Genomic DNA, 41,242 nt, shown 5'->3' with positions numbered 1-41,242 from the left:
GGGTCATCGCGTCGTGTGTCCTATCGTGAGTCACTTTGGTCGGTAACTCACTGACCACTACGCGATGGCCCACCCCAACACCCTCAGCGACACACCCCGCAGTAGGTCCGGCATCGTCCGCCGCCATGGGTTCCGAAACCCCACCACACGGGGGGACTTACCCGAGACCCGAGACCCACCGCCGGGGCAGCGCGCCTGGAGATGCACGCACAGCACTGGACCTGGCGTGCACGAGATCGTGCGACGACCTTCAGGAACGTTGTCCCGTCAGCCGATCTCGGGTCACAGCCGCAGGCGTGGCACGCGAATCATATTGGTGCTCTTGGGTGGCCGGAGTCGGTGCTCGCGGTCCGGACGCGCCGCCGTGAACCGTCAGGGGTTAGGAACTCGTCGTGCGCTGCACCGCCGCCCGGTAATCCGTGGGCGAAAGGCCATAAGTTGCTTTGAAAAGCCGTGAGAAATACCCCGGGTCCGTCAGCCCCCACTTGGCGGCGATCGAACTCACCGGCCGCTGGGCGAGAGTGGGGTCTGCCAAGTCGCGACGACAGTGCCCGAGTCGCCGCATCCGGATCCACCCGGCCACGGTCAGATCTTCGCTCTCGAATAGCTTGTGCAGCATACGGACTGAAATATGATGCGCGGCGGCAATGCTACCGATGTCGAGTAGTGGATCACCAAGCCGGCACTCGATATAGGTTCGGATACGCAGCAGTAAGGCCTTTTTCCCGTCGTCAGGCGTTGTGATGCCATCACCGAGCTGCTCTGCAAACGATGCTGCGAGCAGGTTAAGGGTGGCGTCGGCCAAATGAAAGGAGTCCGAATTCAGGCCGTCGTCGGCTTGACGGGCAAGCGTCCGAAGATACCCCGATACCAGCTGTCCAACGCCTTCTCGCCCACTTATCGGCCGGATCAGCAGTTGTTCAAGAAGATCTTGGCGGAGTTGCAGAGCCGCACGCGGAAATATCACTGCCTCCATATGGAATGACGCACCACCGCTGATCTCATACGGACGCGCTGTGTCATAGATCGCAAAATCACCGGGCGCCAGGGCCGCTTGTCGACCGCCCTGGGACAGGACACAAGTGCCTCGGAGTTGCATCGCTACTTTAAGGCATTTCGAGCTGCTCGCGGCGATAAGTTTTCGCGTGCGCCGGGCAACGAATGCGTTTTCACATTGCACCTTGGACAATTGGACGACGCCAAGATCCACCGATCGGATCTGCCCGCGGAAAGTCTTAACGTCGTCCGGCAACAGCTGCATCGGCCCCAACTGCTCCGACAAGAACGCCTCAAATGCGTCAAACTGGACGTCGGTCGCGGCATTCGGAGTCTGGCCGTTGCTACCAAGCTGCAAAACGGCACACCTTCCCCTTAACGTATGGACTGACATTGGCATAGCGTTCATTACGAGTCAGGCCGGAAAGGGTAGCCGACGGAAATGCCGCATAGCGTTGCCCCATGGTACCTTCCCGGTCGCGCAGCTCGCGGGGGTCGTGCCGATCTGCTCAGGCGCGACAGGGAATTGGCGTGGACGATGCGCCAGGCGGCGCGTGGTCCACGCAATGCAGGGCATATCGATAAAGAACGCGCTGAATGCCACGCGCTCGTCCGGCGGCACGCTGCTCAATCCATATGCCAACCGGATGGGCATTTCGCAAAAACGCCGGGCACATTCATTTAAGGAGGATTCCGGCGTCGAGAGCCAGTGTCACTCCTGTGACATAGCGACCGGCTTCGCTACACAGGTAAATCATGGCTTCGCTGACATCCTTGGGCTCGATCACGTCGACGGGCAGCATGTTCTGGAAGGCCGCCGCGAACGACGGGTGCTCGCGCGCGTAACCTTCGACCGCGTCGTTTTGAATCATCGGAGTCGCGACACCGGTCGGATGGACCGAATTCACCCGGATATTCTTTTCGGCGAGAATCGTTGCGAAGTAACGCATCAACCCAACCACCCCATGTTTGGCGGCGGTGTAGCCGGCCAAGCCGTGTTCGCGGGTATCGAAGCTCCGGCCGATCGATTTCAGCCCGGCCGCCGAGCTGGTGATGACTATCGCACCGCCGTCGTCGCGATCGAGCAGGGCAGGTAAGGCGGCTTCGATCGTAAAGTAGACGCCGTTGAGCATCACGTCGATCGCATCGACATACGCTGACATGCTCGGCTGCGGTAGACCCGCGCCGGGCGCCAGCCCGGCGTTCGCTAGGACGAAGTCCAGGCGGCCGAGTTCTGCCACCGCAGTATCCAGCACAGCTTGGAGGCCCGCGAAGTCTCGAACGTCGGATTGTTCGGCGATAATTCGACGACCCGTTTTCTCTACCAGGTTGACGGTTTCGTCGAGATCTTCGCGGCTTGCGAGCGGATACGCCACGCTGTCGAGCTGTTGGCAGATGTCGATCGCGATGATGTCGGCGCCTTCCTCGGCGAACCGCACGGCGTGCGAGCGGCCCTGCCCGCGCGCGGCGCCGGTAATGAACGCAACTTTGCCGTCGAACTGTCCTGCCATCTCGCCCCCATCGTTTCCCCCCGGCCCCAACGTCGCAGACATCGCAGCCAGGCAGCCTTCGACATCTCTTTCAACTGTGCCGCCCCCCGGGCCGCACGGCGTTGGATTGCAGTGCACGGTCCTTGTCTAAAGGTGCCGATCTTCGGCTCTCGTCAACCAGTCGGGCATGGCGTCAGATAACCCATGGCGTCCGCCGATCTGCCGGGCGGCCTCGCGTGCGGCGGCGAGGAGCAAACCTTGACGCTAGAGTTGCGGCATCGGAGTTGCCGGTGGCACCGTCGGAGGTGCGCGAGGACCTGGTCCGGAGGCGAGAGGCGTGCAGGAAGTCATGCGGTCCGACGAGACTGCGGCCGCGGCCTTTCGTGAGTGGCACGCGGCCGCCGAGCAAGCGGGCCAGCGGGTACTGCCGGGGCCGCAGGGGGCGTACGTGCTGTGGCAGCGCGACGATGTCCTGGCCGCCATGCGCGATGGCGAGGTTTTCGGCAGCCGCCAAGGTGAACTGATGCCCGGCAATCGGCCGTTCGGCCCCTACCACGCGATCCTGGTGGAGTTGTTCAACCCGGGCAGTTCGCGGGAAATGCTCACATCGATACGCGGGCTCATCGAGGAGGGCGTGGGCGTGGTAGCAAAATTCCGCCGCTGCGATGCCGCGCAAGTCGCCGAGGTGGTGTGCTTCACGGCCTCCGGATTGGTCTGCGGGCTGCCGAGGGACATCCCGATCAACGCCGTTACCGCCGACCTGGTCGGACAGGTCCGCCGCGCGCCCGTGGGCGGTCCCGATGTCATCACCCGCCTCGCCGCCGAACCGCTCAGCAACGAAGAGGTCATGGGCCTCATGGCGACGGTGATCCGCGGTTTCATGTTCGCCTCGTTCCCCATCAAGGCCGGGCTGGCATTGCTGGGCCGCAAGCCCGCACTTCAGCAGGAACTTCGCGAGAACCCAAGCCGTCAAGGGGCTTTCATCGAAGAGTTGCTGCGGCTGGATGGCGGGGCGAAGACGGTTTCGCGCGTCGCAACCCGTGACGTGACTATCGGTGAAACCACGATCCCGGCCGGGTCCCCGGTGGAGTTGTGCGTCGGTCTGGTGCACCGCGACGAGTCCGACGCGTTGTCCGGTCAGGAAATGAAACTAGGTGGGGCGCACCGGCATTGGAGTTTCGGGGGAGGCCCGCACCGGTGCCCGGCCTCGCACCTGGCCCGGGATCTGCTGAGCGCGTTCTTCGAGGTGTGGCTCGCCGGGATTCCGCAGTTCGAGTTCGACTGGCAGGCCGGCAACGTTCCCAAGGCCTGGCATCCCAGACCATACGGCGTATTCTCCGAGGGCATATTCAACGGGTGGGTTCCCGAGTCGGTGCCGCTGAAATGGTAACCAGACCTAAGGAAGTAATCCTTGATAGCGCGGGCAATAGACGGTCACCGATGCCGTGACGAATTTGACCGCCGTCCGCGTCACGCGATCCGGCACGAGGTGTAAGGACGGACTACTCGCGTACGTCGTGTTTGTTTCCTCATCCACCACCGACTGGAACGGGGTACCGTGGTCGAGCTCGCCGCAGATTTCCTGGGCCCGATACACCAGCCCCGGCACATTGTCGATCACCGGTATCTGCAGTTGGGCAAGTAATGCGACGAACTGGTCCTCCTGTGCATCGGCCTTGGCCGCCCCGGCGTATCCGAGTGCCGCGGTGAGCGCCGCCGCGAGGCCAACCACCGCCCCGGCGAGGTGGGGGATGCGGGTGTGCACGACAGGATCCGGTCTCTTCGGTGTCATCCAGCTGACATCTGACGAATCGACATCAACTGGTAACAATGGAGGCACAAAGCGCCTGCGATCATGGACATCGTAACTGGTTGGAACCATGTATCACCACTGGACTTTCGCGTGGACCTGGGGATGGGCGCAGCCGCGCGACGTCTGCGTGGGCCGATGACCACGCCGACCCGTCGACAGGCCGCGCCGTCGAATCCGCGGACCGTGCACAGCCGACGACGATGTGCCAGGTGGGCGGTGATCGTCCTGCTGTGCTGCGGCGCGACCGACCTCGGTGCGGGGACGGCCCGGTCGGCGGTGGGCCCGCACACCCTCGCGGCGCACCTGATCGGGCCGGCCCCGCGTGGCGAGATCACCCCCGATCCGCCGGCAATCCCGGCGCCGACCGCGAAACCCCTCGAACCGCCGGTAGCGTCGGCGCCGCCGCGAGCCCAGCAACCACGCCCGCAGCAGCCGCAGGCGCCCGCACCGCAACCCCCGGAGGGACCCGCCCCCCAACCGCAGGCCCCCGCGCCCGCTGCGCCGGCGCCCCCGCCTCCGCCGGCGCAGCCTTCGCCACCGCGTCCGCCGGGCGGTCACGTCCAACTCTCGCCCTGAGCCAGGTCGCGGGGAACCGCCCGGCGCCGCCAATGGCACGTCGTCGCGGCGACAGCACCGGGTTTCTTTCCGACGCGCCCCAGTTTGGTCCGCTGTGGCCCGGGTAGCCCTACAAAGGCTGACACCAGCCAGAGACCGGCAGGCTACGCCGGCACGATCGAATGCTGGGTGCGTGGGAGGACAGACCTAAGTGCGTGTTGCATCGGTACCCGCCTCGCACGTCTACGTGCGTCACCTTTCCGTGCCCGCGGGAGCGGAAAGCACGGAAAGCACGGAAAGCATTGTGCGCCTGCCTGATCCGGAGCCCCGCGACGGCCGGACCGTTCCGGGCGGCTGGTGGCCTCCGCTGATGCTCGAGCCGGGTTGGGTCAGCCAGAACCACGACAGCTTCGATGTGTTCCATGTCCATTTCGGGTTCGACGCCATAGGTCCGGAGCTGCTCGCCGGGGTGGTTCGGGAACTGAAGGCGCACGGTAAACCGCTGGTCTACACGGTGCACGACCTGCGCAACCCGCATCACCGCGATTCGGCCGCCCACGACCGTCAGCAGGAGGTCCTCGTTGCGGCCGCGGACGAATTGATCACACTGACGACCGGTGCGGCACAGACGATCTGGGATCGGTGGGGACGCCGATGCCGCGTCCTTCCTCATCCGCACGTGTTGGAAAGCGACCGTATCCTACGGCCGCGCGACAACGGTGACCGCTTCGTGGTCGGAGTCCACGCGAAGAGCCTGCGGGCAAACATGGACCCCCTGCCGGTCGTGGACGCCCTCACCGACATCCTGTCAGCGCTGCCCCATGCGGTGCTCCAGATCAACGTGCACGACGAAATCTTCGACCCGCAAAATCACTGGTATGCACCGCAAATCGGCGCGGCGCTGCTGGAATACGGACGATACGATCATGTTCGGGTCCGGGTACACCCGTATTTCTCCGACCGCGAATTCTGGGACTACCTGGCGTCGCTGACGGTGTCGGTGCTGCCATACCGCTTCGGCAGCCATTCCGGGTGGCTGGAAGCATGCTTCGATCTCGGCACCGCCGTCATTGCCCCGGGCTGCGGTTTCTACGGTCAGCAACGGCCCTGCGGGGTCTTCGATTTCAGTGAGAATCGTTTCGACCCCGAATCACTGCGGCGTGCAGTCGATGATGCATACCGACGGTGGGCAGCGGGGACCTCGGCACCACGAGCGACCTGGGCGCAGCGTCGCGCCGAACGTGTCGAAGTCGCAGCCGCCCACGGCGATGTGTACCGAGCGGTCTCGGCATGAACGATAGCTTGCGGGTCGCGCTGATCGCCTCCAGCCGGTTTGCCGTCAGCCAGCCGTTCGCCGGCGGTCTGGAGGCGCATGTCTGGCATCTGGCACGCGCGCTGGCCAAGCTCGGACACCGGGTATCCCTTTTTGCCGCAGCAGGATCCGACGGAGATCTGGACTGCCGCACTCTTGCGGTGCGGCCGCTAGGCATATCGCGCATCGCACGTGCCGACGTCTCGATGCCGGCCGAAGGGTTCATGGCGGATCACCATGCGTACCTGACGCTGATGTTGCGACTGGCCGAGTCGGGGCGGGACGATTTCGACATCGTCCACAATCACAGCCTGCACTATCTGCCGGTCGCGATGGCCCCGATGCTGTCGATTCCGATGCTCACCACGGTGCACACGCCCCCGACACCGTGGCTGGAGTCGGCCATCGACGCGTCGGCCGGCGTCGGCACCCAGTTCGCTGCCGTCTCCGAACACACCGCACGCTCGTGGAGCCAATCCATCAGCCGTATCACGGTGATTCCCAACGGCATCGACACGCGTCGGTGGCCGCTGGGCCCGGGTGGCGGGCCGCTGGTCTGGTTCGGCCGCATCACCGCCGAGAAGGCGCCGCATTTGGCGATCAGTGCGGCGCGACGCGCCGGTAAGCCACTAGTGCTGGCCGGTCCGATCTCCGACACCGAGTACTTCGCCACCGAAGTGGCGCCCAGGTTGGGCGCGGACGTCCGCTATGCCGGTCACCTGGACCAGGATCAGCTGGCACGCGTCGTCGGTGCCGCGGAAGCGGCGTTGGTGACCCCCGTGTGGGACGAGCCGTACGGCTTGGTGGTCGCCGAAGCGATGTGCTGCGGCACACCGGTCGTCGCCTTCGCCCGTGGCGGCATCCCCGAACTCGTCGGGCCCGAATCCGGCCGGCTCGTCGCTGGCGAAGATGTCGGCGAGATGGCGGACGCCATCCCCGCGGCGGTCGGTCTCCGCCGCAGCGGGGTACGTGAATACGCAATCGGTCGTTGCTCGTTGGAAGCGATGTTGGGCGCTTATCTGGACGTGTACCGCCGCATGGTCGACAACCCTAGCGAGGCCAAACATGATCGGTTACTACGTCCATCATCACGGTTTTGGTCACTTGGCGCGGGCGGCGAGCATCTGCCGTCACCTTCGCCAACCGGTGACGGTGCTGACTTCGCTGAATGTCGCTGCGCCACACCCGTTCACGGGGGTGGTGAACTTACCGCGTGATGATCGGTCAGAGCGAGTGTGTCATCCCACGGCGCACGGCGGCCTGCACTGGGCGCCCCATCACGACGCCGGATACGGGGCGCGCATGGATGCCGTGGCTCGTTGGGTGGCGGCGGAACAGCCGCGGGCATTCGTGAGCGATGTCTCCGTGGAACTCGCGTTGTTCGTTCGTCTGCTCGGTGTCCCGGTGATCGTGATGGCCCTGCCGGGCAACCGTACCGATGGCCCGCACGAACTCGTCCATCGCATTGCCGATCACATCGTGGCCGCCTGGCCACGCGAAGTCGACGAGCCGTCCTGGTTGCGCCCGCACGCGGCCAAGACGAGTTATGTCGGAGGCATCAGCCGTTTCGAGGGACGCGATCGCGCGGCCATCCGGTCTGACCAGCAGCTCCGCGTCCTCGTTCTGGGCGGGGCCGATGGGGATTTCGATGGGGCCAGTGCCGGCGCGCCGCGTTGCGCGGGAACGACGTGGACGGTGCTCGGCGGCACCAGCGGCTGGGTTGCCGACCCGTGGCCCCAGATCTGTGCTGCCGACCTCGTCGTCACGCACGCGGGACAAAGCTGCATCGCCGATATCGCGGCCGCCGGCCGTCCCGCCGTCGTCATACCCCAGCCCCGGCCATTCGATGAACAACACGCCACGGCAACGGCCTTGCAACGACACCGGCTCGCGACCGTGCTGCCGGGATGGCCCGACGATCGGGAATGGCCCGACGTGCTGCTGCGCGCCCTGTCCAGTGAGTCGCGCGACTGGCAACGTTGGCAGGTCCAGGGGGCGGCGGCGCGCGCCGCCCGGGCGATCGAGACGACCGCGGCGCACCACGCGACGTTGGCGGCGGTATGAAAACCCGGAAAACCGCGGTGATCACCGCGGTGCGCGGACGGGGCAGCCACCTGCGTCGACAGCTGCGCGGATTGGCGTCGAGCCGACCGCCACCCGACCTGCACGTGGTGGTCGCACTCGGTGATCCGCGAGTCCCCGACATCGTTGCCGCGGAACACACGCGCGCGATGGTCGTTGAACTCGATGCCGGCGAGCCGCTACCGATGGCCGCCGCCCGCAATCAGGGGGCCGCCGCCGCCCTGCGCGAATCGGCCGAACTGCTGGTGTTTCTCGATGTGGACTGCATCCCGAGTCCGCGGATGATCGAGTGCTATCGCCGCGCCGCGGCCCAGCCCGAACACGCCGATGCTCTGTTGTGCGGTCCGGTCACCTATCTGGCGCCGCCGGGACCGCAGGGCTACGCGATGAGCGAGCTTGAGACGCAACGTAATCCGCATCCTGCCCGGCCGGACCCGCCCGACGGGCAGGTCGTGGACACGCGCGAGTATGCGCTGTTTTGGTCGCTCTCGTTCGCACTGACCGCGACCACCTGGCAAAGGATCGGCGGGTTCTGTGAGCGATATCGCGGATATGGCGGCGAAGACACCGATTTCGGCCAGTGCGCGGCCGCGCGGCAGGTGCCGATGCGCTGGGTGGGAGGTGCTCATGCGTTCCACCAATTCCACCCGACGGCGGATCCGCCGACTCAGCACCTCGACGACATCCTGCGCAACGCGGCAATTTTTCACCAGCGATGGGGGTGGTGGCCCATGGAAGGCTGGCTTGCCGCGTTCGAGGCGGACGGTCTCATCGTCCGCGGGGCCGAAGGACGTCCGCAGCACGCTGACCGACGAAGGGCGTGACGCGGGCCGATCCGATGTCGCCGGGTTATTGTCAAGAACGTGGTCCCGGAGTCCGGCGGCGGCCTTGCACAAGTCTTGGGCGCGCTTGCCATCGAGATGCAGAATCAGAAAGACACTGAGGCGACGCTGCAGGCAATAGTCGACGGTGCTGTCGCGATCGTGCCCGGTGCCCGCTGGGTCGGAATATCACTGATTCACGACCGCGCAGTGGAGTCCCGAGTTCCCAGCCATCCTCTGGTGGGCAAACTCGACGCGCTGCAATCCGAACTCAATGAGGGCCCACTTACGAACGGTGTCCTCACAGACACCCAGGGTCCGGCTGATCGCGGCGTTCGACGCGCCGTCAGCGGCGGCCAGCACGATCCGCGCGCGCACTACCTCGCGGTGCTCACCGCTGACTCGACCGGCGCGGGCCAGCAGCAGCCGCCGCTACCCATCACAAAGAACAATCCGATCACAGCTTCATATCGACATAGACCGTTTGTCGCTCGACACCGGCCGCTGCCGGCAAGCCGGGCTCGGCCGGTTGACCCCCATCGAATTCGAAGCCATCATGACCACACCGGCCAGTCAGGCCGCGTGATCGAAACTGTCACCTGATCGTGCGGCAGACCCGAAAGCCAGGGCCAACCAACGCTGGCCGCAGCTGGCCGGCCGCCACCACGGTGGCTTCGCCTACGTCAACGGACAGCTGCGCAACGGCACCACACTGCCGCTGTTTCGCCTGCGCTACGGCGGTTCAGCCAACAGCTGGGGCTTCGCGATCCATCTCGCCAGCCGCAACGGCTACCAAGACAGCGTCCTACCCAGCGGATACCCCGAAGAAGCCCTCGACTGCGCCTGCGGCCTCTATCTCAACGAGCCAACCGCCTGGACCCAAACCCCGACGAACCAACGGGCGTGACCACTAGTCTCTGGGCCCAAAGTTGGGGGTAGGTTTAAACGAGGCCCCGACGCCTGGGTGGGTCGCCCTTCGTCCGTGACTTTCAGCGCCACCGACTACGCCGGAGCGACGACCTTATTCGATTATATGCGGAACTGTACAAGATGCCACATTACTGCTATGACTGCTGCACCTGGGCCCGCGCGTTCGAGCCGATCCCAGCCGATGTCAAGCCCAGTGCGCCGGCCCGGTATTCACGCGGAGGTAACCCATACGTCGACTTGAACAGTCGTGAGAAGTGTGCCGGATCCACCAGTCCCCACTTGCCGGCGATCGAGCCAACCGACTGGCCTGCAAGCGAGGCGTTGGCAAGATCCCTTCGGCAGTGCTCGATCCGCCGGGTACGTATCCAACCAGTTACCGTCTGTCCGTCGGTTTCGAACAGCTTCTGCAGGGAGCGTATGGAAATATGGTGCGCCGCAGCGATCTCGGCGACACCCAGGCGTGGGTCGCCAAGTCGCCGCTCGATGTAGGCCCGAACACGGAATAGCAAGCCGATTTTACCGTCACTGATGTTGCTTTCCCCGCTGCCATCCAGCCGCTCGGTGAACAACGCTGCGAGTAGATCCAAAGTAGCATCGGCCAAATGGCAGGAGAAGGAACGTCCACCGGCGTCGACCTGTCGAGTGATATTCGAAAGATACTGTGCCACCACCAGTCCCAAGCCGTGGCGACCACTTATCGGATGAGTTGCAACGCGCTCCAGTTGTGACGGGGCCAGCCGCAACGCGTCGCGCGAAAATGTCACGGCACGCATCCTTGAGGACCCGGTGCTGACTATCTGGTACGGGCGGCTCGTGTCATACAGAACGAAGTCGCCAGGCGCTAAAACGGCCTCGCGGCCACCCTGCGAAACGCAGGAAGTACCGTTCAGCTGCACAATCACCTTCAGGTGGTCCGGACCGCTGGCGACGAGCTTTCTGGTGCGCCGCGCGACGAACGCATTGCGGACCCAAAGATTGGTCAATTGCACGACGCCGAGATCGGCGGCGCGCCCCCAAGCGCGAAAGCTCTCAATATGCGGAGTCGACACCTCCATCGGGGCCAGTCGCTGCGAAATGAACTCATTAAGCGCTTCCAGCTGCTCCGTGCCCAGGCAATCACAGCAAGTCACGAACCGACCTCCCGGATATCCCAGATATCCACGGCCTCAATCGAATAGGCGTTTCGCCGCCCCCCGTTCGGCCTGGCCGTCGGCTGCACAGCGACCGTCGACAGCGACTGTGTGTTGGCCTTCACCTCACGCCCTTAACCCTGCCTCTGCGGATAAACGCTGGGGCGTCGCCATAACTAATGCGGCGCTATGGTCGCAATACATAACCACCCAGAGAGCAGTCGGCCCACCTCGAGGCATGCCTCAACCTCCATGACTAGCGGCCGACAAAGCGAACGTATTCAATACTATCCCTCTGTTCAGGTCATCCGACTCCGTGCGCAACTGAAAGCTGACGGCACGAACTACTTCAATTGGCATAACGACGCCAGTTCTCGCGGCGTTTTTGCTGTGCAACTCGAAGGCAAGGTGGCATTCATCACAGGCCCCGTGAGACGCAAGGGCAGCACCCAGCTGAGCGGTCTGCAGATAAAGCCGCGGAGATCGGTCGCTGTCGACATTTGCGACGGGTCTACGCTGCTGATGCGATCCCTCCGGTCGGACCAGTCCCTGCGGGAGTCCTCGGCGAGGACTTGAGCCCGTCGAGTGTGTTGTCGTCTTCTTAGAGTTTGCCCAGTACCGCCTGCTCGGCCAGCCGGTTGTGCAAGTGGTCGTCCTCGAACCGATCGACGAGGCGCATCGACAACGTCGACCCCAGGAACTCGACCGCAGCCCGGGTACCGAACGGCGGCAGATGCAGGCCAGCGTAGTGGAGGCAGGCGATCAAGCCCCACAGGTGTGAATCGGTTCCCGGGCACAGTTGTCCAAATCGATCGGTGTGCCCACCGGTACTAGGTCGTCGATTTGCTGGTCCTCCCCCGCCACTCGGCGAGCCCGCCACTCGTCGCACGCATTCTCCGCAAGGCAACCTTCGCATTGTTCGGCAAGGACCACGGCCCGATCGTCTGCGGATAGGTTATCCAAGCCGGCGCGAAGGGTCAGACTTTGCGTTGCCGCCGTGTCGGCGGCCACGGGCGCGGGGGCAGTCCGAGCCTACTGGCGCGCGTTGACGGACTCTTGTGCGCACCCGGTCAGCAATGCGATGGCCGAGTCAAACGGTTCGGGGCTGCGCAATGCCCGGGCAACGATGAGCGCCCCTTCCATCGTTGTGAAAAGCAGGCTGCCCAATTCGCGCGCGCGCTCATGCCCGACGCCCTTCTCTTCCAGGCGCGCAGCGACCGTCGCGATGAGGTCGCCGAAGCCGCGTCGGGTGACCTCGCTCAGCGGCTGTGATACGGGCGTGGCCTCCAGAACAATGGGCGCAACGGCGCAGCCTTGGGTGTAATCGCTGGCGACAAAGCTATCCCGGATGTGCCCGAGGAACCCGGCGACGAATTCTGCGGCGGTGTGGGTCGCACCGGCGGTGCGGTTGGCCTGCGAGATGACGTCGGCCGCATGTAGCAGTGCCACTTCGGTTGCCAGCTCTTCCTTTCCGCCCGGGAAGTGGAAGTACAGGGAACCGCGTGGACCACCGCTCTCGGCGACGACGTCCGACAAGGCCGTACCGGCATAGCCGTGGGCCCGGAACAGCCGGCGAGCCGCCGTGATCATTCGCTCCTTGCTGTCACTTCGCCTGGCCATGTCTCTCATCCTACATAGTTTCTTTCTCCTGGTTATGCGTGTTTTCATTCGGCCACAACCGACTAAGTATGTCGGTTGGCCTATTAGGGTGACAGCAACCGAGAAGAGGAGACCGACCGTGGGTGCGTGGTGGGATGTCTCTTACGACTTAGTCGTGTGTGGGGCTGGGTCGTCGGGTTCGGTGATCGCTCGCCGGTTGGCCGAAAACCCCGACGTGACGGTTCTGCTGCTGGAAGCCGGCGGTAGCGACGAGCTACCGAGCGTCACCGAGGCGAGCCAGTGGCCGACGAACCTGGGCAGCGAACGCGACTGGGCCTTTGCCTCGGAAGCCGACGCACGACTAAACCACCGCTCGATCGCCTTGTCGATGGGCAAAGTCCTGGGTGGTGGGTCGAGCATCAACCTGATGATCTGGGCCCGCGGACACCGCAGCGACTGGGACCATTTCGCAGCCGAGTCCGGTGAGCCGGCCTGGGGCTACGAGCGGGTCCTTCAGCTGTACCGACGGATTGAGGATTGGCACGGTACGGGGGAACCGGATCACCGCGGTACCGGTGGGTTGCTGTTCGTCGAACCTGTGCAGGAGCCACACGGCGTGACCCATGCGACGGTGCAGGCGGCCAGCGCAGTGGGAATCCCGACCTTCCCAAGTCCCAATGGCCGTTTGATGGAAGACACCCGCGGCGCCGCCCTCATCGATCTGCGCTGCCGAGACGGTAAGCGCCAGTCGATATTCCGTAGTTACCTCGGCCCGTTCCTCGCCAGACCGAACCTCACGGTGGTGCCGCACGCGCTCGTGACGGCCGTGACCTTCCAGGCCAACCGCGCCACCGGCGTCGAGGTCGTTCACGGTGGGGCGATGCGCCGCGTGACCGCCCGGTCCGAGGTCGTCCTTTCCCTGGGCGCCGTCCACACCCCCAAGGTGCTGATGCTGTCCGGTATCGGAAACCAAGACGAACTGCGCCGCATCGCGGTCCGGGTCCGCCAGCACCTGCCCGGTGTGGGCCGAAACTTCCACGACCACTACGGCATTGACTGCGTATGGGAGTTCCCGCAAGGAATCCATGCCCAAGCTCGCGCCGAGGCCGCACTGTTCTGGGATTCCGGGTTCGCCGAAGACGACGAACCCGACCTGTTTGCGTGTTTGGGCCCCTTCCCCAAGGCAACACCGGAAGCCATCGCCAAATATGGGCTGCCACAGAACAGTTGGACGTTATTCGGAGCACCGACGCATCCGAAAAGCCGTGGGCAGGTATCGCTGTCGGGCCCCGACCCCACCGACCCGGTGCGGATCGAGGCCAACGCTCTGGCGCATCCGGACGACCTCAAGTCCGCGATCGCGTGTGTCGAAACCCTGCGGCAGATCGGCAATTCCGCCGAGCTACGCCCCTTCGTCGCGCGCGAGGTCATGCCGGGCGACCTGACGGCCGACGGACTGGAAGCGTACTTGCGCGACGCCGTCTGCACGTACTGGCACGCCTGCGGAACTGTGAAGATGGGTCGCGACCCGATGTCGGTGGTGGACGGACAGCTCCGCGTCTACGGCATCGAAAACCTCCGCGTTGCCGACGCCTCGATCATGCCCCGCATCACCACCGCCAACACCATGGCGCCCTGCGTTGTAATCGGCGAGCGCGCAGCGCAATTCATCAAATCGGCGCATGGGATGTAGTGGGTGACTCGCACGAGCGGGCAATCATGCCGGTAAGCCGTTACCATCAGCTCGAGTCGCCGTGGCTCGCGACGAGCTTGCGGGCGACCTCGACGAGCTTCAAGTTGGTCTCTTGGGACAGCTTGCAGAGCAGCTGAAAGGCGGCCACCGAATCGGTGTTGAAGCCTTCCATGATGATGCCTTTGGCTTGGCCGATGATGTCACGAGTGTTCAAGGCATCGTTGAATTGCGCTTCGGCGGTCGCGCCCATGAGTGCCACCGACGCGTGCTGAGCCAGCAATCCGCCGATGACAATGGATTCTTCGGAAAATGCGCCGCCGCGGTCGCCGTACAGGTTGAGCACGCCCAAGTTCTGTTGGACGACGAAGAGCTGGAACGACAGCAGCGTGCGGGCGCCCAAGTCGGTGGCTGCCGCACAGAACGCCGGCCATCGTGTTTCGACGGCCATGTCGTTGATCACGATCGTGCGGTGTTCCCGCAGCGCGCTGAGGCATGGCGGCGCCGGTTTTGGCAACACGGCATCGATGGTCTACGGGACCGCCCGAGTCCCGGTCGGCCCCGCCGGTTCTCGGCGACGGCGGTGGTCGAAGTAAAGGCTCTGGCTTGCGAGCTGCCTACCAAAGCGATGTGCCACTGGCCAAGTGGAGCTGTCCGGACCTGGCGGTTGAGGCCGCGCGGCGCGGCGTGGTCGAGTCGGTGTCAGCCTCTACAGTGCGTCGCTGGCTTGAGCGCTGACGCGCTCAAGCCGTGGCAACATCGGTCCTGGATCTCCCCGCGTGACCCGCACTTTGCCATCAAAGCAGCACGGGTGCTCGATCTCTATGCGCGGGTCTTCGACGGCGAGCCGTTGGGTGAGAACGACTACGTGCTCAGTGCCGACGAGAAGCCTGGCGTGCAGGCTCGCAGCCGTGTTCATCCCTGCCGCCCGCCTGTGACGGCGCTCATCGAAAATCCCCGGCTATGCTCGCTGAAATTCCTCACCTGTGAGTAGCGGTCAGTGTAGTTGTTGGTAGTTGTTGGCGGGTGCCGGTGGCGGTCCGGTGTAGGGTTTCCGCGGCGGCGTGGTGGTCGCGAAGGCGTTAGGACTCGCCGTCGAGGTTGATGACCACGGAACGGTGCAGTAGGCGGTCGAGCATGGCGGCGGCCACGGTGGTGTCGCCGAGGATCTCACCCCAGGCGCCCACGCCGCGGTTGGTGGTGATGACGATGCTGGTTTTCAAATACCGTTGGGAGACAACCTGAAACAACGCTGATGCGGCTTCGGCGGGCAACGGAAGGTAGCCCAGTTCATCAATCACCAGCAGCGTTGGGCCGGCGTAGAAGCGCATGGTGGTGGCCCAGCGTCCCTCGATCGCGGCACGGTGGCAGCGGGCCGCCAGATCGGCGGCGGTGGTGAAGTACGTCCGGTAGCCGGCATGTGCTGCAGCCCTTGCCAGCCCGACCGACAAGTGCGTCTTTCCAGTACCCGGCCGCCCGATGAGCAAGATGTTGGTCGCTGACTCCAGGTAGCGGCAGGTGCCCAGCTCGTCGATGAGTTTGCGGTCGATCCCGGCGGCGGCATCGACGTCGAAGTCGGCCAGCGTGGCCGGGGTGGGCAGGCAGGCGAACCGCAGCCGGCCGGCCAGTCGGCGGGCAGTGCTGGCCTCGACTTCGACGGCCAGCAGTCGCTCCAACGCGACGGCCAGTGACAGGTTCTCGGCGGTGGCTTGGTCCAGCACCGTGGGCAGCGCTCATTGGATGGTCCTGTTCTGGGCGGCCCGCTCGTAGGCAGACAGATCGATGATGGTGGAATTGGTTGACGGAGTTGATGTTTCAATGGCAGTGGTGGATGGCTGCTTGATTTGAAGGAGTTGTGCGGCAGCGGCTTTGGCCGCGGTGCCGGGTGGGATGCGTTCCTTGCGGCGGTGCGGGCGTCCGGTGGTGGCGGTGGCCGTCGCGGCGGTGTCCAGGGCGATGACATGGCCGCTGTCACGCACCATCACCCCGAGCCCGTCGGCAGCCATCCGGTGCCGGGCGATCACAATCCCGCTCATGGTGGCGATGTCGCAAAACTGTCCACCGACAGGATGGCTGACGACCACCTGGGCGGCGGCCAGTTCCGGGGGTACCGAGTAGCGGTTGCCGCGGTACGACACCATCGCTTGGCGCGAGGCGGTGCGGGCCTCGGCGACGATCACCGGATACGCCACCGCCGGCACCGGTTGCAGGGGCTCCGTTTTGGCCACCACGGCGACTGAGGAGCGGCCATCAGCGGTGGCCCGCAGCCGGGTGTCACCGCGGACCGCCGCGAAGCGATCCACGCTGGCCTGCGCCTGCTCGACGGTGGTGTCGTCGGCCAGGGTGCGCCACCAGCGTTGCGCGGCGGTGTGGTTGACCTTCTCGACCACGCCCTTGCGGTTGCCGCGCCGGGCCGGGCAGATCGCCACCGACACTCCGTAGTGCTTGGCCGCCCCGGCGAACGATGCGGTCACCGTTCCGCTGCCGGGGTCACACACGGTGGCCATCCGGTCGAACCGCCACACCCGGGTCAGTCCACCGAGTCCGCGGGTCACCCGGTCGAGGCCGGCGACCAGATGCGGCTGATCCTCCGAGGGCGCCAAGAAGCCGCGCCATTTCCCGGAATGCGCCAGTGAGCCGACCAACAGGTGAGCGGTCTTGCCCCACCCCCACGATTGCGGTGGGTCGGGCAATTCCAGCCAGTCCCACTGGGTTTTCATCACCCGGGGCGTGTGGGATCACCGCGTTCGGGCGCTGAGTGGCGGTCCGGCAGGCTTCACAGGCCGGCCGCAGATTCCGGGTCCGGATGTTGCGGGTCAGGCTCTGATACGACAGCCCGAATCCCAGCTCCTCGAGTTCGTCGAACAGAGTGCGGGCCCACAGGTGTGGGTCCTCGCTCAGCCTGGCGGTGACGTAGTTGACGAACGGATCAAACGGGTCCGGGTCGGGCCGGGCGCGGACCCCGGGTTTGCCGTCACCGGCCAGATACTTGCGGACCGTCTTGCGATCGTGACCGGTGTGGCGGGCGATCGCCGAGATCGTCCAACCACGTTTGTGTAGGGCATGTACTTCCACATCGTCCTCCCATGTGAGCATGAGAAAGCGGGCCTCCTTCGGTGGAGCTGCTGGCGTCAGACACCAGCAGCTTCGAGGGAGGCCCGCCCTTCTCGGCGCAGCCGCACGGGTGGGGAATTTCGATGAGCGTCAGTGGGGAATTTCAGCGAGCGCGGTCAGTACTCCTTGAGGGTTGCCTACGCACCGCGGTTTGCGGGCGGTGTTGTCACAGTCCGATACGTGGTCGCAAGAATGCAAATTCCGTACGCGCGTGAACAAGCGAAGCCGCTCGGTCGGGTCCACAGTGGTGATCAGACCGCCGCGGCATTCACAACCAGAGACGTTGTATCGGAAAAGCCGATGTTAGACCCGCCTGATGACTCGTGGCAACCAGCAGCAAGCATTGGAGTTGGTGAAGAGATGAATAACCACATTTCCAGCCTCATCGCGGCCGACTACGTTGTGGTGGGTACGGGATCGGCCGGCTCGGTGATCGCGGAACGGCTTAGCGCCGATCCGCGTAATCGCGTGGTGGTGCTCGAGGCCGGACCCAAAGACACCGATCGGCGTATCCACACGCCGGTGACTTGGCTTCAGCTGTTCCGCAGCGAAATCGACTGGGATTACTTGACTGAGCCCCAGTCTGGGCTCAACGGTCGGTGCATCCATTGGCCGCGCGGCAAGACCCTGGGCGGATCGTCGTCGACCAACGCCACGATGTGGGTGCGTGGGTTCGCGGCTGACTACGATGAATGGGCGCAGTGCGCCGGGGAGCAATGGTCGTTCAATCGAGTCGTCGAATACTTCCGGCGTATCGAGAGCGTCCAAGGCGCGCGCGAACCGGATGAAGGCGCGGGCGGGCCTGTGTACGTCTCCGAACAGCGCAGCCCCAATCGCCTAACGGCGGCCTGGCTGAAAGCGGTGCAGGAGTGCGGTTTTTCGGTAGAGCGCCCCAATCTTGCGCAGCCTGACGGATTTAGTCAAGCAGTGGTTACTCAGCTTCGGGGCCGTCGATGGAGTACAGCCGATGCCTACCTACGGCCCGCCCTAAAGCGGCGCAACCTCACCCTGGTCCTCAATGCGACCGCAACTCGAGTGCGTGTCCTCGACAACGCGGCGGTTGGCGTGGAATGCGAAATCGACGGCCGAATCCAGTTCGTTCGCGCCACGCGCGAGGTAATCCTATCGGCAGGGGTAATCAATTCTCCACAGCTGCTTATGCTTTCGGGCATCGGCAACGGTAAAGAACTTGCTCGCCACGGTATTGATATTGTCTATCATGCACCGCAGGTTGGGAAGAATTTGCGCGATCACCTAGTGGCGGTTCTCGGCTTCGAAGTAGACGCCGACACATTGTTTGGGGCGGGGAAGCCCCGTCAGATCCTCAACTATCTGGTTCGACGTCGCGGCATGCTGTCTTCACCGGCTGCCGAAGCCTACGGGTTTGTCCGCAGCAATGCCGGAATGGCTCTGCCTGACCTGGAGTTATTGTTTGGGCCTGGCCCCTTGTTCGACGCAGGACTTGGCGAACCCTACGGGCATGCGGTCACCATGGGATCGATCCTGACCAAGCCGCACAGCACCGGATGCATCACGCTGCGTTCGCCCGATCCGAAAGCCAAGCCCGTCATTGACCCTCGCTATCTTTCCGACAACGGTGGAAGGGACCGCGCCGCCATCATGGAAGGCTTACGGATTTGCGCGAAAGTCGCCGATGCGCCGTCACTGAACAGTGTGCTTGGCAAAATTGCCCGTCCCCTCGGTGCGGACGATACGAGTGAAGCGAATCTCGAGAGGGCGCTGAACAACGAGTCCCACAGCCTTTACCACCCTGTGGGTACCTGCCGAATGGGCAGCGATCCCAACAGTGTCGTCACCCCCGAACTCAAGGTCCGAGGTGTGCGGGGACTGCGTGTCGCTGACGCCTCCGTCATGCCCACCATCATCCGTGGCCATACCAACGCGGCGAGTATCCTCATTGGTGCCAAAGCAGCAGATCTCATCACCAAAAGCTGAGCGTAATTGTGTCTTATCCTGCGGGTGACTTTCTTCACTGTCTGTCGCCGCGTGAGCTGTTTATTTCGGGTGCGCGACCACCCAGTTTTGGGCACGGGTATTTCGTCAGCGTCGGTGGGAAAGGCCTCCTGGGCGCATGTCGAGACGATTGGGCAGATGGTCACGCACCGACCCCCGACGATATCCTTGCCTGGTACGGCGATCGACTGTGGTGGCCGTGAAATATGCCGGGGCACAGCCGGCTTCGATTACACCCCCAACGTCTAGGTGCGTTTGTCGATGCTACGGGAGAACTTTCGACGACCGCTGCTCTCGACTTTGAGGTCCAGCCCCTCGACGTGATTGCACCTAGAGATGCGGCGTTCAGAACCGAGGGCGTCGCGACGTGCAGACTCGCGGTCCCGACTCGTACACCACCTTGGTGGACGCAACCGAGGGGTGGGGGCTGGCGCCGCCGGTGAAGAACGGGCCGGCGTTGAGCGGCTACGGCGCCGAGGCGATGAATGCCGCCCTGGTCGCATCGCTCGCGCAGCTGCCCGGGCAGTTGCGTCAGACCCTGACATGGGACCGCGGCAAAGAGTTGGCCGCGCATGCTCAGTTCACGTTCGATACCGGGACGAAGGTGTTTTTCTGGCACCCCGCACTCTCCGTGGCAGCGGCCCACAAACGAGAACACCAATGGTGTTCTGCGTCAGTACTTTCCGAAGGGAACTGACCTATCACGATGGTCTGCCGAAGATCTTGAGGCGGTCGCTTTGACGCTCAACAACAGACCCCGCAAGGTCCTCGACTGGAAGACTCCCGCCGAAGTCTTTGCACAGCAGCTACACTCGCTCCAACAACCCGGTGTTGCATCGACCGATTGAACTCGCCCAATACACTGCAATGCATTTCACCGAAACTCTGATGCTGGAGGGACTGGTCCCGTCGGTCGGGACCGTAGGGGACGCCCTCGATAACGCGTTGGCCGAAACGGCGATCGGGCTCTACAAAACCGAGTGCGTGCGCGAGGGTTCCCGTTTCCGCACCGGACCGATCCGCACCCTCGCCGACCTGGAGAACATCACCCCGGCGTGGGTGCACTGGTATAACACCACCAGGCTTATGCACCGCTTTGGCCGCCGCCCGCCAGCCGAAGCCGAGGCCGAGTACTACGCCCGGCTGCAAGCCGGCGACCCCCTCAGCCGTCCGTAGGCTCGGATCGCGACGGGTGTGTCAGCGAACACCGATGGCAGACTCGGGACTTGTGGCGGAGTTGTTGATCGCGGTCAACCCGGACGACGAATCCCGGCTGAGGTTGCTGCTGAGGGTCCCGCTCCCTGGCGGTGACCTGCTGTTCCGCACGTCGGGGACCTGGCCGCGGGAAAAGGCTTTGTTCGCCTACCCGGTACCGCTGGACGAGTGGCCCGACGATCCGGTGATCGTTGAACGAGTGTCGCTTCGGTCGTGCATTCGGCGCGGCGCGGCGATCGATGTGATCGCCGACCGGTCCCGGCAGAACCGCTCCCAGCTCGTGTTCACCCAGGCTCGTGGCCGCGACGTGGTGTTTTGGCAGTCGCCGCGCACCCGCAAGCAGGCGCGCCCGAACGTACGCACCCCGACCGCCCGCGCGCACGGCATCGAGGAACTGCAGATCGTTGTCGACAGCCACGAGCAGTACGCCTACCGGTTCGCAACGCAGCAGGTCACCACGGTCAAGCGGGCGCTGCCGTGCGGGGACTACGGGATCGTCGTCGATGGTCAGCTGGTCGCCAGCGTGGAACGCAAGTCACTGGTCGATCTGGTAGCCAGCCTCACCGGCGGCAAGCTGCGCTACCAGGTCGGCGACCTAGCCGCGCTCCCGCGGGCGGCGGTAGTCATCGAGGATCGCTACTCGCAGCTGTTCAAGCTTGACCGCGTACGTCCCGCGATGGTCGCCGACGGACTCGCCGAGCTCCAGATCCGCTGGCCGAACGTGCCCGTCGTGTTCTGCGAGAGCCGCCAGCTCGCCGAGGAATGGACCTACCGGTTCCTCGCCGCCGCCAACGCATGGGCGACTTCCGAACAAGCTGCCATGCAACGCATCTCAGCGATCAGAGTCGACATCGCCCATCTCGACCAGGCACCCGCAGCCCCCAGACCATCCACCGCGGAAGTCCGCGCCTGGGCTCGCAGCACCGGCTTACCGGTACCCGACCGCGGCCGGCTCCGCCCCGAGATCTGGGCAGCTTGGTACGACACCAACTCCTCGAACCGAACCTAGCGTCGACGGCCGCGTACTACGCTCACCACCAGATCGGGAAGCACACCGGTCACACGAAATGAGGTGTGCATCAAACCCGGGTATTGAGATTCCGCCGGAGTTGCAGCGGGTTGCCTATTTGACGGGGCAGCAGTGGCCTAAGGGCGATGAGACGGCGATGTTTGCCCTTGCGGGCGATTGGAACAGTGCGGTCAAGCAATTGTCGGATGCGGCGTTGCAGCAGGCGCAGTCGCAGGTGTCGTCGTCGTTGACGGGTCAGACGGCGGATGCGGCGGCGGGGGTGTTTGCTGTCGCTTGCCAGGGTGATGGGACCACCGTTTTGCCATGGGCATGGGACCGGTTGTTTCCGGTTGCTGGCCGTTGGGGTGGTGGTGACTGATGACCTGGCTGCTGGTCGATTCGGCTGGTCCGAATTGACCGGCTTTCGAGGACGGGGTTTCTGGCGTTGCCGGTAGGACTCGCCCTCGACGACGAGTTCGTAGGCCGCGGATTGGAGCCGGTCCATCGCCGACTGGGCTAGGAGCGGGTCGGCCATCATGGTGAGGATCTCCGGTGGTTCGCGGTTGCTGGTGATGACTGTTGATGCGCTGCGGTGGCGTTCCACGACGAGTTCGTAGAAGTCGTTGGTCTCGGTGGCCTCAAGCCGGTGCAACGCGAGGTCATCGATGATAAGCAGCTCGACGCGGTGCAGTTGGCGCATCTCGTCTTCGTAGCTGCCGTCTAGCCGTGCTGCGCGCAGGCGTTTGAACAGTTTGTCGGCGCGTTCGGTATGGACGCTGTGGTGACGCCGCACGGCGATGTGGCCTAATGCGTTGGCCAGGAACGTTTTTCCGACTCCGACCGGTCCCATGATGAGCACGTTGTAGGCGTCGGCCAGAAACCGCAGCGAGGTCAGCTCGGTCCATAGTTGGCGGTCGTAGCTGACCGAGGCGGTGTCATCCCAGGCCTGAAGCTGCATTTGTGGATCCAATCCACCCCGGGCAACGGCTCCGCCCCGCCCGGTGCGCCGAGTTCCGGCCGTTTTGGCGGCACGCCCGTGCTGGGCAACGGCCCGCTGCTGGCGCTGCCGGGCCGCGGCGCGCCGGAGGCTGCGCCCCGGCACCCCGGCGTACTGGCACCCGCCGGGGGCACAGCCGTTGACCAGGGCGAATGGTCGTCCGGACGGCCGTGCCGCAGGGCCGTCGACATGCACGAGATCACCGACCTGCTGGACAAACTCGGGTATCTGCGCGACCGTGGGGTGTTGACCGACAAGGAATTCGTTGCGCAGAAGCAACGCCTTCTCGGCAACCAGTGACCGACGCGCGGGGTGCTCACGTGCAACGTCCGGGGTCGCCGTGAACCCGACCAACTACATTTATGTCTGTGGTCAACGATCCGGACGACGGACAGCGCGAGCCGGTGAGCCAATCCGAACAACGAGTCGACGAGCTGGTGGCGGCTCGCGATCAGATGGCTCACCTGGTGCGCGTCATCGTCGAGATCGGTTCTGACCTGGACCTCGAGGTCACCTTGCGCCGTGTCGTCAGCGCAGCCATGGAGCTGACCGGCGCTCCGTACGGGGCGCTGGGCATCCGGGCGGCGGACGGCACCCTGGCCTCCTTCGTCCATACCGGCATCGACGACGACGCGGCACAGCGGCTGGGCGACTTGCCAGTGGGCGAGGGCATCCGCCTCGACGATGTGAGTGCCCATCCGCAGGCCACTGGACTGCATGTGCACGTACCCTCCGTCCGGGCGTTGCTCGGAATTCCGATCACCGTGCGAGCGGCCGATTTCGGCAGCCTGTACCTCGCGGACGACCGGCCGGACCGGGTGTTCACCGACTATCAGGAGAACGCCGTGCGGGCGCTGGCGACGGCGGCCGCGGCCGCTATCGACAACGCGCGGTTGTTTGAACGTGAACGCGAGTCGGCGCGCTGGACGAAGGCCAGCCGGGAGATCACGACCGCGCTGCTGTCGGGTGACCCGCAGACCGGTCCACTGCAGCTGATCGTGAATCTGGCGCTCGAACTGGCCGGTGCCGAGCAGGCCATCCTATTGGTTCCCAGCGAGCCCGATCTGCCGACCGACAAGGTGGCCTCCCTCATCGTGGCGGCGACCGCGGGGCGCTACGCGTCGCAAGTGATCGGTCGCCAGGTCCCGATGGACGGTTCGACCACCGGCGGGGTGGCTCGGCGCGGTGAACCGCTGATCACCGATTCCTTCCAGTACCCCATCGAGGGCTTCACCGATGTGGGTGAGCGCCCGGCCATCGTCATGCCGCTGGTAGCCGACGGTGCAGTGCTCGGAGTGATCGCGGTGGCACGAGACCCGCAACAGCCGAGGTTCAGCAGTGACTACCTAGAGCTGGTCAGTGATTTCGCCCGACACGCCGCGATCGCCCTGGCGCTGGCGGCGGGCCGAGAACACGCGCTCAACCAGGAGCTCGCGCAGGCGGACACCGTCGAGGACGCGGTATCGGCCGCGGCCGAGGAGCTGCGTCGGCTGTGGCGGGCCCGCCGCGTGCTGGCGCTGACGTTCCCTACCCGCAGGGCCGGCCTTGGTTCGCCAACCGAAACCGACTCTGGCGCACCAGGACTCGTGGCCGTGGGTGAGCCCACACGGTGGACCGACCTGCCGGACGAAACGCGGCGGATGCTCGCCGCATTGCGCGACGGGGACCTGCTGACCCCGAACATCAGCACGCCCGGGACGGCGGCCATTGCGCTGCAGCACCCCGAGGGCGTCCTGGTCGTCTGGATCGAACTGGCCGACAAGCGGCCGTTCACCCTCGAAGACCAGACCTTGCTCACCGTGCTGGCCGGCCGCCTCGGACAGGGTCTGCAACGCGTCTATCAGGTCGACCAGCAGCGCGAGACCGCCCTGGCATTGCAACACGCGATCCTCGGTCCGGCCGAGCTGCCCCACGGCTTCGCGGTGCGCTACCAGGCCGCGACCCGCCCGCTGCAAGTCGGCGGTGACTGGTACGACGTCGTCGACCTCGACGACGGACGCATTGCGCTGATCGTCGGCGACTGCGTCGGCCACGGTCTGGCCGCTGCCACGGTGATGGGCCAGGTGCGCAGCGCCTGCCGCGCACTGCTGTTCGACAACCCCAGCCCGGCGGCCGCCCTCGAGGGCCTCGACCGCTTCGCCGCCCGGCTACCCGGCGCCCAATGCACCACCGCGGTGTGCGCCGTGCTCAATCCCGACACCGGTGAGCTGGTGTATTCCAGTGCCGGGCACCCACCGCCCATCCTGGTCGATGCCGACGGCAGCACCCGCATGCTCGAGGACGGCCACTCCGTCGCGTTGGGGATACGCCCCCATCGCGCCCGTACCGAGGCCCGGCTGATCGTGCCGGCCCGCTCGACACTGCTGCTTTACACCGACGGTCTGGTCGAACGTCGCCGCAAGTCACTCGACGAAGGCATCGATCGGGCCGCGGCGCTGGTGCAGGACGGTAGGGTGTCGCCGCTGAACGAACTGGCCGACCAGATCATGTCCCGGCTCGCGCCCAGCAGCGGCTACCAGGACGACGTCGCGCTGCTGCTTTATCGGCATCCGGCTCCGCTGGAACTCACCTTCCCGGCCGACGTCAGCCATCTCGCCCCGGTTCGTCGTGCGCTGCGCAGTTGGCTGAGCCGCGCCCGACTGGATCCCGATCAGACCATGAACGTGCTCATCGCCGCCGGTGAAGCCGTCGCCAATGCCATCGAGCACGGCCACCGGCACACACCAGGGGGCACCATCGCTCTGGACGCCACCGCTTTGGTCGACGAGGTGCAGCTGACCATCACCGACACGGGTTCGTGGAAAACTCCGCAACCCGCCGCCAATCCGCACCGCGGCCGCGGCATCGCTTTGATGCGCGGCCTCATGCACGACGTCACCATTAACCCGGACCCTGAGGGCACCAAGGTTCAGCTATCGGTGAGGATCGCATGATGGCGACATCGCTCACCCTGGACACTGTGCGCTCCGACGATGGCAATCTCACGCTGGTGGCGGCGGGAGAAATCGACCTGAGCAACATCGACGCTTTCGACCAGGCGCTTGGTGCCGCCACGGCTGCGGCCGCGAGTAGCGGGGAGACGCTCGTGGTAGATCTCAGCGGGGTGGAGTACCTGGACAGCGCGGCAATCAACGCCCTGTTCAACCGTGCGGACCACATTCGGGTCATCGCTCACCGCCTGTTGATGACCAGCCTCACCGTCAGCGGCCTAGCCGAATTGGTCACCGTCGAACCCGCGCCGGCGCCGACACAGGACTGACACCCGACATTCGGGGCTCAGATGTTCCCGGACATCCCCCGAGACAACCCGGCCGACTTAGCTGAGGTGTATCTGGTTCGTGACCTGCCCGCGACAGTGGGACAGGACGCTCATCACCATGGCAGTACTTGCGGTGATCTGCGCACTGGCCGCCGCGGCGTGCCTGGGCTACTACGCCGGCCGACGGGCCAGCTCGCCGGCGCTGAGCTGGCAGCAGCGCACGAGTCGTGTCGCACTGGGCCGGCTTGTGTTTAGCTTGCTCGTGCTGCTCACCGCACGGCGGGTTCGGCAGCGCCTCCGGGCAGAGCGCGTACTTCGCTACGTGGTAACCAGCATGGGGCCGAGAGCCGTTGTGCCGCTTGAGTTTTTGCGAGTGGGTGTCGCACGGATGCGGTCGTGACGAGATGGGTGAGGACTGCTATGACTTCGCTAGAGGGCAAGGTCGCGTTGGTGACGGGTGCGTCTTCGGGCCTTGGCGCCGAAACAGCCAGGCTGTTTTCTCGCCACGGTGCAACCGTTTTCGGGATTGCCCGCGATACTGCACGGTTGGCCGAGGTGTTCGCCGATGTGCGGTCGGGTGCGCACGCGTCGGTGGACATAGCCTCGCCGCGGGAATGTCAGGACGCGGTGCAGCGGTGCGTCGAGGAGTTCGGCGGCCTGGATGTCTTGGTCAACATCGCCGGGAAACATCAGATGCGTCGCACCGAATCGATGACGGACGACGACTGGACACAAGATCTCGCGGTCAACCTGAGCGGCCCGTTTTATCTATGCCGGGCCGCATTGCCACACCTACTCGAGCGCGGGGGCAACATCATCAACGTCAGCTCCATCGCCGGTGTGGAAGGCCAGGCGTACTCGGCCGGATACTGCGCCGCCAAGCACGGGCTCATCGGGCTGACCCGCGCGCTGGCAGTGGAATACACCGCGGATCGGTTGCGCGTCAACGTCGTATGTCCCGGCGGCATGCTCACGCCACAACTCGAAGGGTTCCGCCCACCCGAAGATCCCAATTACGACCTGATCATGCGGACAGCCGCGCCGCGCGGCATGATGCAGCCCCGCGAAGTCGCCGACGTGGTCGCGTTCCTTGCCAGCGATGCGGCGTCTGCCATCCACGGCGCCGTCTACCGAGTCGACAATGGCAAGGGTGCCGGCTGAAACTATTGTGCTGCACGGGGATTGGCGTAACGCCGGTTCATGCACGGGTATTGCCGCTGGTCTTGTTTTCGTCGTACATCAACTCGTCGGCCCGGGTGAGCAATTCGTCCACGGTTGCGCCCGCTCCGTGCGCCGGCGCCGCACCACGCCGATGGCTGGCGGCAAGCCGATAGGGCCGTTGTGATGTGCCCCCCGTAGCTTTTGCTCGGCAGCAGATAGAAGCAGCGCCGGTCCGTCAGCCCGGTCATCGCGTCGGTCACGGCGAGCTGACGAATCTCCTCGTTTGCCTGCTGCGGCGCCGCGGTGCGGTCGCGCACCCGGTGTTCCAATTCGGCGTACACGTGGACGTTCTCCATGGCGATCGACGTCGAATCCGCCAGCGCTTGCAGTAAGCGGACCTCTTGCTCGGATCGCTGACGCTCATCTGCCCGGTAATTTCCGATCGCGCCGATCGGGTGCAGCCTGCGGCTGGTGGGGTAGGGTCCGCCTGCTCGCCGCCGAATATTTTCGAGGCTTGCTGAAACCGGGCGGCGGGTAACTCTGTACCCACCGAGGAGGAGACGGCATGAGCTCACGCGCACACACGAAGACCATCACGACGCACGTACCGGCGCGGCTGGACCGGCTGCCCTGGTCGCGGTTCCACTGGCGCGTCGTCGTGGGTCTCGGCGGTGTGTGGGTTCTCGACGGACTCGAGGTCACCATGGTCGGCAACGTCTCGGCACGCCTTACTGAGCAGGGCAGCGGCATCGAACTCGATCCCGCGCAGATCGGCTATGCCGCGGCGATCTACATCACCGGCGCCTGCCTGGGTGCGTTGGTTTTCGGTCACCTCACGGATCGGTTCGGGCGACGCAACTTGTTCATCCTGACCCTGGCGGTCTACCTAGTCGCCACCGTGGCGACCGCATTCGCCTTCGCGCCCTGGTATTTCTTCGTCGCCCGGTTTTTCACCGGCGCCGGCATCGGGGGCGAATACGCCGCCATCAATTCCGCGATCGACGAGTTGATTCCGGCGCGGGTGCGCGGACGCGTCGACCTGATCATCAACGGCACCTACTGGCTCGGCTCGGCCGCGGGAGCGGCTGGCGCGTTGGTGCTGCTGGACACCTCGAATTTCCCTCCGAACATCGGGTGGCGCCTAGCGTTCGGCATCGGTGCCATCTTCGGCATCTTCCTGTTGCTGGTCCGACGTAACGTCCCGGAAAGCCCACGGTGGCTGTTCATTCACGGTCGTGACCAGGAAGCCGAGCAGATCGTCGCGGACATCGAAGGCGACGTCGAGCGGGAGACCGGTCAGTCGCTGCCTGAGCCGCACGGACAACCGCTGAAAATTCGTCAGCGCGAAACGATTTCGTTCGTAGAGATCGCTCAGGTGGCATTCAAGCTTTATCCGAAGCGCGCAATTCTCGGGCTCGCTTTGTTCATCGGCCAGGCGTTCCTCTACAACGGCGTGACGTTCAATCTGGGCACCCTGTTGAGCAGGTTTTACGGCGTCGCTTCGGGAACGGTGCCGGTCTTTTTCATTCTGTGGGCGTTGAGCAATTTCTTCGGCCCGCTGGTCCTCGGGAGGCTCTTCGACACCGTCGGTCGCAAACCGATGATCACGATGACCTACCTCGGCTCCGCGGCCATTGCGGTCGTGCTTGGTGTGTTGTTCGTGAACCAGACCGGCGGTGTGTGGACGTTCATCGTCGTGTTGGCGGCGGCGTTCTTTCTGGCGTCGGCGGGCGCGAGCGCGGCCTACCTGACCGTCAGCGAGATCTTCCCGATGGAGACCCGGGCGCTGGCGATCGCGTTCTTCTACGCGGTGGGCACGGCGATCGGCGGTATCACCGGGCCCGTCCTGTTCGGCGAGCTGATCAATTCCGGCGAACGTGGCCAGGTGTTGTGGTCGTTTTTGATCGGGGCGATCGTGATGGCGGTCGCGGGCCTAGTCGAACTGTGGCTCGGCATCGCCGCCGAGCAACGCGCCCTGGAGGATCTGGCACTGCCGTTGACGGTGGCCGACGCCGACAACGACGGCTAGCTGGTTGGGACTATCGTCGGCGGCGTGACGCTACCGCTGGGCGACGTCGACTCGTATTACAACCTTGGGGCTTACCATCGGGCCGTCGACACACCTTCGGCGCACGCCCAAATATGGTTCGACCGAGGCATGGTGTGGGCGTACGCGTTCAATCATGAAGAGGCGGTGCGCTGCTTTGACAAGGCGCTCCAGCTGGACCCCGATCTGGCCATCGCACGCTGGGGCATCGCGTATTCGGTCGGGCCGAATTACAACAAGGCCTGGGATGCCTTTGATCCCGCCGACCTTGCCGCATCGCTGACCCGGGCTCGCGCGGAACTTCGGCTCGCCCGCCGAGGCCGTGCCACGGCCCTCGAACGGGGTCTGATCGACGCACTTGCCGCTCGGTTTCCCACCGCGGACGCCGGGGACACCGCGGCGCTGGCCGCGGGTCAAGCCGCGTACGCCGACTCGATGTCAACGTTGGCCTCGACGTACCCGCACGACGTGGACGTCGCGGCCTTGACCGCGGATGCGCTGGTCAACGTGACGGCCTGGGCCCTTTGGGATACCGACACCGGCGAGCCGGCTCCCGGCTCTCGTGTCCTCGAGGCCAAACAGCTCCTCGAGACCGCGCTAGCGACTCCCGCCGGGCAAGCTCACCCCGGCATCCTGCATCTCTATCTGCACACGATGGAGTTATCGACACATCCCGAGGTTGCGCTGCCCGCGGCCGATCTGCTTCGCGGGCTGGTGCCGGACGCCGGTCACCTCGAACACATGCCGACCCATATCGACGTACTGTGCGGCGATTACCGCAGTGCGGTGGTCTCGAACCTGGCGGCAGTGCGCGCGGATCGCAAGTTCCTGGAACGCGAAGGGGCACTGAACTTTTACTCCGCCTACCGAGCACACGACTTGCACTTCGTGGTGTACGCGGCGATGTTTTCCGGACAGTCTCGAGTCGCGCTCGCGGCCGCCGATGAGCTGGCCGCGCAACTCACGCCGGCGGTGCTGTTGATCGATTCGCCCCCGATGGCCGACTGGCTGGAAGCATTCGTGCCGCTGCGGGTGCATGTTCTCATCCGCTTCGGGCGGTGGGCTGATTTGATCGCCGCGCCGCTGCCCGCCGACCCGGATCTGTACTGCACCACGGCGACCACGGTGCACTATGGCCGCGCCGTCGCCTATGCGGCCTCGGGCCAACTGTCGCGCGCAGATGCCGAGCGGCAAGCCTTCGCCGAGGCTTATGCTCGCATCCCGGCCTCGCGGTATTTGTTCAACAACACCAGTCGTGACATCCTCGCGGTCGCCGCAGCGATGATCGACGGTGAAATCGCCTACCGCCGAGGAGATTTCGACACCGCATTCGACCATTTGGCCCGCGCGGTGGAACTCGACGACGCCCTGCCGTACGACGAGCCGTGGGGCTGGATGCAGCCGACCCGCCACGCCTACGGCGCGCTGCTGCTCGAACAGGGGCGGGTGAGTGAAGCGGCCCAGGTCTATGCGGCCGATCTGGGTCTTGATCCGGCCGTCCGGCGAAGCTGTCAACATCCCGGCAACGTCTGGAGCCTGCACGGCTACCACGAATGTTTGCGCCGCCTTGGCCGCACCGCTGAAGCCGCGATCATCGAGCAGCAACTGGTGCTGGCGCAAGCGCGCGCCGACGTCCCCATCACTGCGTCCTGTGCCTGCAGATTCGGCCCCGTGCTCTAAGTATTGTGTAATATACCCAGCATGGGCGACAAACTTCCCGGCCGATTAGCGCAGCATCCGACGGTGCGTACGGTGCGCGGACGGCAACCGCGCCGGCCCGGCATTCTCGACGCCGACTGGCTGCGCGAGATCTGCCTGGACGCCGGCGCCGACGACGTGGCGTTCGCCCGGGTGGACGACCCCGAACTCGCCTCGGAGGTCGAGCATGTCGAGGCGGCGTTGCCCGGAACCAAGAGCTACATCTCGCTGGTGGTCAAGATGAACCGCGACAACATCCGATCTACCGCCCGCAGCGTCGCCAACCAGGAGTTCCACCGCAGCGGTGAGCTGCTCAACGAGACAGCCCACCGCGTCGTTCGCCGACTGCAAGACGCCGGTTACCGAGCCCTGAACCCGTCTGCCACCTTCCCGATGGAGATGGACAACTACCCGGGCCGTATCTGGGTGGTCGCGCACAAGCCGGTGGCCGTGGCGGCCGGCCTCGGCGTAATGGGAATCCACCGCAACGTGATTCACCCTAAGTTCGGCAATTTCATCCTGCTCGGCACCATCCTGGTCGACGCCCCGATCAGTCGCTACGGCCAGCCATTGGATTACAGTCCGTGTCTGGAGTGCAAGCTGTGCGTCGCGGCGTGCCCGGTCGGGGCGATCGGCAAGGACGGCAGCTTCGACTGGCTGGCCTGTTCGACACACAACTACCGCGAGTTCATGGGCGGCTTCACCGACTGGGTGCAGACCGTGGCCGATAGTACCGACGCAGCCGAGTTCCGTTTGCGGGTAACCGATTCCGAAAATGCATCGATGTGGCAGAGCCTGTCGTTCAAGCCGAACTACAAGGCCGCCTACTGTCTGGCCGTCTGCCCCGCCGGCGAGGATGTCATCGAGCCCTATTTGGACAACCGGAAAAGCTTCCTGGACTTGGTGCTCAAACCGTTGCAGGACAAGAAGGAAACGCTCTACGTGTTGCCGAACTCCAAAGCGAAGGAGTACGCGGAGCGTCGCTATCCGCACAAGCGGGTCAGGGTAGTCGACGGTGGACGGCCTCAGCCCTCCGCGACTCCGTAGGCGCGGGCGATGGCGGGGGAGTCCAGCCACCCCGAGTAGGTGGGCCGCGACGGCCAGCCCTCGGGCGAGTCCAACCACTGCTCTTGCCGACCCCACGGCAACACGTCGATGAGCCCGAATGAGTGACTGAGTTGCTCGGTGCCCCGCCCGTTGGTGTGCCAGGTCCGATACACCGTGTCACCGTCGCGCAGGAACACGTTGACCGCAAAGCCGCCGCCCGGTGGCGCGTCCATGTCCGTCCCGAACGGGCTCTGCGCCGACGAATACCACTGCATCCGATTGCCGACCTTGCGCCGGTAGGCGAGCGCGTCCTCAATCGGCCCGTTGGTCACGATGACGAAGCGGGCGTCGTAGTTCTCGAGGAACTCCAGCCGGGTGAACTGCGACGTGAAGCCGGTGCACCCGGCGCACTGCCACTCGGCGCCGTCCGACCACATGTGGTGGTAGGTGATGAGCTGGGATCGCCCGCCGAACACCTCCACCAGGCGGATGGGTCCGTCGGGCCCGACGAGCGTGTAATCGGGCAACTCGACCATCGGCAGGCGGCGCCGCTGCGCGGCGATCGCATCGAGTTCGCGCGTCGCCGCCTTCTCTCGGGTGCGCAACTGGTCGAGTTGGGTGCGCCAGGTGTGGTGATCGACGATCGGCGGCAGGGCCGCAGGACTCGGTGACATGAGATCCGCTCCTCAATGTTGACTTGCTGGTCTGACTCGCGGGCGGCCGGAAATTCATCGCCGGGACACTAGCCCGATGCTGAGAACTTCCTTCGAATCGGGTTTGCCGCATGCGGCCCCGGGCAACTATGTGCAGACTTGAGAAGTCATGCGGGGGGGCCCTGGGTCCAGAAAGGCAAGAATTCATGACTCAGGAGATGATTCCGAGGGTTGACGACGCGCAAGTTCGTTACGACCTGTCCGACGATTTCTTCCGGTTGTTCCTCGATCGGACTCAGATTTACAGTTGCGCATATTTCGAGCGCGACGACATGACGCTGGAAGAAGCCCAACTCGCCAAGATCGATTTGGCGCTGGCGTCGCTGGATCTACAGCCGGGCATGACGCTGCTCGACGTCGACTGCGGCTGGGGAACCACGATGCGGCGCGCGATCGAGAAATACGACGTCAACGTGGTGGGGCTGACATCGTCCAGCGACCAGGCCGCTTACGTACAGCAGTCATTCGACGAGATGGACACCCAGCGCAGCAAGTGGGTGATGCTGCAGGGCTGGGAACAGTTCGCCGAGCCCGTCGACCGAATCGTCTCGATCGGGGCGTTCGAGCACGGGCGTTACGACGACCTCTTCGAAATGGCCTACGCCGTGCTACCCGACGACGGCGTCATGTTTCTGCACACCGTCACCGAAGTGCCGACCCCGGCTCCGGTCGAACAGCGGGCGGAACAAGCGGGTTTCACCCTGACCCTGCGCGAGACGCTGCAGCCGCATTACGCCAAGACGCTCGACCTGTGGACCGAGGCGTTGGAGGCGCACAAGGACGAGGCCATCGCGAGGCATTCCGAAGAGGTCTACCAGCGATACCTGCACTTCCTGACCGGTCGGGCCAACGCGTTCCGCACCGGCCAGATTGATGTCACCCAGGTGACCCTGGAAAAGGACTGACCGGCCGCGAACCCGCGGACAACGACACGGTCAACGAGTCCATAACGATTCGCCCATCACCCTGGTCGGCTCCGGCAGCCAATGGGAGGGTGGTGCTCGTGAGTGTTCATGTCGACGCGCCGGCGTGCCGCCCGCGCACGCAATGGATGGACAGACCACCACAACGGTGTGCACGTGGTCACTGGCTGCTGCCGGGACATATGATCGTGGCGACAATTCCCTGTTCGTGCGGCCGGCACATCTGCTGGGAATGTGAGTGCGGCGCCGCTGCCTACGGCCCGCCGCTGGCCCCGTCCTGCAGTCTTGCCACCGGTCGCGGATCGGCTCCCGTGGAGCTGACGGCGACGAAAACCCTGACCTGAGCCGACTTTCGGTCACCTCGTCACCACGGCGGACCGGTAGTTCGGCGCCCAGGCCTGCTCGAACACGGCTTGGGGAACCTGCTCGTCGCGGCCGGCCGAGATGCCGCTGTCGTTGAGATGCACCACCCCGGCCCTGGTGTCGACGCCGGTGACGACCACAAAGTGGTTTCCGATGTTGCGGTTGCCCGGCCGATTCCAGATGGTCTCGGCGTTCACCAGGGCGATCACCTTGCGTCGCTGAGCCAGATCCCTTTGCACCGCAGCGATGTCCGTTTGGATGTTGTCGGCCCTGATCCAGTAGTGCCACAGCAGCAGCGGTAGGTCCCTGATGTCGGTATTGCCCGGCGGGTGCCAAATCGGTCCGGAACCCGTTGCGTTTGGCAGTTTTCCGGCCAGCAGGGTGATCTGCTGCTCAGCCGGCTGGTGCCCGGTGATTTCGCCGACGACATCGGCCACGGCCATCTCTCCGCAGTCCGACGCATGTTGTTGGCGCCAGAAGGGCGCGGCGGCCGCGGGGTCCCCGTACATGCCCGCCTCGTGGTCGGCGTCGGGGACCGGCGGGCCGGGGGCGGCGTGGACCACAGTGGCCAGGATGAGCGAGGCGGACGCGGCGGCCGCGAGAATGACGGCGACGCCGCGCACCACCACCGCGACGATGGCAGTCGTGGTGCGCTTCATGGGCATCCTTTTCTCGAGCCGCGGCGGCGGCACGCTGCTGTATTGAGAAAAGGGTCGGGAGTCGCCCTCTTGGGAGCATTAAACGCCGAACTTTGCGCGAAGCACGGCGTAACACGCACAGATGTTGCCGTCTTGAGACGGACCCGCTCGCCGCGGGGGCGCAGCCGTTTGGGTAATCGTTGTCCCTTGTCCGCCGGTCCACCCCAGGTGGCAGCGGCGGTTCACCGTGCCGAATCCCATTGCGAAAAGCCGAATTGTCTTTGGCCGCAACCGAAATACTGCCATGATCGAGCTCATGGCTGAATCATCGGTACAGGCGAAACTATCTTCAACAGCCCTGGTGATATGGCGATTCATCAGGACGGCGCCGCTCACCTACGGCTGGCTGTCCGTGCTGCTCATCACGACGATCATCCAGGACGGACTCACCGGACGGCAGCGGCATTGGCTACTCCTGCGGCACTCCACCGATATCTACCACTTGAGTACGGACCCGATCAGCGTCCTGGTCTCGAGCCTGTTGTGGATCGACGGCAAGAACCTGCTGCCCTACCTTGTGTTCTTTACGTTGATCCTCGCACCCGCAGAACACTGGCTTGGCCGGGTGCGTTGGCTGGCAGTTGGACTGACCGCCCATGTGGTGGCGACCTACCTCAGCGAAGGCATCCTGTACCTGGCGATCGAGCAGAATCAGGCGCCGGAGCGTCTGGTGCATGCGCGTGACATCGGGGTGAGTTACTTCCTTGCCGGGGTGGCGGCGGTGCTGGTGTACCACATTGCTACGCCGTGGCGTTGGGGCTATCTTGGTGCGCTGCTGATCATCTTCGGATTCCCGCTGTTGACGATGAACTTCACCGTGCTGAACTTCACGGCGATCGGTCACTTCACCGCGCTCCTCGTCGGGCTCTGCTTCTACCCGGCGACCCGACGGCGCACCGCTCGCCCGCTGAGCCCGGCCCTGCTGGGGGCCGTGCTGCGACGACGTAGCTGACAAGCCGGCCGTTGCATGCTCGCAACGCGAAAATCGCACCGTTGATGCGCATGTAACAAGTTTGCCATCGAAAGTTCCTAAGGTGGGGCGGTCCCGCCTTCCGCCCGCGAAGGCCCCTGATGTCCGCAACGTGTGCCCAGCGAGAGGAACTCCATTGAGCGGTAACGCAGTCCGCCTGCAGGCGATCAACAACGTCGAATCATACGTCCCCCCGGCCGTCAGTTTCGTGGCCGGAGAGACACCCGGCGAGGTCTTCGGCTCGAACGTCTTCACCAAAGCCGAAATGCAACGGCGGCTGCCGAAATCCGTGTACAAGTCCGTCATTGCCACCATTGAGAAGGGCGCCAAACTCGACCCCGCGGTCGCCGATACGGTCGCGGTCGCTATGAAGGACTGGGCGCTGGAGAAGGGCGCCACCCACTACGCCCACGTGTTCTACCCGATGACCGGTTTGACCGCCGAAAAGCACGACAGTTTTCTCGAGCCCATCTCCGACGGACAGACACTGGCCGAGTTCGCTGGCAAGACCCTGATACAGGGGGAGCCCGACGCGTCGAGTTTTCCGTCCGGCGGGTTGCGGAGCACCTTTGAGGCACGCGGATACACCGGCTGGGATGTCACTAGCCCGGCCTACGTTTTGGAAAACCCGAACGGCAACACGCTCTGCATTCCAACGGTTTTCGTGTCGATGACCGGGGAAGCGCTGGATTACAAGACCCCCTTGCTGCGCAGCCAGCAGGCCATGGGGATCCACGCCGAGCGAATCCTGACGCTGTTCGGCCACAAAGACCTCAACAAGGTGGTGTCGTTCTGCGGGCCGGAGCAGGAATACTTCCTGGTGGACCGGCACTTTTTTCTGGCGCGGCCGGACCTGATCAACGCCGGCCGCACGGTGTTCGGCGCCAAGCCGCCGAAAGGCCAGGAGTTCGACGATCACTACTTCGGCGCGGTGCCTGAACGTGTCCTGGGCTTCATGATGGACACCGAGCGGGAGCTATTCAAGCTCGGCATCCCGGCCAAGACCCGGCACAACGAGGTCGCACCCGGTCAGTTCGAGGTCGCGCCGATGTTCGAGCGGGCCAACATCGCCTCCGACCACCAGCAACTGCTGATGACGATCTTCAAAACGGTGGCCAAAAAGCACGGCATGGAATGCCTGTTCCACGAGAAGCCGTTTGCGGGCGTGAACGGATCGGGCAAGCACGTCAACTTCTCGGTGGGCAACGCGGAGCTGGGTTCGCTGCTGGTCCCGGGCGACACCCCGCATGAGAACGCACAATTCTTGGTGTTCTGCGCGGCCGTCATCCGGGCGGTACACAAGTTCGCCGGGCTGCTTCGAGTGTCGGTCGCGTCGGCGACCAACGACCACCGGCTGGGCGCCAACGAAGCGCCGCCCGCGATCATTTCGATCTTCCTCGGCGAACAACTCGCCGACGTATTCGAGCAAATCGCGAAGGGGCAAGCCACCTCGTCAAAGGGCAAGGGCACCATGATCATCGGGGTAGACACGCTGCCCCCGCTTCCGACCGACGCGGGCGACCGCAACCGGACCAGCCCCTTCGCCTTCACCGGTAACCGGTTCGAGTTCCGTGCACCGGGCTCGGGCCAGACGGTAGCGGTCCCGATGATCGTGCTCAACACGATCATGGCCGACTCCTTCGACTACATGGCCACGGCTCTCGAGCAGGCCGTCGCCGATGGCGAAGACTTCGACAAGGCGGTGCAGAAGCTGCTCACCGAGGTCATCACCGAACACGGCGCGGTGGTGTTCAACGGGGACGGATACTCGGAGAACTGGCAGATCGAGGCGGCCGAGCGCGGCCTGCCGAACCTGAAGACGACGCTGGACGCCATTCCGGAGCTGATCAAGCCGGAGGCGGTCGAGCTGTTCACCAAGTACGACGTGTTCAACGAACGTGAGCTGCACAGCCGCTATGAAGTCCGGTTGGAGCAGTACGCGCTGACCATCGGGGTCGAGGCGAAGTTGGCGCTGGAAATCGGGACGACGGTCGTCCTGCCCGCCGCGATCCGCTATCAAACCGAGCTCGCACAGAATGTTGCCACCATGAAAGCGGCCGGTATCGAGCCCAGTACAGCTGCCCTGGAAGCCGTTTCGGGGCCGCTGAACGATCTCTCCGCGGCGCTAACGACCTTGTCGGCGGCCCTGTCCAAGCACTCGGCGCAGTCAGCACTGGATGAGGCCACCCATGCCCAGAAGTCCCTGCTGCCAGCGATGGACGCCGTCCGCGCCGCCGTGGACGCGCTCGAAACCGTTGTCGCCGACGATTTGTGGCCGCTACCGACCTACCAGGAGATGCTTTACATTCTCTGAAGCCGGTGCGGATATTCCTGTGGGAACGGCCATGCTGCATGCCTCGCCCCGACCGGTTAGGTTTCAATTACGGAGGTAGTCCGGTCAGGGGAGAGCATGGCGTCATTCGACGACCGCGAGCGACGGGCCGCGGAGCTGGCGGCCTACCAAGCGCTCTGGAATCTGTGGCGGTGTCCGTCGCGCTCGGCACCGACCACTGAGAACTGGAAAACGGCCTGCCGGATGCTGCAGACCTACTACACCGTCACCAAGGCGCGCCAGGACCGTGCCGCCTGCGAAATGCGCATCCACTACCTGCAGGTCGTCGAGCCGTTGCCGCAACTCGCGGACTTCGTGCCGCCGCCGCACTACTATGGGGTGGCCGACGCCCAGCACCAGCTGGCTCAGGTGCGCCATCAGTACCAGCTCGCCCGGCTCCGGCATCCGGTGCGCGACCAACAGCGGCGCAAAGAGCTCGAGACAACAAAGGCGCTCTATACGGCGATGCAGCTCGCCGAAGCGAGGGAACGCGCCGCCGAGACCACGCGCCGGCGTGAGTGGCAACGCAGCCGATGGCCCAAAGACGTTGTCCTGGACCGGGAAATTTACGACCTCGACGGCATCGCCGCCCAGGTGGAGCGGCAGAACGCGAACATCGCATCCCGGGTGGCCGCGCTGCGCCAGCTGCTCCGCGCGGGACTGGGGTGGCTGGCGGGCGACGTGACCATACCCCGCGGCGCGGCGCACAATGCCGACGTGGCGGGCCGGGTAGAAACCGCGCTGGCGGCAATCCCGTTGCCGCCCAACATCGTTCCCGCCGTGACCGTCAGCTATTCGCAGCCCCGGCGCCAGTTGACGGTCGAATATCAGCTGCCGGGCGCCGATGTCGTCCCGAAGGTCAAGGCCTACCGGCACGTCAAGGCGCGCGACACCGTCGTTGCGACCGCGCGACCGGCTGGGCAGGTAAAGGCGTTGTACGCCAGCATCATTGCCCAGCTCACTGTGCTGGCCCTGGCCACCGCATTCGCGGTCGACGACACGCGTTGCTTCGATGTGGTGATCTTCGACGGCGTTATCGAAACGATCGACCCGAGCACCGGCGAATCGCAGCGGCCATGTCTGGTCAGCGTGCGTGCCGACGCGGGCGGCTTTGCCGCGCTGGACCTCTCCAGCAGCGATCCGTTCGTGATCCTGCAACGACTTTCGGCCCGGATGTCGCCGAACCCGACCGAGTGCGTACCGGTGCGGTCGTTGGCGCAGTGATCGCCGCCCACGCTACCCGAGGAGCTTGGTGAGCCAGGTCGCGTCCTGGTAGTTCACCGCTTTGCTGCCGTCCCAGACGAACGGTGTGCCGGTGGCGTTGAGGCCCGCCAGCGACGTGTCGCCGGCCTCGGCCTTCGCCTTGGCGGTGGCGACGTCGTCGCCCGCTTTGATGCAGTTGATCACGGTGGCGTCGGCGCCGGTGGTCTTGGCCAGTTGTGCCAATTCACCGTCGGTGCGATCCTCGGGCGCGCCCTCTTGTGGCTGGAAGTTGCTGGCGAACAGGCCGGAATAGAAGGCGAGGTAGATTTTCGGGTCGTTTTGCGCCGCGACGCAGTACGTCGCGGCGACGGCACGGGTCGAATAGTTTTTGCTGTGCGACTTGTCGTCGAGAAAATTCAGCAGGTGATAGCGCACCGCGAGTTTCTTGTTGGTGATCGCGGTTTCGATGTCACCGGCGTTGGAGCGGATGAAGCTGCCACACGGCGGGCAGATGGGTTCGTTGAAAATGTCGACAGTGACGGGCGCGGTCGAGCTGCCCACCATCACACCGTCGTCGAGGATGCGGAGTTCGACCGCGTCCGCGGCCGGTGGTGCCGTCGTCGACCCCGACCGTCCCGACGAGCGCCACGGCTGGGCGACGACGAGAACGGCGCTGACCAGCGCCACGACCACGAACGCCGCCAAGCCGACGAACAACCAGGCGTTACGCACCCGACGGGGTGCGGGCTGGCCCCACGGGGGAGTCACGGTGCTCGCCGCATCTGCGGTGCCCCAGCCATGAGTACCGGGCCAGCCCGTCGGCTGCGGGATGGCTCCACTCGGTGGTAGGGGGGACCCGGTGAGCGATGCGGGCCACCCCGGGCCCGGCGACGGACCCGCCATGGCGGGTGGCGCGGAGGCGAAATTGGCCGGGGACTGCCCGGCGTAGGCGGCCGGCAGCTCGGCCTGACTGCGCTGCAATATGTCCGTGGCCCGGTCTTGATCGGGAGTGGCCAGCGCGGCGTACGCCGCCGCGGAGAGATCGCCGCAAGTGGGATAACGATCCAACGGATCCTTGGCCATGCCGCGCGCGATCACCCGGTCGAACGCGGCCGGGATGCCGGGCCGCGCCACGCTGGACCGGGGGATCGGCTGATGGAGGTGTGCGCTCATCACGCTGACCTGATCGCCCTGGTACGGCGGAGATCCGGTCAGGCATTCGTACAGGACGCAGGCCAGCGCGTAGATGTCGGCTCGGTAGGTCACGTCACCGTCGCTGAACCGTTCCGGCGCCATGTATTTGAAGGTTCCCACCGTGGTGCCGAACTGTGTCAGCTTCTCGTCGGAGGTGGCGCTGGCGATGCCGAAGTCCACCAGGTACGCGAAATCGTCCTTGCTGATCAGGATGTTCTCCGGTTTGACGTCGCGATGCGTCACGCCGGCAGCGTGCGCGGCGTCCAGCGCGGAGGCGATTTGGCGCACGATGGCCACCGTCCGCGGCGGCGACAGCGGCCCGTAGCGACTCAGGATGGTGGCCGCATCCAGGCCGTCGATCAGGCGCATGTCGACATAGAGTTGCCCGTCGATCTCCCCGTAGTCATGGATGGGTACGACGTGGGGCTCCTGCAGCCGCCCCGCGGTGCGGGCCTCGCGCTGCATGCGGGTGCGGAAGACGCGATCGCTGGACAGCGCCTGCGACATCAGCTTCAGCGCAACGATGCGCTCCCGTACCGTGTCCTCGGCCTCGTAGACGTCGCCCATCCCGCCGCGGCCCATCAGCCGCCGCAAAAGGTAGGGCCCGAATTGTGAGCCCTCCCGCGAACCCGCGGTGTCACCCATTGCCGACTCCTCCGTACCAGGCATAAGGCTAATAGTTTGGGCCAGCCAGGGGCATGGTGAAAAGAAAGAATGCCGAATGATTCAATTCCCGGGCCAAAAATGCCTCGGGCGGCGGCAACGTCCGGTTAGCGGCGTTCCTCGTCGCCCGTTCTGGGCTCGGTCAGGCCCTCCCTGGATAGCGCTCGCAGGAAACCGTAGGCATGCAGGCCCGTCTTGCCGGGGTTTTGGCCAATCCATGCGCTGATGTTGCTCAGCGCCGCGG

Annotated in this window: 34 protein-coding genes and 7 pseudogenes (1 of these 41 cut by a window edge); 26 read left to right on the top strand and 15 right to left on the bottom strand. The window is 65.0% G+C overall.

Features of this window, described 5'->3' with window-relative positions; translation table 11 throughout:
- Nucleotides 1–379: 379 nt before the first annotated feature.
- Together AWC25_RS17570 and AWC25_RS17565 are read right to left on the bottom strand one after the other, a co-directional pair.
- Nucleotides 380–1,354 (bottom strand): AraC-like ligand-binding domain-containing protein, encoded by a 975-nt coding sequence (locus AWC25_RS17570; protein WP_158089758.1) that lies wholly within the window; start codon nt 1,352–1,354, stop codon nt 380–382.
- A gap of 319 nt (nt 1,355–1,673) precedes the next feature.
- Nucleotides 1,674–2,507, bottom strand: coding sequence for a mycofactocin-coupled SDR family oxidoreductase (locus AWC25_RS17565; RefSeq protein WP_069402958.1), 834 nt, complete (start codon nt 2,505–2,507; stop codon nt 1,674–1,676).
- A 316-nt stretch (nt 2,508–2,823) separates the two neighbouring features.
- On the opposite strand from AWC25_RS17565, the gene AWC25_RS17560 reads away from it, so the two are divergent.
- Nucleotides 2,824–3,876 carry a cytochrome P450 gene (locus AWC25_RS17560; protein ID WP_085167175.1) on the top strand — a complete coding sequence of 351 codons (1,053 nt, stop codon included), beginning with the start codon at nt 2,824–2,826 and terminating at the stop codon, nt 3,874–3,876.
- 6 nt (nt 3,877–3,882) lie between these two features.
- Here the strand turns inward: AWC25_RS17560 and AWC25_RS17555 are convergent, their stop codons facing one another.
- Nucleotides 3,883–4,251, bottom strand: coding sequence for a DUF732 domain-containing protein (locus AWC25_RS17555; RefSeq protein ID WP_069402956.1), 369 nt, complete (start codon nt 4,249–4,251; stop codon nt 3,883–3,885).
- Nucleotides 4,252–4,434: 183 nt separating this feature from the next.
- Here AWC25_RS17555 and AWC25_RS26640 point away from each other — a divergent pair, with 183 nt between their 5' ends.
- The 6 genes from AWC25_RS26640 to AWC25_RS27865 all read left to right on the top strand — a co-directional run bounded on the left by AWC25_RS26640 (nt 4,435) and on the right by AWC25_RS27865 (nt 9,672).
- Nucleotides 4,435–4,875, top strand: coding sequence for a hypothetical protein (locus AWC25_RS26640; RefSeq protein ID WP_142278906.1), 441 nt, complete (start codon nt 4,435–4,437; stop codon nt 4,873–4,875).
- Nucleotides 4,876–5,065: 190 nt separating this feature from the next.
- Nucleotides 5,066–6,148: a glycosyltransferase family protein gene (locus AWC25_RS17550; protein WP_244899536.1), complete on the top strand. Its 1,083-nt coding sequence runs from the start codon at nt 5,066–5,068 to the stop codon at nt 6,146–6,148.
- A complete protein-coding gene (locus tag AWC25_RS17545) occupies nt 6,145–7,383 on the top strand; it encodes a glycosyltransferase family 4 protein (RefSeq protein ID WP_069402954.1) in 1,239 nt (412 codons plus the stop codon). The genes AWC25_RS17550 and AWC25_RS17545 overlap by 4 nt, the downstream gene beginning before the upstream one ends.
- A gap of 16 nt (nt 7,384–7,399) precedes the next feature.
- A complete protein-coding gene (locus AWC25_RS17540; protein ID WP_244899535.1) occupies nt 7,400–8,230 on the top strand; it encodes a glycosyltransferase in 831 nt (276 codons plus the stop codon).
- Complete coding sequence (locus tag AWC25_RS17535) at nt 8,227–9,072, top strand: glycosyltransferase family 2 protein (protein WP_069402953.1); 846 nt, start codon at nt 8,227–8,229, stop codon at nt 9,070–9,072. The genes AWC25_RS17540 and AWC25_RS17535 overlap by 4 nt, the downstream gene beginning before the upstream one ends.
- A gap of 39 nt (nt 9,073–9,111) precedes the next feature.
- Entirely contained in the window at nt 9,112–9,672 is a 561-nt protein-coding gene (locus AWC25_RS27865) for a hypothetical protein (protein ID WP_425320231.1), read from the top strand.
- 461 nt (nt 9,673–10,133) lie between these two features.
- Here AWC25_RS27865 and AWC25_RS17520 read toward each other — a convergent pair whose 3' ends face one another.
- The 3 genes from AWC25_RS17520 to AWC25_RS17505 form a co-directional block, all read right to left on the bottom strand.
- Nucleotides 10,134–11,129 (bottom strand): AraC-like ligand-binding domain-containing protein, encoded by a 996-nt coding sequence (locus AWC25_RS17520; RefSeq protein WP_069402951.1) that lies wholly within the window; start codon nt 11,127–11,129, stop codon nt 10,134–10,136.
- 601 nt (nt 11,130–11,730) lie between these two features.
- Nucleotides 11,731–11,895: a hypothetical protein gene (locus AWC25_RS27030; RefSeq protein ID WP_169717141.1), complete on the bottom strand. Its 165-nt coding sequence runs from the start codon at nt 11,893–11,895 to the stop codon at nt 11,731–11,733.
- Nucleotides 11,896–12,161: 266 nt separating this feature from the next.
- Entirely contained in the window at nt 12,162–12,719 is a 558-nt protein-coding gene (locus tag AWC25_RS17505; protein ID WP_232327383.1) for a TetR/AcrR family transcriptional regulator, read from the bottom strand.
- Nucleotides 12,720–12,867: 148 nt separating this feature from the next.
- Between AWC25_RS17505 and AWC25_RS17500 the strand changes: the two genes are divergently transcribed.
- The gene (locus tag AWC25_RS17500) at nt 12,868–14,421 is read left to right on the top strand and encodes a GMC family oxidoreductase (protein WP_244899534.1); all 1,554 of its coding nucleotides are present in this window, start codon (nt 12,868–12,870) and stop codon (nt 14,419–14,421) included.
- Nucleotides 14,422–14,467: 46 nt separating this feature from the next.
- On the opposite strand, the gene AWC25_RS17495 is transcribed toward AWC25_RS17500, so the two are convergent.
- Nucleotides 14,468–14,938 (bottom strand): GAF and ANTAR domain-containing protein, encoded by a 471-nt coding sequence (locus AWC25_RS17495; RefSeq protein WP_244899533.1) that lies wholly within the window; start codon nt 14,936–14,938, stop codon nt 14,468–14,470.
- On the opposite strand from AWC25_RS17495, the pseudogene AWC25_RS27860 reads away from it, so the two are divergent.
- Both AWC25_RS27860 and AWC25_RS27460 read left to right on the top strand, forming a co-directional pair.
- Nucleotides 14,891–15,019: pseudogene (locus tag AWC25_RS27860) on the top strand (helix-turn-helix domain-containing protein); the annotation flags it as partial. The gene AWC25_RS17495 and the pseudogene AWC25_RS27860 overlap by 48 nt on opposite strands.
- 126 nt (nt 15,020–15,145) lie before the next feature.
- Nucleotides 15,146–15,412: a hypothetical protein gene (locus AWC25_RS27460; RefSeq protein ID WP_232327381.1), complete on the top strand. Its 267-nt coding sequence runs from the start codon at nt 15,146–15,148 to the stop codon at nt 15,410–15,412.
- On the opposite strand, the pseudogene istB reads toward AWC25_RS27460, so the two are convergent.
- Both istB and AWC25_RS17480 read right to left on the bottom strand, forming a co-directional pair.
- Nucleotides 15,399–16,151, bottom strand: a pseudogene (gene istB / locus AWC25_RS17485) (IS21-like element helper ATPase IstB); the annotation flags it as partial. The gene AWC25_RS27460 and the pseudogene istB overlap by 14 nt on opposite strands.
- Nucleotides 16,152–17,514 (bottom strand): annotated as a pseudogene (locus AWC25_RS17480) (IS21/IS408/IS1162 family transposase).
- 378 nt (nt 17,515–17,892) lie between these two features.
- Between AWC25_RS17480 and AWC25_RS17475 the strand changes: the two are divergent.
- The 5 genes and pseudogenes from AWC25_RS17475 (at nt 17,893) to AWC25_RS27945 (ending at nt 22,109) form a co-directional block, all read left to right on the top strand.
- Complete coding sequence (locus AWC25_RS17475) at nt 17,893–19,488, top strand: GMC family oxidoreductase (protein ID WP_069400643.1); 1,596 nt, start codon at nt 17,893–17,895, stop codon at nt 19,486–19,488.
- A 433-nt stretch (nt 19,489–19,921) separates the two neighbouring features.
- Nucleotides 19,922–20,354: pseudogene (locus AWC25_RS17470) on the top strand (IS30 family transposase); the annotation flags it as partial.
- A gap of 7 nt (nt 20,355–20,361) precedes the next feature.
- Nucleotides 20,362–20,682 (top strand): annotated as a pseudogene (locus AWC25_RS17465) (integrase core domain-containing protein); the annotation flags it as partial.
- A gap of 52 nt (nt 20,683–20,734) precedes the next feature.
- Complete coding sequence (locus AWC25_RS17460; RefSeq protein WP_085167173.1) at nt 20,735–21,730, top strand: ERCC4 domain-containing protein; 996 nt, start codon at nt 20,735–20,737, stop codon at nt 21,728–21,730.
- A gap of 58 nt (nt 21,731–21,788) precedes the next feature.
- Nucleotides 21,789–22,109: a WXG100-like domain-containing protein gene (locus AWC25_RS27945; RefSeq protein WP_462982162.1), complete on the top strand. Its 321-nt coding sequence runs from the start codon at nt 21,789–21,791 to the stop codon at nt 22,107–22,109.
- An 18-nt stretch (nt 22,110–22,127) separates the two neighbouring features.
- On the opposite strand, the pseudogene AWC25_RS27855 reads toward AWC25_RS27945, so the two are convergent.
- Nucleotides 22,128–22,700 (bottom strand): annotated as a pseudogene (locus AWC25_RS27855) (ATP-binding protein); the annotation flags it as partial.
- Between AWC25_RS27855 and AWC25_RS17450 the strand changes: the two are divergent.
- The 4 genes from AWC25_RS17450 to AWC25_RS17430 all read left to right on the top strand — a co-directional run bounded on the left by AWC25_RS17450 (nt 22,689) and on the right by AWC25_RS17430 (nt 27,147).
- Nucleotides 22,689–23,027 carry an SHOCT domain-containing protein gene (locus AWC25_RS17450; RefSeq protein WP_142278904.1) on the top strand — a complete coding sequence of 113 codons (339 nt, stop codon included), beginning with the start codon at nt 22,689–22,691 and terminating at the stop codon, nt 23,025–23,027. The pseudogene AWC25_RS27855 and the gene AWC25_RS17450 overlap by 12 nt on opposite strands.
- A 68-nt stretch (nt 23,028–23,095) precedes the next feature.
- Nucleotides 23,096–25,660 (top strand): SpoIIE family protein phosphatase, encoded by a 2,565-nt coding sequence (locus AWC25_RS17445; RefSeq protein WP_372513585.1) that lies wholly within the window; start codon nt 23,096–23,098, stop codon nt 25,658–25,660.
- Nucleotides 25,660–25,986 carry an STAS domain-containing protein gene (locus AWC25_RS17440; protein WP_069400637.1) on the top strand — a complete coding sequence of 109 codons (327 nt, stop codon included), beginning with the start codon at nt 25,660–25,662 and terminating at the stop codon, nt 25,984–25,986. The genes AWC25_RS17445 and AWC25_RS17440 overlap by 1 nt, the downstream gene beginning before the upstream one ends.
- 420 nt (nt 25,987–26,406) lie before the next feature.
- Entirely contained in the window at nt 26,407–27,147 is a 741-nt protein-coding gene (locus AWC25_RS17430) for an SDR family NAD(P)-dependent oxidoreductase (protein WP_085167171.1), read from the top strand.
- 174 nt (nt 27,148–27,321) lie between these two features.
- On the opposite strand, the pseudogene AWC25_RS27850 reads toward AWC25_RS17430, so the two are convergent.
- Nucleotides 27,322–27,614 (bottom strand): annotated as a pseudogene (locus AWC25_RS27850) (diguanylate cyclase); the annotation flags it as partial.
- 98 nt (nt 27,615–27,712) lie between these two features.
- Between AWC25_RS27850 and AWC25_RS17420 the strand changes: the two are divergent.
- The 3 genes from AWC25_RS17420 to AWC25_RS17410 are packed head-to-tail and all read left to right on the top strand — an operon-like array spanning nt 27,713 to nt 31,939.
- Nucleotides 27,713–29,176, top strand: a complete 1,464-nt coding sequence (locus AWC25_RS17420) for an MFS transporter (protein WP_061555545.1) — start codon at nt 27,713–27,715, stop codon at nt 29,174–29,176.
- 24 nt (nt 29,177–29,200) lie between these two features.
- Nucleotides 29,201–30,874 (top strand): tetratricopeptide repeat protein, encoded by a 1,674-nt coding sequence (locus tag AWC25_RS17415; RefSeq protein WP_069400636.1) that lies wholly within the window; start codon nt 29,201–29,203, stop codon nt 30,872–30,874.
- A gap of 21 nt (nt 30,875–30,895) precedes the next feature.
- Complete coding sequence (locus AWC25_RS17410) at nt 30,896–31,939, top strand: epoxyqueuosine reductase (protein WP_069400635.1); 1,044 nt, start codon at nt 30,896–30,898, stop codon at nt 31,937–31,939.
- Here the strand turns inward: AWC25_RS17410 and AWC25_RS17405 are convergent.
- Nucleotides 31,918–32,613, bottom strand: coding sequence for a DUF899 domain-containing protein (locus AWC25_RS17405; RefSeq protein ID WP_069400634.1), 696 nt, complete (start codon nt 32,611–32,613; stop codon nt 31,918–31,920). The genes AWC25_RS17410 and AWC25_RS17405 overlap by 22 nt on opposite strands.
- A 185-nt stretch (nt 32,614–32,798) precedes the next feature.
- Between AWC25_RS17405 and AWC25_RS17400 the strand changes: the two genes are divergently transcribed.
- Entirely contained in the window at nt 32,799–33,557 is a 759-nt protein-coding gene (locus AWC25_RS17400) for a class I SAM-dependent methyltransferase (protein ID WP_069400654.1), read from the top strand.
- 374 nt (nt 33,558–33,931) lie between these two features.
- Here AWC25_RS17400 and AWC25_RS17395 read toward each other — a convergent pair whose 3' ends face one another.
- Complete coding sequence (locus AWC25_RS17395) at nt 33,932–34,597, bottom strand: cysteine peptidase family C39 domain-containing protein (RefSeq protein WP_069400633.1); 666 nt, start codon at nt 34,595–34,597, stop codon at nt 33,932–33,934.
- Nucleotides 34,598–34,892: 295 nt separating this feature from the next.
- On the opposite strand from AWC25_RS17395, the gene AWC25_RS17390 reads away from it, so the two are divergent.
- The 3 genes from AWC25_RS17390 to AWC25_RS17380 all read left to right on the top strand — a co-directional run bounded on the left by AWC25_RS17390 (nt 34,893) and on the right by AWC25_RS17380 (nt 39,162).
- Complete coding sequence (locus tag AWC25_RS17390) at nt 34,893–35,588, top strand: rhomboid-like protein (protein WP_069400653.1); 696 nt, start codon at nt 34,893–34,895, stop codon at nt 35,586–35,588.
- A gap of 154 nt (nt 35,589–35,742) precedes the next feature.
- The gene (locus AWC25_RS17385; protein WP_069400632.1) at nt 35,743–37,920 is read left to right on the top strand and encodes a glutamine synthetase III family protein; all 2,178 of its coding nucleotides are present in this window, start codon (nt 35,743–35,745) and stop codon (nt 37,918–37,920) included.
- Between the two features lie 96 nt (nt 37,921–38,016).
- Entirely contained in the window at nt 38,017–39,162 is a 1,146-nt protein-coding gene (locus AWC25_RS17380) for a hypothetical protein (protein ID WP_069400631.1), read from the top strand.
- A 12-nt stretch (nt 39,163–39,174) separates the two neighbouring features.
- Here the strand turns inward: AWC25_RS17380 and AWC25_RS17375 are convergent, their stop codons facing one another.
- Nucleotides 39,175–40,980, bottom strand: coding sequence for a serine/threonine protein kinase PknE (locus AWC25_RS17375; protein WP_085167170.1), 1,806 nt, complete (start codon nt 40,978–40,980; stop codon nt 39,175–39,177).
- Nucleotides 40,981–41,105: 125 nt separating this feature from the next.
- On the bottom strand, nt 41,106–41,242 hold the 3' portion of the coding sequence (locus tag AWC25_RS17370) for a hypothetical protein (RefSeq protein WP_069400629.1). The gene runs 205 nt beyond the window's last position; 137 of the gene's 342 nt are visible here — the last part of the coding sequence; its start codon lies beyond the right edge, outside the window — the gene reads right to left on this strand; it ends in the stop codon at nt 41,106–41,108.

Source organism: Mycobacterium sherrisii, assembly GCF_002102355.1.
Lineage (GTDB): Bacteria > Actinomycetota > Actinomycetes > Mycobacteriales > Mycobacteriaceae > Mycobacterium > Mycobacterium sherrisii.
The sequence above is the reverse complement of the archived record's forward strand: the minus strand, read 5'-3'. Positions and strand labels throughout refer to the sequence as shown.

What these genes read in the sequence shown, in the direction of transcription:
- AWC25_RS17565 (WP_069402958.1), bottom strand. Translation starts at nt 2,507, where the DNA reads ATGGCAGGACAGTTCGACGGCAAAGTTGCGTTCATTACCGGCGCCGCG.
- AWC25_RS26640 (WP_142278906.1), top strand. Translation starts at nt 4,435, where the DNA reads ATGACCACGCCGACCCGTCGACAGGCCGCGCCGTCGAATCCGCGGACC.
- AWC25_RS17545 (WP_069402954.1), top strand. Translation starts at nt 6,145, where the DNA reads ATGAACGATAGCTTGCGGGTCGCGCTGATCGCCTCCAGCCGGTTTGCC.
- AWC25_RS17535 (WP_069402953.1), top strand. Translation starts at nt 8,227, where the DNA reads ATGAAAACCCGGAAAACCGCGGTGATCACCGCGGTGCGCGGACGGGGC.
- AWC25_RS17505 (WP_232327383.1), bottom strand. Translation starts at nt 12,719, where the DNA reads ATGATCACGGCGGCTCGCCGGCTGTTCCGGGCCCACGGCTATGCCGGT.
- AWC25_RS17475 (WP_069400643.1), top strand. Translation starts at nt 17,893, where the DNA reads ATGAATAACCACATTTCCAGCCTCATCGCGGCCGACTACGTTGTGGTG.
- AWC25_RS27945 (WP_462982162.1), top strand. Translation starts at nt 21,789, where the DNA reads ATGAGGTGTGCATCAAACCCGGGTATTGAGATTCCGCCGGAGTTGCAG.
- AWC25_RS17440 (WP_069400637.1), top strand. Translation starts at nt 25,660, where the DNA reads ATGGCGACATCGCTCACCCTGGACACTGTGCGCTCCGACGATGGCAAT.
- AWC25_RS17430 (WP_085167171.1), top strand. Translation starts at nt 26,407, where the DNA reads ATGACTTCGCTAGAGGGCAAGGTCGCGTTGGTGACGGGTGCGTCTTCG.
- AWC25_RS17420 (WP_061555545.1), top strand. Translation starts at nt 27,713, where the DNA reads ATGAGCTCACGCGCACACACGAAGACCATCACGACGCACGTACCGGCG.
- AWC25_RS17410 (WP_069400635.1), top strand. Translation starts at nt 30,896, where the DNA reads ATGGGCGACAAACTTCCCGGCCGATTAGCGCAGCATCCGACGGTGCGT.
- AWC25_RS17405 (WP_069400634.1), bottom strand. Translation starts at nt 32,613, where the DNA reads ATGTCACCGAGTCCTGCGGCCCTGCCGCCGATCGTCGATCACCACACC.
- AWC25_RS17400 (WP_069400654.1), top strand. Translation starts at nt 32,799, where the DNA reads ATGACTCAGGAGATGATTCCGAGGGTTGACGACGCGCAAGTTCGTTAC.
- AWC25_RS17395 (WP_069400633.1), bottom strand. Translation starts at nt 34,597, where the DNA reads ATGAAGCGCACCACGACTGCCATCGTCGCGGTGGTGGTGCGCGGCGTC.
- AWC25_RS17390 (WP_069400653.1), top strand. Translation starts at nt 34,893, where the DNA reads ATGGCTGAATCATCGGTACAGGCGAAACTATCTTCAACAGCCCTGGTG.
- AWC25_RS17380 (WP_069400631.1), top strand. Translation starts at nt 38,017, where the DNA reads ATGGCGTCATTCGACGACCGCGAGCGACGGGCCGCGGAGCTGGCGGCC.
- AWC25_RS17375 (WP_085167170.1), bottom strand. Translation starts at nt 40,980, where the DNA reads ATGGGTGACACCGCGGGTTCGCGGGAGGGCTCACAATTCGGGCCCTAC.